Genomic DNA, 57,671 nt, shown 5'->3' on the forward strand with positions numbered 1-57,671 from the left:
AACAACCTATGAAGAAATGCTGAAACGATTGCAAGAAGTTCAGGTGCTAGAAAATCAGAATGTGGGTAATGCCAGAATTGTTTCTGAAGCTTTACTCCCGAAAAAACCAGTTTCTCCTCGTATCCTCTTGAATTTGGCGTTAGGGGGATTTTTAGGATTTTTCTTAGCTATTGGCGTAGCTTTATTGCTAGAAGCTGGAGACAAGTCTGTGAAGACGGCAGAAGAAGCTCAACAATTGTTGGATTATCCTTTGTTGGGTACAATTCCGCTTTTTGATCAAAAAGCTAGGCTGGCTCGTGGTGAGAGTACAACTGAATTGCCCGTACTCGATAACCCTTATTCTTCAGTTAATGCAGCCTTTGAAATGCTCCAGATTAACCTGGGTTTTACCTTTTCTGATAAGGAATTGAAGGTAATTGTGGTGAGCAGTTGTGTGATGAATGAGGGCAAGTCTTTTGTGGCAGCTAATTTAGCAGTGGCTACTGCCCAAATGGGACGGCGAGTGCTATTGATTGATGCAGATATGCGCCGCCCGCATCAACACAAAATGTGGAAAGAACCTAATTTGATGGGGTTAAGTAATGTTTTAGTGGGACAGGCTACGCTAGCAGAAGTTGCTAAGGAAGTGGTGATAAATGTAGAATTGCTCACTGCTGGCACCATGCCGCCCAATTCTGCCGCACTACTGGATTCACAACGGATGAATGAGTTAGTGAAAAAAGCTGCTCAAGATTATGACTGCGTGATTATTGATACTCCACCTTTGAGCGTTTTGGCTGATGCCTCGATAGTAGGCAAAATGGCAGATGGAATGTTGCTAGTTGCACGTCCTGGTGTAGTTAATTCTGCCACAGCTAAGGCTACAAAGGCATCGTTAGAACATTTGCGTGTGCCGATGTTGGGAATGGTAGTGAATTGTGTGTCTATCGATCATAGTGAGTGTAGTTATTACTACACTTATACAAATACTGGAGAGAATAATTCTAGTAGGAGAAATAAGATTAAGTCTAACTTAAATAGAATTACTGGATTAAAATTACTCTAACTAGTAAATAATTTGGGTAAACCAGTATTTTTTCTGATGTGGTTAACGATTTAGGTTATGTAAAATTACGGGCGAAGATGAAGAGAATGTGGATAATTTAGGAGTTAAATTATACAATTATGATTCGTAAAATACTCATCATTGGTAATATTTCAGAAAATTATCAATTAGGTTCTATATTGGCCAGAGCATCTCAAGAGTTAGGCCTTTTATTTTATACCGATGATACAAATTGGAATTCCTATGCCCCATCTATGAAATATGTATGGGGTAAAGGATTTTTCAAAATATCAGGAAAACGCCCTTTGGAATGGTGGTCATTTAATAAAAAAGTATTTAATTTAATAAAGGAGCTACGTCCACAGGTTGTTTTAGTAACAGGAATTTTACCTTTGAGAAATGAAGTGTTCGATATATGTTCTCAAATAGGTGCAAAAATTGTTAATTATTTAACTGATTATCCGTGGAATCCCAACCATAAAAGTATAGTTTTTTTATCAAATCTTAAAAATTATCATTTAGTTATATCTACAAAAACAAAAATCTTGTCAGAGCTAATTAAACATGAAGTTAAAAAAGTTCATTTTTTGCCATTTGCCTATGATCCTTTCCTTTGTCATCAGCCGATAAACCTTTCTCAATTTGAGCGAGATTCATTTAGAGCAGATATTTCTTTTATAGGTGTAGGTGATAGTGAACGTATTCCTTTTTTGAATGCTATAGCTTCATTAAATGGATTTAATTTAAAAATTTATGGTCCAGCATGGGACAAGCTGAATCTAAAAACATGGCAAAAACTGCCAGCAGTTTTTGATCATGAATTCCGATTGGCTATTTATTGTTCTAATTTGTCACTTGGTATTGTTAGAAAACGTAATAAAGATGAGTCAACTATGAGGACGTTTGAAATAGCAGCCTGTGGTGGATGTGGAATTTATGAAGATACTCAAGAACACAGAGAAATCTTAGCAGGATATCCTGATTATGGTTTCTTTAGCTCACCAGAAGATTTAGCTAATAAGTGCAAATGGTTATTGCAAAATCCTATTGAAAGAGAACAAATGCGAAAGTTTGGTATACAAGTTATTACCAAAGATACAAATACATATACAAGCCGATTAAAAACTATATTAGATTTGTGCTGTGAGTAGACATTATGGAAAATTACTATAATATCTCTTGGTTAGAGCAAGATAAATTACATAAGACAAGCATATTTAAGCGTTTATTTTACTTTTTTAGTCGTCCTTTACTTTCTATATATGCTAGCCAATTTTTATCTCCACAGGCTCTCAAAATTCTTCAACCATCTCTAGTCCTTCCCGGGCGTGGAATGCCTTTAGAAACTCGTCGTCTTTGGGGAGCAGCGTTGTGCAAAATTAAAGAAGCTACTATCCTTGTTCAAGGGACTGGAACTGGCTGGGATGTCATTTCTTGGGCAAGATTAAAGCCTAAAAAAATTATTGCAACTGATTTATTTGAATTCAAAGATTCTTGGAGTGAAATTACATATTATTGTAAAGAATCATTCAATGTTGAAGTTGAATTTTATCAATCTCCTTTGGAAAATCATTCATTTATCAAAGATGAATCAATCGATTTATGTGCGTCAGATGCAGTTTTTGAACACTGTCAAGATTTAAAATCAGTTGTAAAAGAATCATATCGCGTTTTAAAACCAGGAGGGGGTCTATATGCTAGCTATGGGCCTCTATGGTTTTGTGCTGGTGGCGATCATTTTTCAGGTCGTGGTGGGTTAAAAAATGTGTTTAACCATTTGTTGCTAGATTCTGAACAATATATGAAATATTTTCTATCATTTATGCAAAGTAATGAAGATTTTCAAAGTGGAAGACGTTATATTGAGCTTGATTTATTTTCACATTTAAGTACTCAAGAATACTGTGAAATTTTTCAAGAAGTAGGTTTCCAAATAAAAGATTTAATTCTTCAATTTGACCCTAAATCTTTAGCATTTAAGGCTAAATTCCCTGAATTATTTAAACAATTATCTAATAAGTATATTAATAAATATGAAGATGATTTTTTAATTGCTGCTAATCTTGTCCGCTTGGGCAAGCCATTTAATAATAAGTAACTATTAGAGTAATCGAGGTTTAGTTTAAAACTTTTTTAAATAAGTAAATCAATCACATAATATTATGTTTTAACACTATTCTTTTCATTTTATTTAACCTTGCTTTGCAAAGAATCTAGCTATGGCTCATTTTTTATATTCTTGCCATCCAAGCAAATGCAAATACATTAAAAGTGGTAGATAAATGAACTATCGACAACGCCTCTATGATAATTATGTTTCAGGAAACAAAAAATTTCAGCGCGATTTAAATGCTAATCCTTATAAGCAGGATAATCGAAACATAATAAACCTGCAATATGCTATGAGTAATTGGTTAAAAGGAATTGCTCAAAACGGTAAAGTTTTAGATATTGCTTGTGGATCTGGTAATATTCTGAGCTTACTTCAAGCTGAGGGGTTTACTGACTTACATGGGGTAGATATAAGTCAAGAACAAGTTAATATTGCTCGTCAGCAGTTCCCTCAAGTCATTTGTGCTGATGCGATTGAATATCTATTGCAAAACCCAAATAAATTTTCTCTAATTACAGGCTTTGATATATTGGAACACTTTAATAAAAACGAAGCAGTTAAATTTTTGGATGCTATATACTCTGCTCTAGTTCCTGGTGGTCATCTCATTTTACAACTGCCAAATGGTGATTCACCACTCTCCGGCGGTGTGGTATATGGTGATTTAACTCATGAAGTAACTTACACAACTATTAGTTTAAAACATATACTTTTAGCCTGTGGTTTTGGAGATGTCCAATTTCAAGAACATGGGCCACAACCAACCTCTTTAAAAGGCGTAGCCAGATTTGGAATCTGGAGCGTAATCAGGCAAATAATCAAGCTAATTCATTTTGTAGAAACTGGAGGCCCTTCAACGGGAATCTATACAAGAGTTATGCGTGCTTATGCTGTGAAGGCTAGTTGATATGCCTAAACATCTTTTTAAGATATTAGACAAAGTTACTCCTGGTGCATCGCGTAGTCTTGGCTGGGAAGTTTTGATGTCTGCTCTCTCTTTTCCTGCTTCTCTATTGCTCAATCGCACATTAGGTGCTGAAGATAGAGGTTTACTTGCATTAGTAATACTTGTCCCATCAAGTATTTTTGTTTTAGGTACTTGTCAGTGGGACAGGCTATTAAAAGGTTTGATTACCTCAAAACAAATATCAGTTAGAGAAGCATGGCGTAGAACTATATATTATGCTTTCTGCCTTTCTATCATATTTATTCCACTTGGAGTATTTGCAAGCCTAGTTTTTGATAAAATTCCACAAAACTTTCGTTGGCTCAGTATTGTATATAATGCAAATTTTCCTATATATTTTATCGGTGGCTGTCTATCTGCAATTTACGTTGCAGCTGGCAGTATTGATGGACAATATTTAATGCGAATAGGGCTACAAGGTAGTTATCTAGTTTTAATATATGCATTACTGTTAACAAACTTACTATCTGTTAAATCAGTAGTATTTATTTATATTGCCATCCATACTATTTCTTTAGGAATGGGATGGTTTAAAAAAGAACAGCTGATTACAGGAGAAATTAGTCAACAAAGGCCTCCCCTAGTCCCTCTTTTTCATGCTTTTTTTCCTTATTCACTAGAATCATTTTCGACAAGAATTGATATATGGGCTTTTTCTATCTTTGGTTCCTTGGTGAGTCTTGGTCATTACACTGGAATTACTGCACTCATGCTGCCAGTCGGCTTAATATCAAATGCTTTAACCAGTGCTAGTACAGCAAAATTAGATTGGACAAATCCTGATATAGTACGTCGTTATTTAATAAAAACAGTCAAGGTTTTATTATGCCTTATGTTAGTTCTGGTTATAGGAGGTATCTTATTAGGTTCTTCTATAATGAAGTTACTTTTGGGAAGAAGTTTCGAGGGTGGTGAGTGGATGATTCCTTGGATTGCTGTTATTGTTGTGGGGCAAGCTGCCGCTATACAGTTTCATTCGGCTTTGCAACTATCAGGTGCTTTAAATGCCTATTTGATAATTCAAACAATAGAACCATTTTTACGTTTGATAATTGTCTTATTTTTAGGAATGTGGTTGTCAGAGTTGGGGATTTTGATAGGTATAACAGTCTCATTTTCCTTAAAAGTAGCAGTATGTATTTACTTTCATAAAAGAATAGAAATAAAATTTATATAGTTGAGGAGTCAATGATGAATACAAATTATGATGCGAGTGAAGTTTGGAAACAAGAGTTAGAGCTTCAAGGATATGAACATCACTGCTACTCAGCAGAAAATTTAAAAAAGATTAAAAGGCTTGGGCGAGTTTGGCAAACAATACTGAGAATCACAAAAGTTACTCCATCTGAGCGGTTGTTTGAATTGGGGTGTGGAGGAGGAATACATTTAGCAAGTTTGGCTGTAAATGGGTTTGAAGTTCACGGTATAGATGTTTCTGCTACTGTAGCATCAAGAGCGAATAATTATTTAGAAGAGATTAGGAAGTTTCAGGATATTAAAGCAACTATCGAAGTTGCTAATATTTTTAATTATGAAAGTACTAATTCTTATAATATGTGCTTTCATTTCGGTGTAGTGGAGCATTTTCTGGAATTATCACAACGTCAGCAAATTTGGAATAAACTTTATTCTTTAACTAAACCAGGCGGCTGGATTGTTTCTGTAGTTCCGTGTGGTCAGCATATTATGAGGAAATTAGTTAGAGAACGAGGTTTAGGTGGTTATAATGTGCCTGAAATAGACTATAGCTGTAGTTTACACAAGAAAGAATTTGAAAATTTATCGCTACAGTGTATTCAATCAGTGCCTCACAATTACTTTGGATTCCTTGCAGCACACCCTTCGTCAGTAATTTCTAAAATTATTTATCCTGTGTGCTTCATTCTTAGCAATATTACTATTCCTTATATTCCTCTGTCTGAGGATATTAAGGAACACTGGGCGCAAACACTTATAGTAGTTGGCAGAAAGCTACCTCTTTAAATATGAAAATATCTATTGTTGTTGGCGGAAGATGGCACGCTTTTGACTTAGCAAGAGAATTGCATTCCGCAGGTGTTTTACATCGTTTAATCACCAACTATCCTAAATACAAAACCCGCAAATGGGGAATCCCTGATGATAAAGTAGTAAGTTTGCCTTTAACTCTTCTATTAGGAAAAGCTATGTACCACATAGGCAAAGAAAACTTGGTGATGAAATCCCAAGCTTTATTGCACAATCTATTTTCTAAAGCAGCAAGTAGATACCTAGAAGGCAGTACTGTAGTACATGGCTGGTCAAGTTTTTCTGAACCTGCTTTGCACTGGACAAAACGGAATAACATACCCTTTTTGTTAGAACGTAGTTCTTCTCACATGAAGGTGCAATGTCAACTATTGAGGGAAGAATATAAGCAATTAGGTTTGCATTGGACAGAAACACACCCAGAGATTGTAGCCCAGGAATTACGAGAGTATGAAATGGCAGATAAAGTTGCAGTACCAAGCTTGTTTGTAAAACGTAGTTTCATAGCTCAGGGTTTTCCTGAAAAACGCTTAGTACTTAACCATTTTGGCACAAATATCAAAAGCTTTTCATCGGGATTAAAACAGGATAATCTATTTCGCATTATTTATGCTGGTTCTTTAAGTGTACGTAAGGGAATTTATTATTTAGTTAAAGCTTTTAGGGAGGCAGATATATCAAATAGTGAATTATGTTTGGTTGGTGGAGCTACGACAGAAACTCCTCATTTAATAACAGAAGCAGATAAACGAATTAAATTGATTGGTCATGTACCGCAGTTGCAATTAGTAGACTACTACCGTAATAGTAGTGTTTTTGTTATGGCAAGTATTGAAGAAGGGCTGGCTTATGTACAAGCACAGGCTCTTGCGTGTGGGTTGCCGTTAATTTGCACAACTAATACTGGTGGCGAAGATTTATTAAGGATGTCTGGTGTGGAATCAGTTAAATTAGACATGGGTATAGAAGAGTATCCTGCCGGATATTTAGTACCTGTAAGGAATAGTGAGGCGATCGCTATCTGTTTAAAAAACCTAGCTAATAATTCTCAACTTCTCCAAGCTAAACGAGAGGCAGCCCTAGCTATTCGCAATGTTAGTACGGGACTGGATTGGAGCAGTTACACTCAACGAGCGATCGCTACCTATGAAAATTTACACAATCCGCAAGTGTAGACTTTAGGGTATTTCTATATCAATAAGATTGATAGTTACTTCGTTATCTAAATGATCAATGTTTATAAAGTCATCTATTTTCCTTATTATAAATTTAATCGTTGTGATAGTTTGCGCTTTGCTAGGATTGCTTGAACTATCTCTAGGTTTACTAGCATTTATTCCTTTATTTTTAATAATATACATATCATTTTTAGAGAAAAGTGTTGAATTACGATTCCTGTCTATTGCTCATATGATAGGTCAGTTTTCTTGCTGGGTAATTGGCTTTTTAGGATGTTTTTACATACTGCCATCAACAAGATATCAAATTGGTAAACATACAATCACTACCATGATTTTGATTAACTTAGTAATGTGGGCGAGTTTGATAGGAAGTTTGATGGCTCTAAAGGTTAGACTTTTGCCAAAGATGCAAGTTAGATTTTCACCATTATCAACTCAGTTAACTAGTAATGGAGTTGTTATTACAGGTATTGTTTTTGTATTAAGTTCACTTTCTAATTTCATATTTGGTTATTATGATGCTAGGTATGCAGGAAATATTTCATCTGATTCACCACTTTACTTCCTTGGAGCTATCAGCAGTTTGCAGTATCTCTTTTTCTTTCTTCTAGGAACTCGTCTACAAGTACCGCTTATTTCACCTAAAAATTTTTTCCCACTATTTTTTATATCTTTTACGGTGATATTGTCTAGTATGGCTGGAGGAAGAGAGCCAGTTATTCGTTCAATTCTTTTCTTTTTTATAGGCAGTATTTATGGAGGAAAAATAAAATTTTTCATTCTCAGAAACATTTTCTTGTTTTTGGTTCCATTTCTTTTAACCTTTATTATTGTCTTGGGATATGCTCGTGCAGAGCAAAGATTTTATAACGGGGATTTTAGTGATCGCCTGGCAACTATTTCGCAAGTAATGCTAGGTAAGATAGAATTTCAGAGTAATGAATATGATGATCCTGTATTTGGACTTTTAACTAGAATTACAGAACCAACAGGACAATTAGTGATTGACGCTGTTGTTGATAGACAAAAATATATTGGCTTGCAGAACTTTGAACGAATTGCTAGCATTTTCATCCCAAAATTTATTACAGGAGAAAAATTACCACTAGATGATGGTTCAGAAAGGTTACGAGATAACTATGGTGTGAATATTACTGAATTCACATCTGCACCGATAACATTTATGGCTGACTCCTTTGAACGAGGTGGCTATTTGATGGTTTTCTTTGCCTCGTTAATCCTATCTATTTGGTTAACTTGTGTGGGAAGTTTTCTTAGTTTGGTCAAACAACCGCTACTTAAACCAGCTTTGCTATGTTCTTTTTCTTTTGTATGTTTGCGTCTTTATACTCCATCAATTCTTGGTGTAATAAGTACAGTTACTTATTCATTCTTGCGAGATTTTATCTTGATAAGTTTGTTGATATCTCTTATAGATTTTAGCGTCAAACTATCTTTTAAAGGTCAAACTAAGTAAGTAGTCAGTTATGAACTATTTATATCATAAAAAAAGATTTTATAGATTAAATATGAAAGTTATTTAATCAATACTTATTAAGCTTTTATAGTATAAATAATTATATTACTTAATTACTATTAAAGCTTATTAAAAGGCGCAATAATTAATATTTAAGGTAATTTATTTGTTATTACATAGCTAGGTTATTCCCATTAATTTACTCAGAAAATATTATGAAAATCCTTTACTTTGTAACAGATGCCTTTGGAGGAAGAGGAGGTATCTCACAATACAACCGAGACTTCATTAATTCTCTCTGTAGTCTTGAAAACTGTGATGAAGTGGTCGCAATTCCCAGAAAAAAACTTGTTGATCGCATTGAGGCTTTGCCCCAGAAGCTCACATATATTACTTTAGGACTAAAAGGGAAATTCGCTTATATTCATACCGTTTTTCGTACCATTAGAGTTAACTCCAAATTCGATTTAATTGTCTGTGGTCATCTTTATATGCTGCCGCTTGCCTGGCTGGTTAAACTGTGGACAAAAGCGCCTATTCTTCTAGAAATCTATGGGGTCGAAGCCTGGAAGCCTCATAACAGACTAGTTAACTATTGTCTTCCAGCAGTAGATTGTGTTGTCTCTATCAGCCAAATTACGTTGGATCGCTTTCAATTCTGGGCGAATATACCCAAAGTGCAACAATTTTTGCTGCCAAATGCGATCGCTCTCGAACAGTATGGGTATGATGAGAAAAATGCTCAACTTATTTCCCAATATGGACTGAAGGACAAGATAGTTCTGATGACATTGGGACGCTTGGACTCTTATGAACGATGTAAAGGGTTTGATGAAGTAATCGAGTTGCTGCCTAAATTGAGCGAAATAATTCCTAATTTAGTCTATTTAATAGTGGGAGAAGGATCGGATAGAGAGAGATTAAAACAGAAAGTGCGATCGCTTAATCTTCAGGCAAAAGTGATTTTCACAGGATTTATTTCTGAAGCTGAAAAAGCCGACTACTATCGCCTAGCAGATGTTTATGTCATGCCGAGTAAGGGAGAAGGATTTGGCTTTGTTTTTTTAGAAGCAATGGCTTGCGGTATTCCCGTAGTTGCGAGTAAGGTTGATGGCAGTCGTGAGGCAGTACGAAATGGTTTATTAGGCATTCTTGTTAATCCTGATGATCCAGAAGAAGTAAAGGCGGGAATTATAGAAGCTTTAAAGCGCCCCAAAGGAGTAATACCACAAGGATTAGAGTATTTTTCCTATGAAAATTTTGAGCGGAGGTGTCACAAGATTTGCGACCAAATATTGCAAGTATGTAGCAGATGAAAAATTTTATCGATTGGAATTCAAAAATCACTCAACAACTTTGCTCGAAATCACAGTTATGCTGCTCAATCTACCAATCAAATTCTTAAACACATGTGTGGTATATACGGTTACATAGGTAGAGAAGACTTTAATACATCAAATGTCTTAGCTGCTCTGCATCATCGAGGTCCTGATTCCCAAGGTACGTGGCAAAGAACTGTAGGAGCAAACCACATTCATCTACTGCATACTCGTCTGGCAATTGTTGACCTTAGTCCTGCTGGGCATCAGCCTATGGTAGATGCAAAAACAGGTAATGTAATTATTTTTAACGGGGAGATTTATAATTTCTTGGAACTACGCCAAGAATTGAAAGCACAGGGTGTAGAGTTTACGTCTCATAGTGATACAGAAGTTTTGTTATTAGGTTATCGTGTCTGGGGTGAGCAAATAGTGAAACGCCTAGACGGTATGTTTGCTTTTTTATTGTTTGACTTTATTCAACAACGCCTATTACTAGCACGAGATCACATTGGAATTAAACCACTATACTATGCTCAAACTCGCGGCGGAGGCATTGCTTTAGCATCGGAAGTACGAGCATTAATTAGCTCTGGATTAGTAGCAACAGACTGGGACGAACAGAGTATTTCTGAGTATTTAATATATGGCAGCGTCCAAGAACCACGTACTATCCGGCAAGCAATTAAAGCTTTTCCCCCTGCTCATTATGCTTATATTGATTTGCAGACAGACTTAGCCCCTATATTTATTCCTATTTGTTATTGGAATTTAGCCCAATACGCAAGCAATCAGATACGGGAACCGACATTTCAAACAAGTCATACCAAAGTTTTGCTACATACTCTTAAAGAGCAGCTCATTGCTGATGTTCCTGTGGGTTTATTTTTGTCAGCCGGAATAGACAGTACAGTGCTTGCTAGTATGCTAGCTCCAGTTATGCAAGGTCATCTCTCTACTTTTACCTTGGATTTACAAGACTCTACTAGAGATGAGAGTAATTTGGCAGCTATGACTGCACAAAAACTCCAGCTTAAACATCATGTAGCTTATTTGTCTCATAAAACACTAAATACTTGGTTGTTTGATAGCTTTAGTGCAATGGATCAACCATCATCAGACGGTACAAATATTTATCTTATTTCTAGAGCTTCATTAGAACAAGGTATAACCGTTGTTCTTAGTGGTTGTGGTGCAGATGAGTTACATGGTGGCTATCCTCATTTTGTTTCCATCGCAAAGTTATATCAACTTGGAAAGTGTTTGGGTGATTTGAAGTCTATACTTGTGCCTTGGATAGAAAATATCAAGGGCTGGCGTAAGCATACTATTTATCAAGAAAGATTAAATCTTTTATTCCAACAAATAGATTCGCCTTCCAGAATGTTAAAAGAAATGCGGCGTTTCTTTACCCCTAAGCAAATATCTGCGTTTTTGACTATAACAGCAGATTATGACAATACAGTGGCAAATTGCGATGATGAAACAGACAGCAAACTCAATCTTGATGTGGAAACTCTAATTTCTCTTGGTGAAATTCAAGGCTACCTCAGAAATACCTTACTAAGAGATAGTGACTGGGCTACAATGGCGAATCAGCAAGAACTACGGGTACCCTATTTAGGTAAGCGCTATATCGAAAAAGTAATGCAAATTCCTTGGAGTGATAAACGAACAACTAAAAAACAGAAAAAGCCCCTTTTATCTAGTCAAATTCCGCCAACCTTACAGCACCCTCTGAACCGTCAGAAAACAGGTTTTGATTTAGATTATGCAATGTATTTAAGCGGCCCTTTGCGAGACTGTTTACATGCAGCCTTTACTCACCTTAATCAAGGTTACGGCTTTGAGCTAAATGCTGACCGAGTAGAACATGATTTAAAAATTGGCGATCCGGCAAAACAAGTTCGTCGTTACTGGGCGCTGACGAGCCTTGGGTTTTATCTGCAAAAGCATAGCTAGGTAATAATGCAAAACCAACTTAAGATTCTGCACTACATCCCCGTTTACGCGCCTGCTTGGCAGTTCGGTGGGCCTGTACTTAGTGTTAGCCAACTTTGTGAAGGATTAGCTGCCCTTGGCCATGAAGTAGAGGTACTTACTTCTAATGCTGGGTTAAATAATCAGCCAGAATTGCCTATCAACCAGCCAACCATCCGTAATGGAGTCAAAGTCACATATTTTCAGCAAGAACCAGGGATGGGTATTCATTGCCCAGATATGGAAGAAGCAGTAACAGCAAGAGCTAAGGAATTTGACATTATCCATATTACAGGTGTTTGGCAGCGTACCAGTGGAGCGGCTTGCAAAGCAGCCAAACATCAGGGTATTCCCTATATAGTATCGCCTAGAGGCGCACTAGGTCCTTACTCTTGGCAACAGAAAACAGCTAAAAAAATACTGTATTATTTATGGCAAGAACGCTTCAATGTGACAAATGCAGATGGTATCCACTACACTAGCAAGCAAGAATTACAGGAATGTCGTTGGCTCAAACTACCAGGACAATCTTTTATCATTCCCAACGGTTTAAACACTAAATTTTGGCAGCCTGCCAAAGAAGAAGCAAAAGGATGGCGTAAATTTCAAAACTTTAGTGAAGATGACTTCATAATTTTGAATGTAGGTCGTCTCCACCACAAAAAAGGGTTAGATTTATTACCTCAGGCTTTAGCATCCTTACAACATCTCAAGTGGCGGATGGTTTTTGTGGGTAGCGATGATGATGGTACTAAAGGAAAATTACAGCAGCAGTTTCAAGTAGCAAACCTATCAGACAGAGTTATCTTTTTAGACAGATGTGAACCTAAGGAACTACCAGCCATATACTCTGCTGCTAATTTATTTGTCCTGCCCAGCCTTCATGAAAATTTTGGAAATGTTGTTGTCGAATCTTTAGCCTGTGGATGTCCTGTTTTAATTTCAGAGAAAGTAGGTCTACATAATGAGGTAGCTGAAGGTTGCCTGGGATGGGTGCGTTCTAGAGTTCCATCAGAGTGGACTAAGGCTATTGGAGAACTAATCCAATTTCCTAAAAAAATGCAAGAAGTAATATCGGCATCTAAAAAATATGTAGACTCTACTTATTCTATCAAAAAAACTGCTTTACAAATGGCTAGTAATTATTTTGAGATCATTAATCAATAGTAAATCAAACAATAAAAAACTATGAAAAGCCATCAAAAATGTATTCTTTGTAGTTCTAATAATATTGTTCCTCACTGGAACAATGCTAGAGGATACAACGTTAGTAAATGTTTAGATTGTAGCTTTTTATTCTTAAATCAAATAATCAATAAGCATGAATTAGAAGATTATTATTCTCAAAATTATTTTATGGCATCATATGCTAAAGATGAAAAAAAATTAATTGATGTAGCAAGGAATCCCAAAATTATTTCCGAAGCTAAGGAATATGCGAGTTTGATTAAGTTTTATCAGCCAAACGCTCACAACGTGGGTGAAATAGGATGTTCCTGGGGATATTTATTATATAATTTACAAAGTTTTGGTTATTCTGCTAAAGGGTTTGAGTTAAGTAAAACAACAGCAGAAGTAGGTAGTAAACAGTTAGGCATCAAAATAATTCCAGGTTTTTTTGAAGCGCAAGATAAACAATTTGATGTTTTAATTCTTAGACATGTACTAGAACATGTACCTAATCCTCAAGATTTACTAGAAAAAATTTATGCTTCTATTAAGAAGGATGGATTATTCATTTTAGAAGGACCAAACCTAGACTCTATAAGTTCACGATTATTTGGCAAAAATGTTTCTTGGGTATCTCCACCTGATCATATAAGTTTTCCTAATTTTCGATCTTTGATAATGGCGTGTGAGAAATTAGGTTTGACTTGTATTTATCAAAATAGTCGTCGTGGCAGAGGAATATCAGTTTTCCATCAAGCACTTTTAAATACTGTAAGTTTAATTTTTGGAGGCAAAGAAAGAGCAAAAGTAAACTTAGGTGGAATTAACGAAAAAGCTCCTAGCCAAGGTTTAAGTAGTCTAAAAAATGCTGCATTGAAAACTGTTAATTTTTTAGATTTACTTTCTTCACCAATTCACCCATTCTTAAAACAAGCATTGCTAGAAGAAGAAATGTTAATAATTTTTAAAAAACCATGACAAAATTACTTACTATTTCAGTAATTATTCTAACAAAAAATGAAGTTTGTAACCTTAAACAATGTATAGATTCTTTACAGTGGTGTCAAGAAATTATTGTTGTAGACTCAGGCAGTACTGATGGAACAATACAGTTAGCAGAATCACTAGGAGCCAAAGTTTTTACCCATATTCCACCTCCACCGTTCAAAATTTCTGAGCAACGTAACTGGGCTTTACAAAATTGTAATTTAAAAAGTGAATGGGTATTATTTTTAGATGCTGATGAAGTTATTCCACCCAATTTAGCAACAGAAATTCAGCGTGTATGTTCTGCCAATAATCAACAATATAATGCTTATGAACTGCCTGCGCGTTACCTGTTTTGGGGTAAATGGCTTAAGCTTACACAAGGATATCCTAATTGGCATTCTCGTTTACTCAAACTAGAAGAAGTCACTTTTACAGGTGGTGTTTGGGAACACTTTGCTTCAGGTACGCAAGTTGGCAGAATTAATATTCCTTACGATCATTATGCTAATTCTAAAGGGTTTGGAGATTGGTTAGAACGGCATGATCGCTATTCTTCTTGGGATGCCCAAAATGTTGTTAATTTTCTAGAAACAGGTAAAGCATCTGCTTTAGGAACTGAACGCAAACTAAAACTTAGATTATTGGCGGCTAAACTTTGGTTTCTGCGCCCCATTGTCAGATTTATCCAAATGTATTTTCTAAGATTAGGTTTTTTAGAAGGAATTACGGCTCTTATTTTCTGTCTACTCTATGCCATATATGAATTTATGATAGTAGTCAAAATTATAGAACTGAGACGTAAAAAATCTGGATTAGCCCTTTGATGATTCCACAATAAATGCATGGAAAAAATCACGATTATAACTCAATATTTCTACCCTAGCCATGCTGCTACCGCGCAACTAATGACCGATTTAGCCAAAGGACTTTCTCGAAAAGGCTATCAGGTAAATATATTTACAGGTACTCAGGCAAAAGACACTACTCCTGAATTCTCAAATCAAGTCGCAATCAACCGTGCCTTCTCTCCTATTGCAGCCAACACTAGTATTTTAAGTAAAATTATTAGTTCAATATTTTTTCTTTTAGGCGCTTTGAAATATGTGATATTTTTAGTACCTCGTACTACGCCAGTTTTAATCGCTTCTAATCCACCATATGCTGGAATTTTAGGTATTATTTTTAAAGTTATTCGTGGAGGAAAATATCATTTTTTACTCCAAGATATTTTTCCAGAATCTGCTGTAATGTCTGGTATTTTTAAGCAAAATAGCTTTCTATTTATTTATTTTAGTAAATTAATTTATCTAACTTACAAATATGCTGAGAATATTATTGTACTTAGCACTTCCATGCAATATTTTTTGGAGAATAAATATCCTGAGTTAAAACTAAAAATCAAAGTAATTGAGAATTGGGCAGTAGAAGATATTATTATTTGTGATAAACAAGCAAATGATTTTGCTCAACAGTATAATATTGACAAAGTTTTCACAGTTTTATACTCCGGCAATTTAGGTAGGCTCCATGATATTGAAACTATTATTGAAGCAGCTAAAATTCTGAAAGACACCCTTATTCAATTTGTCTTTATTGGTGCTGGAGCGAAAACTAAATTAGTTGAACAAGCAATCAACACTCATAAACTAACAAATATACTTTTATTACCTTACCAACCTAGAGAACTACTGCCCTTATCTCTTACCGCTTGCGATCTTTCACTAGTTAGCCTTATACCAGGGGCAGAATCAATAGTTACTCCTTCTAAACTCTACGGAATGCTAGCCGCAGGTAGAGGAATCATTGCTATCTCTGCACCAAACTCATACATTGACGAACTTTTAACAACTTCTGGTTGCGGTACTAACATTCCTCCTAATAATCCACAACATCTTGCCAATTTAATCCGCGAATTAGCCAATGACAACCAAAGAGTTAAGATAATGGGTGAAAAGGCGCGTCAACTTTATAAAAGCAGATATACATTTCAGCGTGCTTTAGAAGAATATCAACAAATCTTATTTGAGGATGATATTTGCCAAGAAGTAATTATTTCAAACGTGGGTTCAAACTAGATCCGGTTCTGCTAACAAAAATCCACAAAAATGATCGCCCACAATCTCGTAACACTCGCACCAATGATTCTGATGGTTGATTTTCAGAAGCTACAGCCACAGGTGTAACCACAATCCCCTGGCTACCTAAAACAATAGTTGCGATCGCTCTTGCCCGCCTCATGTGATAATCCGACGTAATCAAATAAACATGCTGCAACTTTTGGTGAGCAAAATCTTCTGCCAAAGTCGTGAAATTTGTCACAGTATCGGTTGCTCTACCATCTAAATGCAACTTTGCATCAGGAACACCATACTTTAAAAATATTCGACGGTCAACATCTAAATTCCAATGGAAATCAGAAACCCAAATATCTAAATTCTGGCGAGACTGCCAAAACTGCGCCGCAAACCTCATCCGCTCAGAAGCACTCCCCAACACAAAAATAGCCTGTGGCACTGGGGTTTGATGGAAAGCGATCGCAATCCTAGCAGGTATAATGCTAGTTAATAAAAGTGCGATCGCTAAAACTAACCACATCAATCTCAGCTTGCATTTCATCCCCCATCCTCTTGTTTAAGCAAATTCACCACAGAATCAGCTAGCCATAAATCTGCATCAAAAGTATAACTAAAAATGCGGCGATCGCTAATTTTAGCCGTCACCGCATCAAAGTTGTAAGCATACATTTTCTGCATTGGGGAATCAGTGAAGTAGAATGTCTTGTGATCAGGACTCCAGCCTAATCCATGAGAAATCATCAATCTCGTTTCCATCAGATGCAAAGAACCGTCAGGATCATAGCGGTCAGTAAAGGCTACCCTGCGTTTTACCCGGAGACATTGAACCAAACCAAAAATGCCCTAAGCGATCGCACTTACCATTTTAAAACGATTATCTAGCTTATCTGCCTCCACCTGGATAATCGGTATCACTTCACCTGTGTCGAGATTAAGAAACACACCATTATCAAGCGATTTGATCCAGCAGTGCGATCGCAAAGAGACATCAATAGACTTTCACATCTATCCCCTATCCTTTACTATTCAAAGCAGCTCTTAATTGCTTAAGCAGATTACCAATTTCCCGAAAACCCGCATCTTTTGATAATTGCCGGAGAACTTTCGGATTGCTTTCCATAACAATCTTGTTATAAGCACTAATAGCAGCATTCAACTGATTAATATTTACAGTTGGGGAAGCTTCTTTTTGAGCTATTGAATTCGCTACTAAACCTTTGGTACCCACAGTAAAACCTGACACAGATGCAGATTTATTCCCAGCTAGACCTAATAAAGCACTTACCAAAGACTGTGCTGATGATGTTGGAACTCCTAAATTCGCTAGAGAAGCCTGTAGTTGATTAGCTGCTTGTGCTGCATTTGCTCCTCCCTGCAAGATAGCTAGAATGGCAGCAGCTGGACTATTGGCTGCTGGAGTTTGGCTTAATACATTGGAGAGGGCTGTATTTAAACTATTTTGAATTTCTGCTGATGTGTTAAGACTACCGCCATCATTACCAATTTCCACATTCACTCCAGGTGCAAGTTCAGGAGATGATTGATTATTTACTGGATTAAAATTATCACCAGATGAGGAGGAAGAATCATCACTACTACCTGTGATACCAACACTACCAGCATTTACTCTCATGGGCACACTCACTAGATAAGTGAAAATAGTGAATGTTATGGCAACGAGAAAGAATGATTGTTTCTTCATTGTTTTTATTTTTGACGAAATTCCAATATAACTCAGCATTTAAAATCGAAAACTGTACCCTGCACTCAACGCAAAACCTAAGCCAGAATCAAAATTACTAGTAACATCCGTGAAAATAGTATTGATCACTATAGGGATGTTTTTTAAGGGAGCAAAAGATGCACCCATATTGACACGATTTCCAGTCCAGCTACTTACTAAGGATACTTGAGGTATTACCCTCAAACCTAAACTAGCAAAAAGATTAGCAGAATTTTCACCTGCTTCTATTGCACCCTTAGAACGAAAAGCACCACTACCAAGACCAACAGAAATAGTCAAAGGTAATTTGTTATTAGCATTATCTGGTTGTAGTGAAAATGATTTAGTAACTACCCCATAAATAGTATCTTTAGCCCTGGTAACATCTCCCCATTTGATAGGATTTGACCAACCCACAGCTACAGATGTACCATTGCCTAAATATCTGTGTAGTTTAAAACCTACACCACCGCTATCACCAAAATCAAAATTGTCGCCACCGCCTACACTAGTAATATTGGCATTAACTTCCAATCCTATAGATTTAACTGCATTTCCTAAACCAAAACCAACAGACAAAGAACCATCTACCCTATCTTTATCTTCATCGAAAGGAAAAAATAGACCACCACCAATATAGGCTTGACCAAAACTTGCACCATAGGCAGAAGGAGTACCCGCAGTTGAACCAGGGGAAGCTTTTGGCGGTTCACCTAACCTTACGATAGGATCAATTAAAAGTTCTTGGCGTAATTTATTAGTCTCGCCAAAAGTATCACCCAAAATTTCTGAAGAGTCTGTTTGTACAAAAATTTGAGGTTGTTTTTGTTTCAATATATTAGAGGATGTGTCGGGATCAAAAGTTCTAGACTTAACGTTAGCAGTAAAACCATCACGAATCCTTGCAGTCTCTAATTCAGCAACAATATTACTTTTTTTAGATGCCGCAAACCTTTGCTGCAAGCTGATATTCGGCTGGGAATTAAGCTCAGATATAATAAAAGATGCTTTCAGACTTTGAGACGTACTTAACTGAACTTCTTGGTTTTCAGAAACAATATTATCCGCAGCAACTGCCGATTTGCTAAAAATACCTGTCAATAGTAGAAGAAAAGCTATTAAGATTGTCCCTAAATTCCACGAAGCATAGTTAACAGTAATAGCTTTGTAAGTATTACTACCTTTGTCCATTTTTCGTATTTTATCCATCAAAATATTCCTTTTGTAAAATTGTTTACGGAAATACACCAGTAATTTATACGCAAAATCTACTAATCTAAAATAGTAATATTACGTAAATATAGGCAATTAGACCAGTAGAGCAGCAAAAGGTAGGATATCAAATTAGGACTTATATCATATTCGCTTAATTACTTACTAAATCCGGATGACTCTACCCCGTAAAAGCTACGCTTTGTCTCCCTGTTTACGGAGCTACGGTGTATAAACAAGTTTTTGGTTTACTGATTTAAGATTTATTATGCAGATACCTTACTTTGGTTTTGCTATACAAAACCTGTTGCTCTTCACAAAGACTGGCGATGCTGAGATCAACAATATCTGCGGTATCGATCATCATCACCAGATCATCTGGAAGGGATTTTATGCTTCGGTGGCTTCGATTTCAAACTACACTTATTGGAACAAATCAGTATCTTCAATAATTATGCTACATAGTAGTATACAGGAACTTCAGTGAAGTGATCCGGCTGTTGCCCACTGAGGATAATTTGCTGTAACTGCTCTACAGTTGATGGAGAAAAAAATTGTTCTCCTGTCTCCTCATTCACGCGAGCAGGTACGTTCTCAATCATGAATATCTGTCCATTTAGCTCTAAGGTGTAAGTTACCTTTTTTCAACTAGCGTTTCTTGCTCATCAATCATTGCCACGGTTTCTCCTTTGTGTAAAGTCTTCATTCGATTTTTGTGGGTCAGGTTAATACAGAGTAATAATTTTGATTAATGGACGAGAGGGATAGCTACATTGAATGTGAATGGGTCTTCGAGCTTGGGTCAAGCCACTCATGAGACAGCTTGGGCCGTACTTATCATTTGGATAGTCTTTAAATAATCTTTGTTCGACAACACCGTATTTATAAACGCATCAGACAAGTAAGTTTCAAGACACGCTATTACACCAACATAAATATGTTTTCTCAGAGTTCTCTTGGCTTTCTGGTCTGGCACAGTGAGTTTATTCAATACTCGCAAACTTGCAATCTCATCCAAGAAAGTACAATAAAAAGCAGTATTAGAGAGAATTGCTTCTAATTGATCTTTATCTGGATAGTCCTCTTCTGTCTCATCTATCTGCCAAGATTTTTGCCAGGTTCCTGTTCGCCTTCCACCAAAAATATTTAGTCTCTCTGTATAGAGATGCGGAACAATCTCATCTATTAAAAACTGCTCCCAATATTTCAGACGCTCGTGATTTGATAAATCTAAATCTAGTTCATAAAAATTTTCAGACTTTCCTGACCATTCTTGGAATCTCTCATAAACTGGTTTCACTGGATAAAACCAGGGCTGGATATCATTTTGGGTCAAGCATTTCATAAACTCTTCCCCATACCTAGCACCTGTGCCAGATATATTAATGTTCATTCCGTTTTCATGAATGAACCCTGTGACTTGCGCGATAGTTCCTGGCTCACGAAACAAAGCGATCGCAGCATTAATATGAACACGAGTGATGTTATCAGGTCTGGCTTCTTCACCTGAGTATTCAAATTATTCCATAGATACTTTCTGGCGATCGCTTCCTAGATTTTTCGCAACAATTCCCGAATAGCGATCGCACATTCAGGGAAGGCTAAAGGTGATATTGTCACATCTTCTGCAAGTATGCTCTCACTGTGATATCCGTCTAGACTGGGGAGACGATACATATACAACTTGCGTCCATTGACATCTAAAATCCAGTACTCAATAATACCTGACTTAGCATAAGTGATCGCTTTTACTTCTCGATCATATTTGAGACTGGAATCAGCTATTTCAATCAGTAAAAACACTTCGGAAGCATTGGGATGGTGATCCTCATAATCTAATGGATTCAGCTTCACCACTGAAATATCTGGTTCTGGTTCCGAATAATCATCAAGTTGCACTGGTGACTGGATTCTTAATAAAACTTTGTCATCCAAACGTTGACGTAATAACCTTTCTGTGCGGGTAATTGCTGATTCGTGAGCAGTTCCTTTTGCTGACATTTTGATGATTTGTCCCGCGATTAATTCTAAGCGTTCTTCAGGATGAAAAATTCCCGTTTCCGCCATTTTGTGATATTCTTGAACACTAATTAGGCGAATATTGGTGAGCATAAGATTCACATTAACGTCATAACATTTTATCTCGCAGATGTTTAATGCGATGTCTACAACGGGTTACGCTTACGCGCATGGAGAAGCTAACGGTTAGGCTACTGACGCTACAACCTTTGAAGCAACTCGTCATACTCTGTCTGTATGTGTGCCAATCCAGAACCAGTAAATGTGATCATCCTGCAACAAGCCAAGAACGCGGTAGTCTAAACTAACACGAGCCGAATAGATTGGTTGGCGCTGGCTAACTCGTTTGAACTGAAGACTATTGTGGTAAGGATCTAAACGCCAAAGAGCAACGGATCAGTTTTCAGAAGCTTGTAACACTGGTCTGCCGTATCCTGAACGGTTGCAGATAGAGTGTCATAACACTTCCAAAATCTTCGTGTCGTGTAATGCATTCTAGATTTCCCGGCAGTGACCCGCCTTGAATTCAACAATCGCTTCTTCTGCCAAAGCGTCTAATTTTCCGTCTGCGATGTCTTGCTCTAGCTGCTCATCCCAACGCTGGTAATCAACATCAAAGAACCACTGCTTGAGTCGCTGAAAGTCATCTGCTGGAAGCGTAAGAATCGCTGCTTCAATTTGTTCAAGGGTTGACATATTAGTTTCCAACTCTTCGATCTCGATCAAATTATAGCTTTGATGTAAAGAGCGATTCTCTCTATCTCAAATAGGCTAGTATTGCCAATCGTAATTACGGGTAACGATGCTCAGGTATTTTCTTCACGTATGATTTGTTCGAGCGAATCTTTCCCTTTCATGCTGCGATTAGCTGTAAGCAAAATCATCTGATTTTCGTGAGCTAATCGCCAAACAACGCTGTCATCACTGTTGATCGATAAATCCATTTCTGCAATTGTGATAAGCTGACTTTACCCTGAACATCAATTAGGAAAGTTAGGAAAAAACAAAAATGGCAACTATCTACGGTACCACAGGTTCTGAAACAATAAATGGAACTTCGGGAAATGACATATTATATGGATGGGCTAGGGGTGGCAATGCTAATAGCCCGTCTGGTAATGACACCCTGAATGGCAGCTTTGGTGACGATATCTTAAATGGTGGTACTGGTGATGACAGCCTTTTAGGTGGTGCTGGCAATGATAGACTGATTGGCAATAATGGCAACGATGTGCTGACTGGCGGCACCCGTAATGACACCTTAGAAGGTGGGGCGGGTGCTGACAGCCTTTTCGGTGGCGCTGGCAATGATAGCCTGATTGGCAATGATGGCAATGACGTGTTAGAAGGTAATGCCAGTAATGACGCCCTAGTTGGAGGCTTGGGCAGGGACATACTTACAGGCGGAGACGGTAATGACGACCTAGTTGGAGGCTTGGGCAGGGATATACTTACAGGCGGAGACGGTAACGATAGATTTTACTTTAATTCCCCAGATGAAGGAATTGATACCATCACTGACTTCACATACACAATTGATGAGATTTGGATTTCCGCCGAAGGTTTTGGAATAGATATAGACGCTCTCGATGCGATTACGACCGACGTAATTTCAGGCGCACTGTTCGTTGAAGACACTCAGATTGCGACAGTTTCCCCTAGTTTCAGCTCATTCGCGGTTTTCAATGGTGCCATCATCATTTTCTAGAAACCGTGTGTGCGGTTATGGTCTGTCACGAATCAGGCGATTGCTAATCAGTCATTTGATTCCTTAGATGAGCTAGAATCCGTTTTATTTCAACGTTGCAAGCTACTATCTAACGAGCGTGATTTAATTCGTGGTCTAATTTATTACCACTGGTGGCCAGAAACAAACAACAATTTAACTGTGTGCATTTAACCGGATTTGATATTGGCGATCGCACCAAAGAAAATTAGGACATGATCTTTGAGATTGTGATCAATCAAAAAAATCATGTCTTACATTCGCGCTTTGCCTTCGCTAGCTGCCCGAAGTTTTTCCCACGCGGCTGGCTCCCAAATTTTGACCTAATAACCTTTCTATGCGAATAATTGCTGATTCGTGAGCGTAAGATTCACTTAACGTCCTAGCATTTTATCCCGCAGATGTTTAATGCGATCGCGCAATTTTGCAGCCTCTTCAAATTCTAGTTTCTTCGCCGCTTCTTTCATCTGCGCTTCTAACAGAGTAATCAATCCTGGAATCTGTTCTAATGGCAGTTCATCTATATGTTCATCTACAACTTTTAAGTCAGTTGCATTTAACCGCCGAGATACATCTAAAAAAGCCAAAATCGCATTACTTGATTTTTTGACAATTGGTTGTGGTGTAATTCCATGCAATCGATTATGTGCTGTCTGAATACCACGCCGTCTATCTGTTTCATCAATAGCTTTAATCATGCTACCTGTCAGATTATCGGCATATAAAATTGCTTGTCCTTGGACGTGACGCGCGGCTCTACCAATAGTTTGAATTAAGGAGCGCTCGGTTCGCAAAAAACCTTCTTTATCTGCATCCATAATTGCTACTAAAGAAACTTCAGGTAAATCTAACCCTTCCCGCAGCAAATTCACACCAACTAATACATCAAAATTTCCCTCGCGCAAGTTCTGCAAAATTTCAATGCGCTCAATAGAAGTAATCTCGGAATGTAAATACCTTACCCTTATACCGTGGTCTTGCAAATATTCTGTTAAATCCTCCGCCATTCGCTTAGTTAATGTAGTAATTAACACTCGTTCATGGCGATCGGCTCTATCTTTAATTTCTCCCAACAAATCATCAATTTGTCCTTCTGTGGGACGCACAGAAATTTCTGGATCAACCACTCCAGTTGGTCGAATCACTTGCTCAACTACATGATCTTCAGAAACTTCTAATTCCCAATTTCCGGGAGTTGCTGAAACAAAAACACACTGATTTACCTTTTCCCAGAATTCCTCGGCTTTCAAAGGACGATTATCAGCAGCACTAGGAAGCCGAAATCCATGTTCAATTAAAACTTTTTTTCTAGCTTGATCACCGTTATACATGCCTCGAATTTGTGGCACTGTAACGTGAGATTCATCTATAACTAGTAGCCAATCCTTGGGAAAATAATCAATTAAACATTCTGGTGCTTCTCCAGCTTGTCTTCCTGCTAAGTGACGGGAATAGTTCTCAACGCCGTTGCAGTAACCCACTTCGCGCAGCATTTCTAGATCATAGCGTGTACGTTGATCTATGCGTTGCGCTTCTAATAGTTTCCCAGCTTGTTCTAAGTCTAGTTTTTGCTGTTTTAATTCGGCTGCAATGTCATTACAAGCTACTTCTAACCGTTCTTCTGGGGTGACAAAGTGGCGTGCTGGGTAGATATTTACCGCTTCCAAACTCTTGAGAATTTCACCTGTCACCGGGTCAATATAGCGAATCGCGTCAATTTCATCACCAAAAAATTCGACACGAATAATTCGGTCTTCATAAGCTGGGCCAATTTCTAAGACATCACCACGGACGCGAAATTTTCCCCGACCCATTTCTATGTCGTTGCGGCTATATTGAACGTTTGCCAAATCCCGTAAAATTTGGCGTTGATTTACTTCCATACCTATCTGAAGGGGGATGGCAGCTTTCAGATATTCTGCTGGCATTCCTAAACCGTAGATGCAACTGATGGAAGCAACGACAATGACATCACGGCGTTCAAAAAGCGATCGCGTCGCTGAATGCCGCAACATATCTATTTCATCATTAATCGCTGCCGTTTTTTCAATATAAGTATCGGTAACGGGAATATACGCTTCTGGCTGATAATAATCGTAGTAGCTGACAAAATACTCAACTGCGTTGTTGGGAAAAAAATCTCGCAACTCATTACAAAGCTGGGCAGCAAGGGTTTTGTTATGCGCCAGAACTAAAGTAGGCTTGCCAATTTTCTCAATAACTGCTGCTACCGAAAATGTCTTACCAGTTCCAGTGGCTCCTAGTAAAGTTTGGTAACGATTACCCGCTTGGATACTAGCAGTAAGCTGTGCGATCGCTTGTGGTTGATCGCCTGTGGGACTAAAGGGAGCTTGAAGACAAAATTCTGTCATACAATTTTGCTGAAAATACCCTATCTCATGGTGACGATTCCGCCCTGTATCCATTGTAGCTGGGTTATTAGACCAAATAAATAGTAATAAATTTTTACAAAACTTATTTATTAAAATTTGCTTATGTATCAGTTTTAAAGATTCTTATATCTATATGAGGTTTTTTAAGGTTAAACTCTAAAAGTATATGGGAAAAAATTTCATCTTTCCTTAATTATTGTAAAATTCAATTAACAAACCAGAGGTTTTCGTTTATGACTATTAGCAACGCTGGCAAAGCAAGCAGTTCTCGGCAAAAGCATGCCAAGTCTACAGAGGAAGTTGAAAATCAACAAGACCAGAGCTTGAATGCTGATAAAGTCGATGAAGTTAATGAACTGCCAGTGGGAGCTTCTGGAACACTTGCCATTTCTGGAATTCGTCCCATAGGCGCTAGCGACCTAGAAGTTGCTGAACACCTTTCAATTTCTGGGGTGCGTCCTGTTAGCACTAGTAATTTGGAAGTAGTTGAAACCTATAATGCAATGGGTATTCGCCCAATTGGTGCTAATAAATTCCAAATTGTTGAAAGTATGAATCTCTCTGGGATTCGTCCAATTGCCTCAAGTTCATTGGTAATTGATGAAAGCTATTCGACCTTCGGTAATCGTCCGATAGCATCAAATGAGATTGACAATCCTGAAAACTTGATGGGTTTTCTAGATTAGACAAATAAAATATACTCATAAATTTATTAACCCAGTTTCTACACGAAGCTGGGTTTTTTTATTTAAACAGTCAAAAATGGAGATTACCATATTTGCACTTGTTCTATGTCTTTTAGCATAGATAGTTCAGCCATTATTGCCTTATTTGAGATTCCAACAATAGCCAAAATGCTTACTCTAACTACTTTTATTAATTTTTCATTCTTAATTTTTAATTTTTAATTGTTTAATATGCCTTGTGGTGGAAGGCTTTAGCAAAAAGTTTAAGTTAGTGTGTAAAGGTAATAACAAAATATTTCAAAGCTGTAAACAAACTTTGAAATAAATTTTTGATTAAATTAGGAGTACAAAATGAGCATAGAAGATCGCGCAAAAGCAGCTGCTAAAAATGTTGAAGGTAAAGCCCAAGAAGCTTTAGGAAATATCACTGGAGATCCAGAAGATAAAGCTAAAGGTAAAGCAAAGCAAGCTGAGAGTGAAGTACGTCACGGTATTGAAGACGTGAAAGATAATGTCAAGAAAAACATTGACTAATAAATAATCCAAATTTTTTGCAGAAATAGGAATATAAATGGGGTGGATTCCATTTTTGCAAAAAAGTATGAAGGATTGAAAATTCAAGTCTATACTTCTTTATTTTCCTTTTAGCAAGCTTGGAAAGTTAAAGAAATAGCTTGTGCAGACTTTTTTGTAGAGACGTAATAAATTACGTCTCTGCATTGAAAAATAAATGTATTACAAATAAGAGGAATAACCTTTATATATTCCAACTTTATAAATGCAAGCAATTAGTTTGAATATAAAACCTATTCTATCTGTTGTTTAAAGTGTTTTTTAGGAGGTAAAAAATGATACTGCTTCAGCAAAGTCGCAAAATATTGGCGACTTTCCTTTTAATCGGAGTACTGCTGATAACTACCGCTTGTGGTGGTACAAGTACAATGTCACGAGTTGACAGCTCAACTAATCCCTCAGCAATTGGTCGAGATGTAACTTATGCAGAGTTAGAGCGAGGCAATACCCCAGGAGGACAAACCTTTGGTAACTGGGTTGTCCAAGCATCTCAAGGATTAGTTCAGGACGCTTTTGTTCGTGATAATAACAAACTGGGTGTTGTAATTTCCCCTAAAGTTCGTCCGAACGAAGTGCGACCATTAGCAAAATCTTTAGTTCAAGGTTTTCATAAAAACTTTCCAAAACAAGATTTAAAGGTTTTAATTTACGCACCTGATAAGCAATTGATTTTGACTACTGAATATGACACTCAAACTAATCAAGTCAAGTATACCTAATTGCTGTATTTGCAATTAAAAGTTGAAGATAGTTTGATGAATTTGGAATTAAGGCTTGGAAATATTAGCCATCCAAAGAGTTTGATAAAAAAGGAGATTATTAAAGTGGCAACCAGCGAAGATTACAAACGTCAAATAATGAAAGATTTGGCTAAAGGTGATGTTGAATCTCTGGATGATACTACAGCCGAATCAACGGCGGAATATCAAAATTTTGATGATTTTGCTCAACGGACAACACCAGACCAACGTCGGCATTTATTTGGGAAATCTTTACATCCCGATCGCATTCCAACTAGCCAAATGGAGCCAGAATTACAACAGGCGATCGCACAAATTAAACCCAATGAACGGGATGATGTAGCAAGAGCCTTTTTCAAACATTTGAAAGAAAGAAAACTAGACGAGAAGCATCTAGAGCAACAGTTGGGACTTTCTACACACCACGCCAGCCGTATGAGTGCTGATGATGTTAGCAAACTAGCGTCCTTTGTGTATCATAACCACCCCGACATTTTCCGCGAAGTGCTAGCGGAGCAACCAGGGATTATCAAGTTCCTCAGTAATCCTGTAGTTGCAGGTATTCTCGGAATTGCGGCGGCTAAATGGTTGGGTGGTCGCAAGTAACTTCTGAATTTTAAGTTTGGAGGATGAGTAAGAGATTAGGTGGGTAATAACCCACCTTTATTTTTTGCTTATTAAAATGAGCCAGATAAGCGATCGCTCAATAGCGATAATATCTACGACAGAGCTAATACAGTACAGCAGGCGCAAAAATAAACATACTATTTGAAATGGTGCAAGACGCTCGGAATAAAATTATTTTGACTTTTGACTTTTGACTTTTGATTTCCGCCTTGCGGTAACTTTGCTCTGAAAATTATTCTAAATATCAAAAAACTGTAGTAATATACCACAGGCATTAACTATCTTTAGCTACATCTGATTGTTAACGCTGTTAAATTTACTGAGAATATACCGTGAGCCTAACTCTTTATTTTCTCCGGCACGGACAGACAGAATGCAGCCGCAATAATTCCTTTTGCGGTTCCATAAACTCAGAACTTACCCCAGAAGGGTTGGAGATGGCAAAGGCTTTTGCTGACGCATATAGTTCTATGGATTGGACAGCAATATTTTGTAGTCCAATGCAGCGAACTGTTTTGACAGCAAAACCTTTATGTGAAGCAATAAAGATAGAACCACAACTCAGAGATGGTTTAAAGGAAATTAACTATGGTGAGTGGGAAGGAAGAACGCCAGAAGTAATTAGTCGTGAATATCACGATGATTATATTCGTTGGTCAGCAGATCCGGCTTGGAATGCTCCAACTGGCGGAGAAATGGCTGTGACAATTGCTTCTCGTGCGTTGCAGGTAATTGAAGAAATTAAACAAAATTATAGTAGTGGGAATGTTTTAGTTGTTTCACACAAGGCAACCATCAGAATTATTCTGTGTAGTGTACTGGGGATTGATGTGGGACGCTTCCGTTTTCGTTTGGGATGCCCTGTTGCTTCAGTGAGTATTGTAGAATTTAGCTCACATGGGCCACTATTAAAGGTTTTGGCAGACCATAGTCATTTGGATAGCCGTTTGCGAAATTTACCGGGGACATGAGGGATTTAGGAGAGACGCGATTAATCGCGTCTTTACAATATTATTTTTACCCTTACTCTGGCTGGCTATCTGGCTCAGTGTATTTGCAGAGAACGTTTATTCCAATTTTGATAATATATAACACGACAATTGTGGCGATGTCTGCGACGGGCTACGCCTACGCCCCATCAATCGGGATGCCATGTACTGCTGCAACGGCAACCAGTGAGCCAATGATACTGTTGAGCAGAGAAGAACTACCAGGGTTATTAGTCAATACAGTTCAGTTAAGCTTTTATTCTCTCCCCCTGCGTCCCCTGCTTCCCCTGCCTGCCTTAACAGATAAATTTCCTTAACTGAACCGTATTGGGTTATTAGTGTATTCTTTGATTTTGCCCCGTAAACCATCATCACCACATATTTCCGCGCGGATTTCGTCAAGGGTAAGTTGTAAGAGAGATTTTTTGCCACGACTATAATCTGTTTTGCCGACTTTCTCTTGCCAGAGTTCATCAAAACTGGTTTCTAGATTGCCGTTGTGTTGTTGTAGGGTAGTAAGTGCATGTTGTGCTGGGGTATCGTTTGGCAGAAGTTGCTGAAATTATTGGATTTCGACAGGGGTTAATTGGGCATTCATAATATATTTGACTTAATTATTTATGGAGTATTTGTTACTTCCTGAATCAACTCTTCAGGTGTGATAATTCTGGGAGTAGCAACTGGAAAATCTCTAGGGTTGCGAGTAATAATAGCATCTAAATGATTGAGTACCGCAGCGCTGTATTGAATAGCGTCTTCAAAATCTCTAAAGTTAAGGTTTAGTGCCATGTTGATTGCGGTACTGTCTACAGTAGCGACACGGCAGAAGTTGACCAACTGCCTTAAATAAGTAAGTGTCCACTCTCGATCCCTTGCCCTACGGATGATGTAATACAAATCACTAAAAGTTGAGGCGGAAATATAACCTTCTACCTGTCCTTGCTCAACTAGTACCAACACTTGTTCGCTCGCCTCTAGAAAAGGTTCACGCTCAAGGGCATCATCTACAATGATGTTGGTGTCTAACAAGATTTTCACAGATTATGTTTCTCTTTTAAAGCTTCCCATCGGGCTTGGTCTGGGTCAAAGTCTGGTGGTGTGGGTGGGGCATTTTCAAATAAACCTTCAAATGCTTTGACTTTAGACTTCCTTTTCGGCTTTTCTGGCTGTGGCTCAGTATAAGTTTTCAAGGATGGAACTGGCTGCAAAATAATCACTTCCACTTTTCCAGGAGCAATATTTAGAGGTTCGTCAATAATTAAATTACCTGATTCATCAATTGTGGCGTTCAGCTTGTAGGCTTGCATACTTTTGCTCCTTTTTGTTTCTAGGATAGAACAGTGAAGTGGCGTTTGAACGGAGTGAAACCCAGCAATTACAAAACTTTGAGGTGTTGAGTTTCGTTCCTCAACCCAACCTACATTCTATTTACCAGAATCGGTGTTCTAGAAAATTACCTAGAGAGAATTTATTAGTTCTTAAATCAACGATCGCAGTTATAAATGAATGTCTTGTCGTCACCAACATTACAACATTAAGGCTTAACGCTATAACATTAAGGCTTAACGCTATAACATTAAGGCTTAATGCTACAACCTTAAGGCTTAACCTTATAACATTGAGGCTTAACGCTATAACCTTAAGGCTTAACGTTACAACATTAAGGCTTAAGGTTACGGCATTAAGGCTTAAGGTTACAACTTTTTGACAAAAGCTTATGCGATCGCTCTTTAGGGTAGTGCGATCTATGCGATCGCTACCAATGCTTAAACAAAACTTATTTGAAGGGCTGCCAGATCCTCAACTTCTTGAAGAAGTGGGGGATCTGAATTAACCTAGCCCATCCTGCACCCAAGGTAGCGCAGTCGAAGTATATCGGGCGTTGCATAAATGCAAGATGAATCGGCGCTTGAAACCATTGATAATTCGTTCCAAATTGGGCGAAATCATCCGATGATTCAGCAACGCCGTATGTCGTTCGCGCAGCGTCTCGTAGAGAAGTGCGGGCTAGACCTACGCATCTATTGTTGGGTGGGTTTAATGCCCTGAAATTCTAACTATTTTGTTGGAACTAGGACTTACGTACTGTACAAAAAAACTGGATTATGTATATTGTGCGCGATCGCGTGGAAACAGCTTTTGCGATCGTACTAACCTAATTAAGAGGATTTTGCTCATGTCTAGACTAAACGTTCCACCCAATTTCATCGGCACTGGGGGTGCAGATACTTTAATCGGAGAACAGTTAAATGCATCACCCGCAATTGGTATTGATATTTTAACTGGAGGTTCCATTCGTACACTTTCAGGAATAGACACGATCACTGGCATCGCTACTGGCGATAACGGCCCTGAACAGAGCAGCGACGGTGCTTCTGGGACAGGCATCGCTAACAGTGGCAGTATTGATGCAGGAGATGGAAACGACGCGATCGCTGGCACAGGCAACGGCGGCAGTGGCAGTGGCGGTCTCAATAACAGTGGCAATGGTGCTTTTGGAACAGGCATTGCTAACAGTGGCGGTATTAATGCAGGAAATGGAAACGACACGATCACCGGCACCGCTACTGGCGGCACAGGTGGTTCGGGTTACTTCGGCGGCAATGGCGGTAATGCAATCGGCATCACTAACAGTGGCAGTATTAATGCAGGAGATGGAAACGATGCGATCGCCGGCACCGCTACTGGCGGCGAGAGTGGTGGGGGTTTCGTGGGCGGCAGTGGCGGTAATGCAATCGGCATCACTAACAGTAGCAGTATTAATACAGGCTCAGGAAAAGACACGATCACTGGCATAGGGAGGGGCAACGACGGCGGCAGAGACGGCGGCGGTGGCGGTACTGGAACTGGTATCACTAACAGTAAGGAACTGGATACCGGAGACGGAGATGACACGATCACTGGCACAGGTAGTGGCGGCAGCGGCGTTGTCGGCGACAGCGGCGGCAGCGGCGCTACTGGAATCGGCATCGCTAACAGTGGCAGTATTAATACAGGCTCAGGAAAAGACACGATCACTGGCACAGGTACTGGCGGCAACGGTGCCGATGGGTTTTACAGCGACGGCGGTGGCGGTACTGGAACTGGTATCACTAACAGTAAGGAACTGGATACCGGAGACGGAGAAGACACGATCACTGGCACAGGTACTGGCGGCATCGGCTATCGCGGTACTACTGCTGGAATCGGCATCCAAAACACTAAAGACGCCACCATTACTACAGGGTCGGGCAACGACACGATTATCGGTTATGGAAAAAGTTCTGAAAAAAACGCCACTAGCTATGGCATCTTCAACGATGGAGTCATTGAAACGGGCAAGAATTCTGACAAACTTACCGGACAGGCATCTTCAACAATTAGTGGTACTGCATACGGCATTTATGGACAAGGAATCATTAAGACTGGTGATGGGAATGACTCTCTGATCGCCGCCAGTATCCTAGATGGAGTTCAACAAAAAGTCTCTATCGGTGGCGGGATCAAGATTGATCTCGGCACTGGGAATGACTACTTGAAAGGATTTGGCGTTGCAAGTGTTGATGGTGGTAAAGGTTTTGACACCCTGGATTTAGGCGCTTTCAATCGCTCCCAACTGATTGTATCTGGTGTTACTTCTGGCAATACCCTTGAAAGTGCCAATATCAGTTTCAACAACAATGGAAACACGATTACTTTGTCTACGACTGGCTTTGAGAAATTTATCTTTGCAGATAGCTCTTTTGAGTACAGCACTTTGGCAAACGGGGCATGAGGAGTGTTAATTCCTCTATTTCGTGTTTTAACCCCTGAGTGTTTAATTGAGTTTACGTCGCCTTCCAGTTAAGTTGATCCGAACTTTTTGAGGTTCTGCCTTAGCTTGTTGCTCTTTATGTCTCAATTTCTTTTGTTTGACTAATAAGAGAAATTGAGCATAGCTAATTTTCAATATTTGTTTAGTACGGTGGAGATATTTGTAAATACAGGGTGGGTTACACCGGGAGCAACGCGAAAATGTGAGATCATCGCTTTTTGAAGCAGGGGGAGCAGGGAGAGTAAAGAGAGAATTTAGTAACATGCGCTACTATAAATACTTCAAAATACACTTAATTTATTTTTCCTCCCCTGCCTCCCCTGCTTGCCCACCTCACAAAATCGCATTGCTCCCGTTACACCTTCGTCGTAACCCACCATTGCTATCAAAGACTCTCGGCATAGATAATTTGGTGCATTAGCCTACCCTTCTCCTATCGGAGATGCTACGCGTAGCTTACTTAAGAGCAGGGGTACGGGAACGCTAAAAGCAAACAGCATAACACACCCGACAAAGATGCTTGGTATGATTTGGGTTTACGTGGCTTTTAATTCGGTACAGATACGGCCATAATTTACTCAAATTATCACTAAATTCTCTTATGCTGCCAGTTATTGAAAGCATTGTATTACGTCAAATGGCTTCGGGCGATCGCCTATCCTTACAACTTTACAAGTTCATTGGCGCTCAACCTGGTAAAAAGGTTTACATTCAATCGAATCTGCACGGTGCAGAAATCGCTGGTAATGCCGTTATTCACCAGCTAATTGAGTTTTTATTAACAATAAATGATACAGACTTAAGTGGAGAGATTTGGTTAGTTCCCGTTTGTAATCCAATGGGGACGAATGAACGCGCTCATCATTTTTCCCCTGGACGATATTGCGTTTATGAAGCCAAAGACTGGAATCGCATATTTTGGGACTACGAGAAAGAAGCTGATGATTTAGTAGCTTTTGCTAAATCTCAATTTGATATTTATCCAAAGGTCATTCGACAAAATTATCTAACTATAATTAAGCAACAATTTGCGAAAGTTCTAGAGAAAATTAATTCTCCTGCTGGTGTTCCTTACACTGAAGTTTTTGCCTACAAGCTACAAAATCTCAGTTTAGATGCAGATTACTTAATTGATTTACATAGTTCTACAAATCAAGCTTTAGACTACGTTTATTACTTCCAAAATCGAGAAGATAGTGCAAAATACTTCCTACTTGATTTCGGAATATTGCTTGATAAATATGATGGTGATGCTTTTGATGAAGCTTTTATCAAACCTTGGTTAGCACTAGAAGCTTGTTTTAAAGGGTTGGGTAGAGAAATAAAGTTTGATGTGGAAGCTTGGACATTGGAATTAGGCTCAGGAATGCAAATGAACCCTGATTCAGTCGCTAAAGGTGTACGGGGTGTAAAGAACTATTTAGTGCAAAAAGGTGTATTGCAAATTTTTAATTTATTGGATGATACAAAAACCAATGAAATGGCTTTTGCATCTAGCAGCAACCGGAAAAAATATTATGCGATCGCAGGTGGTATGATTCAATCCAGAATAGAATTAGGTACTAAAGTCAAAGCTGGAGAAAAGCTGTATCAAATTCTCAGTTTTAAGAAAGAAGGTCAACTACCTATTGTAATTGATGTCTGCGCTCAACATGATGGATTAGTTTATGATGTCGCAACTAATCAAGCTGTAAATGAAGGCGAGTTTGTACTGGGAATTGTTAGCTAGGGGATAGCAAATATATCAAGTGATTTTAACAATTCGCAATGGACTACGCCTTGCTACACTAACACAATTACGTTTTGTGATAGCGTTCGCCAAGCAGGTTTACCGGAGTAGATGTGGATATGGGCAATTGATCGCGTTTTGGGTTTTGTGGAGGTGCGATCGCTTTGTAGAAAATCAATTTAACTTCAACTACTTTGTTGCTGTTCCAACCAAGTTACTAAATCATCCATCTCAGACATTCTTAAGAGCGATCGACATAAAGCCTCTAATTGTTCAATTTTAAAACCTTGAACTTTTTGATAAATTGATTCATCAATCTTACCAAAACGTTCTTCTAGCAGAGACAGACATAAAGAAAAAGCTTCTTGTTGTTTCCCCTGTTCTTGTCCCTTCTGCAAAATATCTTGATAAATTACTGATTCTTGCATAGTATCCTCACTTAACAATTGACGAATCAAAGTTTTGTCAAATCGCAAACCAGCTAAAATTTCTGTATACCCGGCAATATTTTGTTTTGTCTCCCTATCTGAAATTGTAGCCACTTTTTCAGCAACCTGGGACAATAAACCTTGTGGGGAATCAGTACGACTCAGAGTAGCCAGAGGTAATAAATTTGCATTATTTAAGAATACACTCGAATCTTGCTCCCACATCCGTATGACTTGATAGCGGTGTACTGTCGTATCATCCACATATTCTTGGGTAAAAGCAATTTCATCGCTTGTTTCTTGCAAAAAGATGACTACCTGCATAACTGGACATTTATACTGACGCTTTAATCTCACGGAGTAATCTAGCATTCGGAAGGTAATTGCAGGGCTAGACTGTGTTAAAGTTTGAAACTCAATATGCAGAATCATGTTTTTAGTTTGAATAAAAGTCACAGAATCTGCACGAATTGGTTCCAAGCTTAATTCAGTTTTTAGCACCTTTATATTTGTCGATTCTTCAGCAATTAACCACCGAACAAAATCTGCTGGATATTTTTCTGCCAGCAGCTTACAAACATTATCAAAACTCACAATATTAATAGACCTAATATTATGATTACATTACAGCTATTTTCAGGTAAATAAACCGCACGTTAGTGGCGCAAGGCTTTGCGCCACTACAATAAGGGTGGTTCAAATACATGAAATAGCATTTTTAATTTCCAACACCTGTACAATATCAAACTCTACTAAACTTTGTACTTTGATAGGCACAGCATAGCTGTGCCTGTACCATTTATGTTTAGTCTCCCAAATAAATACCCATACCACGAGCAGTTTTAACTAAAGTACCATTGGGATCGACGGCGCTATATTGAGCGATCGCTTCGGTAATTGGTACACTTAATACTTGGCGATTTTGCCAAGTCACCATGCGATCGTATTTATCCTCTGCAATTAGATTAACTGCCGCAACACCAAAAGCAGTTGCAACTAATCTATCTAGTGGTGAAGCAGTTCCACCCCGTTGAATATGTCCTAAAACAGTGACTCGCGTTTCTACGCCAATGTGTTCAATAATTTTATCTGCTAAATACTCGCCAATTCCACCGTATCGAGATTGACCTAAGCGATTTGTAATTGTTACATTTTCCCCATCGTGGGTACGAACCGCTTCAGAAACAATTATTAAACAATAGTTCTTGCCTTTCTCTTGGCGTTCTTTAATTTTGTGGCAAATATGCTCAACTGTGTAAGGAATTTCGGGAATTAAAATTACATTTGCTCCCCCCGCAATTCCCGCAGCTATTGCTATGTGTCCAGCATCACGCCCCATTACTTCTAAAATCATGACTCGGCTATGACTTGCAGCAGTAAAATGCAACCTATCTAGTGCTTCTGTGGCAATATTGACTGCTGTATCAAAACCAATAGCGTGTTCAGTAACGCCAATATCGTTATCAATTGTTTTGGGAATACCTACTAGATTAATGCCTCCTTGTTGGGCGAGGCGGCGGAGAATTGCCAAGCTACCATCACCGCCAATACCAATTAAAGCGTCTAAACCTAGCTCATGATAACCTGCAATAATTTCTTCAGAGCGATCGCATAAACTTCCATCCGCCATTGGAAAAGCAAAAGGATCACCTTTATTAGTTGTCCCCAACATTGTGCCACCCGCAGTTAACAGCGAGTCAACTTGATCAACTTCCAATTTTGTAAATTGTGGAGGACGCGCCATTAATCCTAAAGTAGCTTGACGAATTCCCAAAACCTCCCAGCCGTAAGTATCCACAGCACAATTTACTACAGCCCTAATCACAGCATTTAAGCCAGAACAATCACCTCCACTAGTAAGAATTCCAATGCGTTTGGGTTCTCCCATATTTTTTATTGACATTTTGATCCAAATATATTGAGTAGTCAATGAAACTTAAGACATTAGCAGCAGATTAAACCTAAGCAAATACGCTTCTTTTAAATGCCAAAGTAATTTTATGTTTGTTTTGTATCTAAAAACAAAACAAAGTTATCTTAGCTGTAAAATATAGGTGTAGAGCCAGTAGTAGATTAAACCTCGGCAAAAGCAATCCCTAAAAATACCAGGGGAATTTTATGCTTGTTTTGTGTTTAAGAAAAAACCAAGTTATCCCAACTGTAAAATACGAGGGTGGAGCCAAAGGTGACTAGTATTGATAATTACAACTTCTCATTCCCAGGAGAAGTAACAATTCCACAGGCTCCTCCTGAATTCAAATCAGGTTTTATCGGCATTGTTGGTCGTCCTAATGTCGGTAAATCTACTTTAATGAATCAATTAGTAGGACAAAAAATTGCCATTACATCACCAGTAGCACAAACAACACGTAACCGTTTGCGCGGCATTTTAACTACATCAGAGGCGCAATTAATTTTTGTAGATACACCAGGAATTCATAAACCCCATCATCAATTGGGGGAAGTATTGGTGCAAAATGCCAAAATTGCTATTGAATCGGTAGATGTAATACTGTTTGTGGTAGATGGAGGAGTAGCTTGTGGATCAGGCGATCGCTATATTGCCGAATTGCTCAGTCGCAGCAAAACACCAGTCATTTTGGGCGTTAATAAAATCGACCAACAACCGTCCGATTCTCAGTTTCTAGATGATAGTTACGTTCAGATGGCCCAGTCCCATGAATGGGAAATCGTGAAATTTTCTGCTAAGACGAGTGCAGGATTACCGCAACTTCAAGAATTATTAATTGAACATTTAGAAATCGGCCCATTATATTATCCTCCAGACCTGGTAACTGACCAGCCCGAACGCTTTATCATGGGTGAATTAATCCGAGAACAAATTTTATTGTTGACTCGTGAAGAAGTACCCCATTCAGTAGCGATCGCTATTGACCTAGTAGAAGAAACTCCCAGCATTACCCGGATACTTGCTACCATTAACGTCGAGCGCGATTCTCAAAAAGGCATACTCATTGGCAAAAGTGGAGCAATGCTCAAAGCAATTGGTAGCGAAGCCCGCGAACAAATCCAAAAGTTAATTTCTGGTAAAGTTTACCTAGAATTATTTGTTAAAGTTCAGCCAAAATGGCGACAGTCGCGGATCAGTTTAGCAGAGTTAGGCTATCGCGTGGAAGAATAAATTAGTCATTGGTCATTGGTCAAAAAGGCAAAGGACAAAGGACAAAGGACAAATGACAAATGACAAATAACAAATGACTCTTAATAAATAAAAATGTCTTTAGATACTCGTTATCCCTTAAATTTACCCGCAAATGCTCCGCCGTTGCGCGTGTTAATTGTCGAAGATGATCCAATGATGCAACTGGGATTAGAGCAATCGTTAATGGCTCATCCTCAGTTAGAGATTGTTGGACAAGCAGAAGATGGTTATTTGGGAGTTCAAGCAGCACTGCAACTGAAACCTGATTTGGTGGTTATGGATATTGGGTTGCCGCGATTGGATGGCATTGCAGCAACACAGCAAATTAAGGCGGCGCTGCCAGCAACTCATGTGGTGATGCTGACATCTCATCAAACGGAGACAGAAATTATTGCAGCCCTCTCTAGCGGTGCAGATGCATATTGCATCAAAGGTGCAAGTGTGGAACGATTGTTAAGTGCGATCGCAGCCGCAGTTGATGGTGCAGCCTATCTTGATCCCCAAATTGCGCGGCGAGTAATTGATAATCTCAAACCACCCTCACCTACCACCAATACAGCCAATTTATCTGGACGCGAGTTAGAAGTGTTGAAACTGATGGTAGACGGCTTAAGTAACCCAGAGATTGCCGAAAAACTCTATCTCAGTCCTAACACCATTAAAACTCACGTCCGAGGCATTATGAATAAATTAGCAGTGGATGATCGCGTGCAAGCAGCAGTTGTAGCACTACGTTCTGGTTTGGTTTAGAAAACAAATGCAGCAAAATATAGAATATACAAATATTTACACTTTGAAAACCGAAAGGCGTGTACTTCAAATAAAATAAACAATATATTCTATAAGACTAATATTGGATTTCTGAAAAAACTCAGTACAGATCGAAAAGCTTAATTCCTTATTCCCTACTCCCCACTCCCCGCCCATGTAGATAATTTCAAAAATCAAATACGATTCCTATATATTGAAAAACTTATAGAACGAGGTTTGATGACTAAAGTTGGTCTAGAAAAAATTGAAGCTGCAAGACAAGATAACTCATGGAAGACGTTAGATGCGATCAAAAAATAGTGCCAAAGAAGCTTAACTCCTTTAGCACACTTTCTTTATAACCAAGGTTTTATCGTCTTATGGGCGGTTTTTAATTAAGATTACTTGGATAATTTGTATTGCTATCTCGCTAGAAACACCTAAAGCTTGATATAAATCATTTAAAAAGTTTTTTTCTTCTTCAGCTACAATACCTTCAGCTAGAACTAGATCGGTAGCTACTGCAAAGGCTGCTTCCCGCAAGTCTTGAGATAGAGAATCTTTGGCTGCATTAAATAAACTATTAAAATCATCCCCTTTGAGAATGCCCAAGATTTTCTCAAACAGCTTGTTCATCATCTCATAGGGATAACTTTTAAAAAGTTTCATCCGAGATAGCACAAAACTGATAGAATTTGCTTGCTCAAAAGAAAGATAACCGTCTGACGCTGTTGCTACCAAAACAATGACAGCAAAAGCCTCCTCTGGATTGAGTGCTGTTTGAGTTTGGCTTTCTGTGCCCAACACAGCGTCAAATAAACCCATTGTAGTAACTCCTTGGTTAGAGCCTCAAGAGCGTTACAATTACCTGTCTATTTGGTAGATTTACAGGCAAGAGTGCAACGCTATGAGACTTTCATGCTTTAGTATTCCCAGTATTTGTTTCTGGCGAACACTTGCACCCAATGGTTTTTGGCAATAACTACACTGCCATTTGTAAACTACTTAGCGTTCTTCTGCCTTTTCTATTGTTTCAATTACCGCCAAACCTATACCAGAAGCTGCTAATAACAGTACTACTGATATTAAATAGGCGTTGGTCAACATCCGTAGGGCTTCATCGAAAAAAATGTAGGTGGTCATTGCTTCACCTTTTAAAATTTGTGCTGCTAGTACTTTTTATTTCTCCACACACCGATAGGTGAATTTCGCCGAGAAACTGCTAGCAATTGCATCTTAACAAAACTTTAGCTGTTTCAGAACAACATTCAAACTTTTTATTTCTGAAGATTTGATGAACTTTAGAAAGCCTTGGTAAAAGAAATTACTGAGGTTGAGTTTAGAGCAAAAGTTGTGTCACCCTAATTTTACGTAAAGATAGCTGTTAAATTAGTCAACTAACTCACAAATAATCATGACAAGAAGTATCCACAAATTGCCTATTTTTGCAGACTATGTTGTGTAATCCAAAGGAAACACACAAAAAGATTCCCGATTTATTAGAGAAACCGAGAATCTGAGCCACAAATTAATAGGATTATTATGATCTCAGTGCATGTACGAAAGTCACTTAATTACAAATTCCGAGCTTTTACCTAAAAAAAGAAAATATCTAAAGTAAACAATGTTCAATTGTCGCTACAACTGATTCAGAAAGAGAGTCAAAGTCGTAACCACCTTCTAAGCCAAACAGAATTTTACGAGTTATCCCTAGACAATAATCAGTAAATAAAGCGTAGTCTTCTGGCTGCAAATTGATACTTGCCAAAGGATCTGCGGCATTGCCATCATAACCAGCACTCACAATCAGCAAATCCGCCTGAAAGTTAGCTAAAAAGGGTACTACCTGTCTTTCAAATAGTGGCTGATATACTGCAATATCACTACCAGGGGGTACAGGTAAATTTAATACATTATTATGAAAGCCGCGTTCTGTCGATCTTCCAGTACCGGGATAGCAGGGATACTGATGTAAGGAACAATAGGCGATGCTTGCTTGGGTTTCAACGATCGCCTGAGTACCATTACCGTGATGTACATCCCAATCGAGAATGGCGACGCGGTTAATTCCGGGTTGTTCGAGGGCAAATAATGCTGTGATCGCAGCATTAGAAAATAGGCAAAACCCCATCCCCGCATCACTTTCTGCATGATGTCCTGGGGGGCGTGCTAGTACAAAAGCTGGATTCGCCGACTTTAACACAGCCTCAACACCATCCAACCATGCACTGACTGCCAACAATGCTACATCATAACTACGCGGGGAAACTGGTGTATCTCCATCCAAAGGCCCGCCGCCACTAGAAGCGATTTGCCAAAGTTTTTTGATGTAGGCTGGGCTATGGGCCTTAACTAACATAGACATCAGTGATGGCTGTTCTGATGGTGGTGTAGGCGATCGCCAGTCAATTTGATCTGCGAATATAGCTGCTTTTAAGGCAGTAGCGATCGCAATTAAACGTTCTGGTCTTTCAGGATGGTATTTTCCAGTCTTGTGATCTAAAAATTCGTCAGAATAGATGACTGGCAGCATAGGACGAAAAAGGTTAACTGCAAGACAATGAATGCTATTGTATCGTTACTCATACAAACAGTTTTTCCTTGGTACTAGTTACTGTGTCAACCTAAGTTTGCTGAATTATATAACGTAGACGTAAACGCGAGAGCGTCTCTAAGAGTTGCGGCTTGTCGCAGGATACCGCAGAGGTACAATGTTGCGAAGCTTCCCAAAATATAGGTTCGTATCAAAAGTAAATATATCTTAAGAAGCATTTAAAGAAATAAATCCAGCAAATATACTGTTATGAGACATAAGATAATTTTAACTTTGATAAATTTTTTTTAATAAAATAAAAATCTCGGCAGGTTGGGCTTGCTCCAACCTTGTACTTTCGTCAGTAATGGAAAAATTTGATTGCTCTCTCATGATTGATAGATAAATTAGTAAATCAAGAAAACAAGTTTTGCAATACTTATTTACAAAGTGTCTACTTTTGCAATTAACCCGGTGCTTCCCTGCTCAATAGGGATTAAAGACTTGAGGAAGGCATGGGATGATTTGCTTCCCCTAGTTTTTTCCTTCACAGCTACGCTTCATAGTTATGTGAGTTGAGCAACATGAACGTAGATGGATTTAGCCAGCAGATAGAGAAATTGTACTCAGAGATACAGAGGCTATTGCAATACCATGCAACCCAGCCAAACTCACAAGAAAAGATAATAACAGAGGCTTTTGAGAAACTTTATACCGCAATGGAAGAACTATTGACAGCTTCCGAGGAGTTAAAGATAACACGAGCGGCATTAGAGAAAGAGCGCCAGCGTTACCAAGATTTATTTGAGTTCGCTCCAGATGGTTATTTGGTAACTAATGCTATAGGGACAATCCAAGAGGCTAACCATGCAGCAGCAACCTTGCTCGGTGTCCACCAACAGTATTTAGTAGGTAAACCATTAATTATCTTTATTGCTCAACAAGACCGCCAGTCCTTTAGGCTTCAGATGAAGAATTTCCAGCAGCTACTGAACTGGGAAATTAACTTACAACCACGGGGAGGAGAGCCTTTCCCAGCTATGATTAAGGCGTCTGGGGTGTACGACTTACAGAAGAAGCAGGTTGGCTGGCGTTGGCTGCTGTGCAACATCAGTGAGCGCAAACAAGCTGAAAAAATGTTGCATCAAGCTTACGAGGAGTTAGAAATACGAGTAGCAGAACGGACAGCAGAACTAGTAAAAACAAATCAGAAATTGCTAACTGAAATTACAGAGCGTAAACGAGTCGAATCACAACTGCTATACCTTGCGTTTCACGATGCACTGACGGGTTTGCCGAACCGCGTTGCATTTATAAACCGCCTAAGACGTGCAATCGATTATGCAAAACGGCATTCAGATTATCTATTTGCTGTACTATTTATCGACCTAGATCGCTTTAAGCTAATCAATGACAGTCTAGGACACATAAAAGGAGACCAATTTCTGCTTGCTATTGCAAATAAGCTAGAAATATGCATACGCTCCATAGATACAGTTGCACGCCTTGGGGGAGACGAATTTACCATCCTGCTTGAGGGAATCCAAGATGTGTCAGACGCCATCAAAGCGGTTGAGCGGATTCAACAGGAACTAGCGTTACCCTTTGAGCTTGACGGACAAGAAATGTTTGCAACGGCAAGTATTGGTATTGCGTTGAGTTCTACAGTAAAGTATGAACAGCCAGAAGAAGTTTTGAGGGATGCTGATACGGCAATGTACCGAGCTAAGGTACTGGGCAGAGCGCGTTATGAGCTATTCAACTCAGATATGTATGCTAATGTTCTGGCGAAATTGCAGTTAGAGTCCGAATTACGCCGAGCAATTGAACACCTTGAATTTCAAGTTTATTACCAACCGATCATTTCGCTCACAAAAGGTTCTATTTTAGGTTTTGAAGCTCTGTTGCGCTGGCAGCATCCAGAGCGTGGTTTGCTTAATCCAGCAGATTTTATTCCCCTTGCAGAAGAAAGTGGACTAATTTTCTCTATTGGCAGCTGGGTGTTGAATGAAGCCTGTCGCCAAATGCAAGCTTGGCAGATGTGTCATCATTCCAACTTGCTAGAGAAAATCAGTGTCAATCTCTCCCTCAAGCAATTTTCCCAGCCAAATTTGATTGAGCAGATTAGGCAAGTTTTGCGCTCAACTGGTCTTGATGCTGCTAATCTAATGCTAGAGATTACTGAAGGCGTAATTGTGGAAAATAACAATAAGACAACTGCCGCACTTTTACAACTTCGAGAGATGGGTATTGAGCTATCAATTGATGACTTTGGTACGGGCTATTCCTCATTAGGTCGTCTTTATAACTTTCCGATTAATGTGTTGAAGATTGACCGTTCTTTCATCAGCTTGATGAGCGTCAATAGTCAAAATTTAGAAATTATTGAAATAATTATCACATTGGCACACAAGCTAGGTGTGGATGTTCTAGCCGAAGGAGTAGAGACAAAAGAGCAATTAGCACTTTTAAGAAAGTTGAACTGTGAATATGCTCAGGGAAATTTTTTCTCTGTTCCATTAAATAGTTCAGCAGCAGAAGCATTAATTATGACAAATCCTCGTTGGTAAGGGTTATTTAAAAATAATTTTTATTCGTGTTTCAAACGGGTATATAGCGCAAAATCAAAGTGGGGGTTTGTTGCAATCTAGTTGTGTGAATGAGATTTTGACTCAAACAAAGCCACTTCATAGACGAATGCGAGTGCGTCTTTGCAGCAGAAGGAGAAGTGAACTACCCTGTAAAATTAGTCATAGCCTTCGTTACCGTAGTTACCAGCGATCGCCTAACATTAACAAGCTCTCTCGTTTTTCCTTTATCCCTTTCGTTCAATGACTCTCAACTTTCGCTAAATTGGAAAAAGGTAAACTTAAGGGAATTTTAAATGTCAGCACAATTGTTACTGGTGGATGATGAACCAGGGATACGGGAAGCCGTCAAAGACTATTTGCAAGAGAGCGGTTTCAGCGTTCAAGTCGCCAGTAACGCCCTTGAAGGTTGGGAATGGATGCAGATGAATACACCTGACTTAGTGATTTCTGATGTCATGATGCCTCAGGTGGATGGCTATCAGTTCCTAAAGCAATTGCGAGAAGACCCCCGCTTCCAAGCGCTACCAGTAGTATTTTTAACTGCTAAAGGTATGACAGGCGATCGCATCCAAGGGTATCATGCTGGTGTCGATGCCTATCTACCCAAACCCTTCGATCCAGATGAGTTAGTGGCTATAGTCGAAAATTTGCTAGCCCGCCGTGCCGCTAAGGCTTCAACTACAGGAGATGACGTTGAAACCCCTGATATTGCTGAACTAGCCAATCAGATTGCCCAAATTAAGGCATTGTTAACTCAAAGAAATGCTATTTCCCAATCACCAGCCCCTTTCAAAATTGATTTGACTCCTAGAGAACAAAGTGTTTTGAACTTGGTGGCTGAAGGGTTGATGAACAAAGAAATCGCCCGTCGCTTAGAAACTAGCGTCCGCAATGTAGAAAAATACGTCAGCCGTTTGTTCAGTAAAACTGGCACCAATAGCCGTACAGAGTTAGTTCGTTTCGCCCTAGAACACGGTCTTGCTAAATAGACAGTTTTTGAATTGGACATCAGGCGTTGGGCATGGGAAAGAGGACTTGGGGACAAGGGGAAACACTTGTTGCAAGTTCTGATTTAAGTCGCCTTGTTCCCTTGTCTCCCCTGCCCCCTGCCTCTTGTGGGTGATTGGCAATAGGTAACTGGCTGTGAAACCATAACCTATTACCAGTAATAGATAAAACATAAGTATTTCAGCAAATCAGGCACTTAGCTAAAGTAAAAAACTAAAAGTAAGGTTATTTATTTTCACTTTGGCCTTTTAGATTTTCATTGAATTCGCGCCTTTTGTCCAATTCCCCATCTGTAAAGACACAGAATTTTATTGTTCCTGCAATGTTTTTATAAAAACTCGGTAAAATGCACCCGACTGAATTTTCTCTTAGATTCTATCAGTATCCTTTGCTACAAATTTTTTAATAAAGAAACTGTTCCTGGGACTCTGTGCTGCTAAATAAGACTTTCACAAAGGAGAAATCACAATATTTTATGAATTCTACTTACTGCTTAGTTTTTATTGCAACGGGGCTATACGATCAACATTTGATTTGATGCCCAACTCATGTTTTTTCGCTACTTAAATTACACCTTTAAGGCTGGGGATTTTCAGCAGCATTACGCAAGCGCATTAACTGGCGTCGCATTTGAGGTGAGGCTTTAAACTCGGACACTTCCTGCGCTTTAACAGACGCTTGTAGTGTCTCTAGAAAGTCGTCAGAACCCTCGGTCAAGGCATCAAGTAATACCTGTAACAGTTGTTCGCGATCGCCCAATAGACTCTTTTCCTCAATCAACCGGAATTTGAGATGGATTTCGCACTCATAAACACCTACTTCGAGATTATTTATCTGGCGTGGTAATGCTTTGGAGTTCATAGCTATTGAGATTCCTTTACTTGGTGGTCATGAGGGTAAGGAGGTAGATGCCCAGCAAAATTCTTTATATCTTCTTTGAATCCAAAGTGCTTGAATTAAGAATTTTTCTTCATCAATTACCTTTGTATTCCATTTCAGTCTCCTGTGTTTTATTTTCAAGCTAGATTTTGATGTGACTGTGCCAGATATAGCTTATGGTAAACCATAACTATTATTCAGTTTTTAAGATTCTACACAATAAAGTTTCTGTAAGAAGTTGTCCGGTCTTTTTAAAGCTTTTTACATCAACTTTATATGAACGTCAAGAACAGTTTGACTTGTTACTTGAATTTTGGTGTTTATACGTAAGTAAAATCGCTTAATTTTTTTGAACTTATTAAAGCCAGAGGTCGATGTAGCACTATTCAGTAAAATTACTTGATGTACGTTTTTTGCAATAGAAAAATTTGCATAAATTGATGAGCAGAATAATTAAGGTAAAAACTTTTGTTCTCCATAAAAAAATTTACACAGATCAAATTATTCCTGGTGAGTGCTTGACTCTACTGGCTTTTAGGCTTCATGAGTACGAAAATCTTGGCAGTAGGTAAGATTAGCACACCACTTTGACTTGTTTGTATACGCCAAATAAAAATACTCTCACCAGTAATTTTTACAAAAAAATAATTGGACTACTGTCAGTACTCGCTACTAATTGTGTCTTCAACTCCTAACAGAAGTAGTAAGTTAATCAGTACAGGTGATATTTTTACTTATGCCCATTCAATATACCCTTTTGAAACTGAGTTCAAAGCTTGTAAATTGAGAGCATTCAAGCTTCAATATACCGTTTACAATAATTTCAGTGTAATCCACCCAAATCTTACACCCTTTTATGGATAACCCGATGCTGCTCAAGTCCACAACCCGGCATGTTCGCATTTTTGCAGGCGAAATTGACCGGGATGGCGAACTGATTCCCAGTGAACAGGTCTTAACCTTAGATATTGACCCAGATAACGAATTTAACTGGAACGAAGATGCGCTGCAAAAAGTTTATCGAAAATTTGATGAACTAGTAGAAGCATCTAGTGGCGCAGACCTTACAGACTATAACTTGCGCCGTGTTGGGTCAGACTTAGAACATTATCTGCGATCGCTCCTACAACTTGGCGAAATCAGCTACAATCTATCTGCCCGCGTTACCAACTACAGCATGGGAGTCCCCCAAGTCGCAATTGACGACAAACAATAAGCTAATGAGTTGGTAGCCATCTGGCTGAACCTTTCTGAACAATTCAGATCCATCTGAAATCTACGAAAAACCTAACATCCTAACCCTCTTCCCGCGTTGGGAAGGGGGAAAATTAATTTATGAAGCTTTGCGACCTTCCGAAAAAGAACCCAAAAACGAGATTACCAGATTTTTAAAGCCTCTTCATTAGTCAGCTAGTTTGAATAGTTCACTGATCTTAATTCTTAATTAAAGTTAATTCTTGCTATCCTACTTATAAACTAAATAAATACCAAGATTATCTGCCTCTTGATGATGGAGTACAGCAAAAGCTTGGGGCGCAGTTATGCTTGGGTTATGCTTTGGTAACAGGGTTGGAGTTAGTTGCTTTGGCGATGGAGAGTCACAGAGCAATAGAAGTTATGATGAGGCTGTATTGACTTAGGAGCGTATTCTTTGGATAAGTAAGTATTAGCACCTGCTGATATCCCCCAGCTAAAATCATCATCTAAAGTCTGGGTATGTCAAGTTTAAGAAAAATGAGCGGTCTAGATTGTCCCTAATAATGCTGTTAAAGAAATTGCCAATCGCTTCCCGGTGCGAAAACTATGGAAAATGACGCGGCAACGGTCTACTGTACAAATGAAAGTTGTCAGGCTGCCAACCCCCTGACTCACAAGTTTTGCCTGCGATGTTCCACGCCCCTAATCAAAAATTACCTTTGGGCTGTGGTAGATGGCCCGAGTGTAGGTAGCCCTGGAGAAATATTAGCCGATCGCTATTTAGTCCTTGATAAATTTCTTCTTTTAGATACGAAACCTGGTTTATTAGCTCTAACGTCTGAGTTAGATAATTTGCAGCCTCTAAAAGCTTACCTGAGACTGATTCCCTACCGTTTACACGTACCGCAGGTATATGGAGTGCTTTTTCTCGGTGACAGACCTTCCCATCAAGAAATATTACTTTTAGAAAAACCTCCATTATTAGTAGATGACAAAATCCAACAAGTGCAGTTGGCCAGTGAGTTAACCACCGCTTGGCGTGATGCAACATCGATGCGCCAACTCAATTGGTTATGGCAAATAGCTCATTTGTGGCAACCTCTTGCAAGTGAAGGTGTCGTCTCTAGCTTGCTTGACTCAAATGTATTACGGGTAGAAGGATCATTAGTCCGTTTGTTAGAATTGCGTTTCGACGGAGCAACATTCCCAGAATTGCCCCAATTAGGTCAATTTTGGCAGCAGTTGGTTAGTGGTGCAAAACCAGCCATAACTGAATTTGTGAATGAGGTTAGCCTTTCTTTAATTCAGGGAAAGATTAATTCAACCGATCAATTAATTGGAGTTTTAGATCGCGGACTGGCTGGGTTAGGGCGATCGCAAACACCTTCAATCAAAATTCTCACCAAAACCGATACCGGGCCAAGTCGCCAACGTAATGAAGATGCCTGTAGCCCACCCAGTGGAACTCTGGTCAGTAAACCACCCCAACCAACAGCCTTAGCAATTGTTTGTGATGGCATCGGTGGACACGAGGGGGGCAATGTTGCCTCAAATCTAGCCATCGAAACGATCCAGCAACAGGTACAGCAACTAACAAAAGTTCCCTACGACCACATAGACCCCTCACTGCTACTGAATGACCTAGAAAAGGCAGTGGCAATTGCTAATGATAAAATTAGTCAGCGCAATGACAGTGAAAATCGCCAAGGGCGTCAGAGGATGGGCACGACTTTAGTCATGGCATTGCCTGTTGCTCATGAAATGTACATTACCCACGTCGGTGATAGTCGTGCTTACTGGATTACCCGCCACGGTTGTTATCAAGTTACCCTGGACGATGATGTTGCCTCCCGCGAGGTGCGGCTAGGCTATGCCATTTACCGCGAGGCTATACAACAAAGTTCTGCTGGTTCTCTCGTTCAGGCTTTGGGCATGGGGTCTAGCACTTCGTTGCATCCCACATCGGCACGGTTTATGCTCGATGAAGATGCTGTTTTTCTGCTCACATCCGATGGTTTGAGTGATTTTGATCGGGTGGAGGAGTACTGGGAAACAGAAATCTTGCCGATTCTAGTTGGGGAAGCAAATATAGCAAATGTTGCGGATAGATTAGTTGAAATCGCTAACACTAAGAATGGACACGATAATGTCACCATCGCTTTAGTTCATTATCAAGTCCAATACTGGGAACCAGAAATTACGATTCAAGCCTTTATTCCAGAGAGTTCTTCTGCCAAAACTATCGATTTTTCATCCAGGGCGACAGACCCAACACTTTTAAGTAGCCCAAACCATAAAACTCAGGTGATTCCAGACACTGAGCCTGCTAAAAGGCGCAGTCTGCCGCTACAGTGGATTGTTCCATTAATATTTGTGGTAGCAGCAGGTACTTTAGGATTGTTCGTGAAGCAACTGCGATCGCCATTAGTTCCCTTAATTTCATCCACTCCCATACCAACTTTAAATCCTACCATCGAAGCAACACCCATACAGCGATCGCTAGCTAACCTTTCTCCTGGCTGGGTAATTAAAACTAACAATCAAATCACCTTGGGAAACAACCAATCACTTCCACCTGGAGCTTTTTTACAAGTTATCAACACAAAACCAAATCCTAAACCTGTTTCGGGAAATTTTTCAGTGTCTATGCGAGTCTGTGCTAATAAAAGCACACAAACTCCGGCTAACACTAATAATCCAGCAGTAACTTCTTCAGTGCCATCAAATTCAAAACCTTTGCCAGCAACAGTATTGCTAGACTTCTCCCAACTGAAACGCTTTGATGTCTCTGTTTTAGCAGAAGATGCACCAAGTCCATGTACATCTGTTACACAACCTCCAGTTACTCAACCACCTGACGACAGCAGTCCAACTTAGTCAAATAATCGATAAACTGGTAGAAACCTGGAATAATAACAGGTAATAATCAGTGTAAAAAATTTACAAGGTAAAAAGTAGAAAGTTTTCACCTTGGAGAATTCTTATTTGAAATTATTTATTTTAGTTTTTATTTTAATGAATCCATGCCATCCCTGAATTTGGCGATCGCCCGTCTCCGTAACACTGGCACTGACAACTTCGCTATTTGGGTGGTCAAAGCTCCCTATCCCAGTGGCTACGTTTTACGTGACTGTGTATGGCCTGATGAACTCAATCAAGTCTGGCAAGAATGGCAGCAACTGTTTGCTGGTCATAGTCACTTAGATATTTCCCCAAACTCAACATCTCAAAAGTCCAACCCATTCCCCCCAGATTGGATTTCACCTCCTTCAAGTCAACCCACAGGCCCCTACAGCAGTCGTTTGATGCAAAACTTGGGAATGAATTTATGGCGTTGGGTATTTGATGGGCAAATTCTTGGTAGTCTAGAACGCAGTCGTGGTATTGCTATGGGTGAGCATACACGTTTGCGTTTTCGCCTAGAAATCCGCGACCCGGATTTGATCGCTCTCCCTTGGGAAATTATGCAGCGTGAACCTGGTCAATCAGCTATGTCACTATCCCAAGATTTGCTATTTAGTCGCACCAGCAGCGAAGTTGACCCCTTACCGTATTTGCGAACTGATCAGGCTTTAAGTATTCTGCTGGTTTTAGGTCATGATGACAAGCTGCAACTAGAACAAGAAGCTGCTATCTTACAGCAAACTCTTGCAGATACATCTGTAGGTGGTAATTCCCAAAGATGTGCCCCTTGTATAGTGACTCAACTCCTACAACCAACTCCACAGGAGTTAATTCAAGAATTAGAAACCAGAGCATACAATGTTTTTTTCTACGCTGGACATGGTTTGCCAGGCCCAGACGGGGGCTTACTGTTTTTGCGACCAGATATGCCCCTAAATGGGATAGAATTGGCGCAAGTATTGACCCGTACAGGTGTGAAATTAGCAGTTTTTAACGCCTGTTGGGGCGCACAACCAGCTGCTATCAATCATCAAGCTATCCCTGCCAGCAGTTTAGCAGAAGTATTGATTCGTCATGGTGTGCCTGCGGTTTTGGCGATGCGCGATGAAATCGCAGATCATGAAAGCCACAGTTTTATTCAAGCCTTTACCGAAGCTTTGCGATCGCACAAACCAATTGATGAAGCCGTAGCCCAGGCTAGGCAAGAATTGTTAACACTGTATAAATTTAATCAACCCGCTTGGACTTTGCCTGTTCTCTACCTGCATCCAGATTTTAATGGCGAACTCATTAAGAATCTGGATGAAGGTATTACTGAATTACCAGATACAGCCATTCCTGATATCGGTTCCCCGCTTCCGGCTGCTTCGTTGCGATCGCTTGCGCCCAAAGGTAAAACCTGGTTCCTGCGTTATGGAGTCACCCGTATCGGTCGCACACAAGACAATGATATTGTTATCCCTGAACCATCAGTATCCAAACGCCATGCCGAAATTTTCTGCCGTAATACTCTTACTGATGCTACATTAGTGCGAAGTTATTACTTGCAAGATTTTTCCACCTACGGGACAACTTGGTTTTTAGGGCCTAATGGTTGGCAACAAATCCTCCGAGAGGAAGTCCCATTGAAATCGGGAATGCAGTTAAAGTTTGGAAGTGCTAGATCTGAAACCTGGGAGTTTATTATTGAAGACTCGTAGCATAGCTATTGCAGAAATAAATTTTAGTCTTTAGCATCAACCTTTAAAATCTATTTTTACTATAGAAAAATTCAACTGTTTTTGCGGAAATCTATTCTGAGGGATTGTAGCTGTAAATACCACCAAATAATAATTGTGAGGCAATGAAACATGGCTAATAAAATTAACGGCTCAGAGACTTTCTCTTCTTTGCCAGATCAAATAGATTTAGAATTATTAGAAGCGTTACTAGAACCAGATGATGCTACCTATCCCTGGAATCCAGGTGATGAAGAATCAGAAGCTTATTTTGACGAATTAGAACAACAGTTCGGAATGCAAGATTTGCTTGAGGAAGAACTAACAACGCGATCGCAGGATTTTTATAGCCATTTAGACACACTTTGGTCTGGTATCTCTCAAAAGTCAGACAATAATCACAATCACCAACAAGCACAAGTACTTAATCTTCAACAGACATTATCTAGTACTTTTGCCGCTTGTGTCCCCCAAGCATTGCTCAACACCATCGCTACCAAAGCTGCTGAAATTCTTGCTGCCCAGCAATCAATCGGTGAACAACTGGTTGAGTGTGTTCAGACAGTACTACCAAATTGGGGAACAGAGGATCTTTTAGTTTTGGCTCGTCCTTTTACTTACGCTATGCGAAGCAGCGAATCGCAAAACGCGGCATCTGCACTCAATAATCTTCAAAATAACGAGTGGACGGCTTTATCAGAAGTAGAGAAAGCAAAAGTTACTTTAGCGATCGCTTCTTATGCTTTTAATGAACTCAACAAGTCTGAGTATGAAGCATAACTTGAATGCACTCTCTCTTTTTTCTACATAAATTTCCAATGCAAGCAGATTTATCTGCTGATAACACTTGTGTAGCGATTTATTTTAAGCATTCACTAATTTCCACTATTTTTATATAGTGAGCCTAAAGTAACTTCACAATAAACTGATTATAACATTAGTCCATCTATCACAAGACATAAATATTCAAAAGTAATTGGCCAAACAGGGCATTGATTATTAATTCTTCTCCCCTTGCCTCCCCTGCCCCATCCCTTATTTTGGCCCAAGAAATCTGGTAGCAAAATTTTGCGATCGCGTCGGTGATAGCGCTCGTGCCTTGAGAATTGCTGCCATCAAAAAGGCGTAAGATAACACCCCAACAACTACTAACAGCAAGGCATTGATTGATCCCGTAGCATTCCACAAAGCATGAAGCGCAGCAGCACTAAGATAACCAATAGAGAGAATTTGCCAACTTCTACTGGGTTTTAGGACAGCCAACCCAATAAAATAACCCAGATAGCCACTATAAGCCATGTGTCCTGCTACAGACCCTAAAATTCGCGGAATTAGCAGTTGTAAACCCGCCAGTTGACCAGCAGCGCCTATACCAACCTGTTGCGTGACATTCTGAGTAATATCTGGCACATATTGTCCGAGAGTTTCCAAGAGAGTAAAGCCTACAGCAGAAGCTGTTCCCAGGAGAATACCATCTAGAGGTTCCCAGATGCCTACGCGTTCCCGCCAAGGTGAAGATAATATTCTGCCGATGGCAAACGCCCCTAGTACAGGCAATGCCTTGAGTAATTCTTCCATCAAGCCAGCGCCAAAAAACATCCGCACCAGCAACTCTGTAAAGGTTATAGATTCTTGGGATGAGGGCAAGTTTCCAGGCAGGACGGTGCGAAATACGAAGATAAATAAATCCAACAACGGACTAAGCAAAATCAGCATTGTACCCAGTGCCGCAGCCATTAGCACCCACCAAGGCTTCTGTTTACCGCAAAGTTGGTAAACAAAATAGTAGGCAGCAAAGGCGATGTAAGTAGCTACAATCACCTGATTTGCTTGGGGCTGACCAACTGTAGCAAACATTAACACTACAAAGATTACAGTCAGGATTCCCGGTACGAGGTAAGCTTTACGAGTTAAATCTTTACCAGTGGAAATAATCGGAAAAAGCTGGGTGAAGCTAACAGAATCTGGCTGCTTTAATTGCGTGTGGCCGTGGTGATTTGTCGCCGAAGGTAATGGTGTAACTTGGTTAACTGTTGTGGCCGGGGTGAGTAGGGTATACTCGTATTCAAAAACGTATTGCGGCCCATCAGCACCTAGAGAAATGCGATCGCCTGGGTGCAATTCCTGACATTCATACAAGCGTTGTCCATTCAAATAAGTACCATTTGCACTATTTAAATCACAAAGCACCCAGCTGAATTTGCTATCTGGTGATACAGAGAGGGGACGAACCACTGCATGACGACGAGATACCATTCGGTACATCATGGCATCCAAGACAACTTGGCAGCTAGGGTCGCGTCCAATTACCATCTCTTTACTGGGGGGCAGGGAATAGCGAGATTCTGATCCCAAAGCTGCCCCATTACCAGACACTAGCCGCAGAAATGCATTATGTCTTGCGTGTTTGCCTGTCATCGATAAGAAGTGCGTTTCTAAACTAATTCTTCACATAATTTGGCAGCAGGACTAACCTTAGCCACATTAACAGCAGCATTGCTAAATCCACTATAGCTTCACTTCCTGCTAAGAAATTTAAATTTTATAGATGCAAAATTTCAAATTGTTTTACCTAATGTAAATTAAGTATTCCATTTGCTCTTGAGTTTATCCTAAAACTGGTTTGTTAGGCGAATAAATCAGATTGTATGGGTGGTATACTCTTGACATCCTAACTGCAAATTAAACCCACGGCAATTTATTAAAAAACAGTATTTTTTACTGCATTTTGTTCTATTTCAAAAATATATAATTTTCAGTGGTATTTTGTGAGCCAGTATGGTTTTCTGACAAAGGGAGAGGCTAGCACCGCAAGGCGGAAGTCAAAAGTCAAAAGTTAAAAGTCAAAAACAATACAGCGTAAGCGTTTTGTTGATTTGGAATGGTTTTGGTATCTTGCCTCAAACAACTGTAGCCAATTCTGGGTGTTCAATCTTAGTTCCAAGTACTGTGAGGAATTCTGCCAACCAATGGGGGTGAGCAGGCCAAGCTGGTGCTGTCACCAAGTTACCATCAACTATTGCTTGATCAACAGGGATATCGACATAAATCCCTCCAGCACTCTTGACATCTGGGCTACAAGCAGGGTAGCCAGTACATCTTTTGCCTTGCAGTACATTAGCAGCCGCCAATAACTGCAAGCCGTGGCAGATGGCAGCAATCGGTTTATTGGCTTGGGCAAAGTGACGGGTGATTTCTAGTACCTGCTGATTCAGGCGGATATATTCTGGTGCGCGTCCTCCGGGAATCACTAAAGCATCGTAGGTTGCAGCTTCTACTTCTGCAAAGGTGGCATTTAAAGTGAAGTTATGACCGGGTTTTTCACTGTAAGTTTGATCTCCTTCAAAATCGTGAACTGCTGTCCGTACCTTGTCACCAGCTTTTTTGTCTGGGCAAACTGCATGGACAGTGTGTCCCACCATTTGCAACGCCTGGAAAGGAACCATTACTTCATAGTCTTCTACGTAGTCCCCAACCAGCATCAAAAGTTTCTTTGTAGCCATATTTTTTTACCCTCACCTACTAGTGAATAGTTAATAATGGTTTATTAAGTAAATATTAATTTAGAGTTAGCTATATTAAGCGTTAAGCTATGCGTAAATTTTTGATACATTAGAGCATTAATTGTACTGTAATGTATCATTTCAGAAAGTCAAGTTAACAAAGTTGTTCTGTTAATGATTATTGACTAATTAAAGTAGATGGAATTCTGCGATCGCTCTCTCAAAGTTTTTGTTTTCATGTCCTGGGCGGCTGAGTTTAATCAAGGCAAAACGCTGTAACGGCGTTAAACCTGTCCAATCTCGCTGTGTTAGGGTTACACCTAATTCTTGAGCTTTTTCTTGGATGCTGGCTGGTACAGTGGCAGAGTCTAGCCATGCGGGATGAGGCTCAATGGGCAATTTTGTAGCTGGTAAACCCGTGCGTTGTAAAATTAATTGCTGGATATGCTCGTGGTAAGACTGAATTTCTGTTTCTGTAGTGCAAGGTAATTCGACTAAAGCTTGACGCTCGGCTGTAGTCATTTGATTCCAATCAGACAATTTTAGTTTAATGCCACAAGTATCTAATTTGCAACGCACCTGCATGGGGATACAACGCAGCGAATCAACAAAATCTGCTTCAAATTCAAAGAAATCTGTCATAAGAAAGTATTCAAAATTTGAACGTTCAAAATTAAAGGTTTTTTACCATGAATGGAAGGTGCGTTACGCAACGTTGCACACCCTACATATACCTAGATTCTTTCATAACTTACTAATTGCTATATATCTAACTAAATTGTATGCCAGACATATTAAATTTTTAATTGGTATTTTTGGAATTACTTAGACGAATTATCAAATAACTAATTGACAAGGCGAGGATAGCAATTCCTAAGCCAATTATATCAATACCTCCAACTTTTTCTAAGTCAAGAATAATAATTTTTCTGGCAACAGCAATTAAAGATGTAACAATAACTAATTCAACTTGGAAAACGTGTCTTCGTAAATAAGCTGTGATATTTTCTAAAATTTCTAAAGCAATTAAAATATTCAAAAATAATCCGAAAATTTTATACACTGTTGTGTAAAATTTTGCATAAGGCGCTGTAAACAACTCTTTAACAATAAATACTCCTAAATCTGCGATCGCTACCAAAATAACGACCACCATAAAAATAGATAGAACTTTAGAAACTATCACTTCTATGTTTTCAATGAAATGCATGAAGTTCTCATCTTTAGTAGCTTCTAGAATTCGCCTCATTAACTTTTTCATCTGCTGCACCCGATTTTTCAATAAAATAAAATCCCATAGATAAATCTAGAGGATTAAAATAAAATCATTTGTTAGTACTATCTGATTTTTATTTTTCTATAGCTTAATTCGGCACTAGTCAAACCTCTGGTTATTATAAATTTAACCTCTTCAAATATGGTAATTGGTATGGGTCAATAGTAGAGAGCTATAAAAAATAATAATCACTATTGGCTATTGATTATTGACTAAATTACCTATTGGTGATTATTAATTATCTCTTAAGCGGTAGACTTAGGGGTTTACCATTGTGAGGATTGGAGTTGATAATCTTTGACTGTAACTTCTACAGAGATTGGTATCAGCTGCACAGCACAAGCTTTTAATTCTGGTTGGAGCGAATCGGGGCAAGATTCTGGATGGGTGAGGGCGTTGGCTTCGGCATTATCTGCCCACAGTGAACCCCAGTGCATGGGGACAAAGACTGTACCAGGCGCGATCGCTTTTGTCACTTTAGCAGGAAACTTCGCTTTACCCCGACGCGATCGCACTTCTACATACATAGTATCTACAATACCTAAGTTCGCAGCATCACGGGGATGAATTTCAATAAACGGTTCGGGATGCATTTTACAAATTTTTTCAATTCGCCCGGTACGTGTCTGGGTATGCCAGTGTCCGTAAAGTCGTCCATTAGTTAGCACAAAAGGATAATCTGGATCTGGTGGTTCTGCCAATCCCTTTGAGTAATATGCCCCAAATCGAGCGCGTCCATCAGGAGTGTGGAAACGGAGGTTAGTATATAACCGTTTCCCAGAGCGATTGGCAGATACTTCTCCCCCTGCTTCCCCTGCTCCTCTACTCCCCCTGCTCTCTTCAGGATGAGGCCATTGAGTCGGGCCTTCAACTTGTAATTGGGCGTGACTGATACCTGTCATATCGCAGGGGCGAGTTTTAGTTAGTTTGACAAACTCAGCATAAACTTCGGCGGAGTTAGCAAAGGCAAACTCTTTCTCAAAACCTAATCTACGTCCAACTTCGGCGAAAATTTCCCAATCTGCTTTAGCTTCTCTTGGCGGTTGGCGAAATGCTTGACATAAAGTTACCACCCGTTCAGAATTTGTCATTACACCAGTTTTTTCACCCCACTGGGCGGCTGGTAGCAGAACGTGAGCGTAAGCAGAGGTTTCTGTGGGATAATATGCATCTTGGTAAATAGTGAA

General features: G+C 39.2%; 54 protein-coding genes and 1 pseudogene (2 of these 55 cut by a window edge). 31 read left to right on the forward strand and 24 right to left on the reverse strand.

Going from position 1 to position 57,671, the window contains the following annotated elements:
• The 14 genes from RMY00_RS23025 to RMY00_RS23090 form a co-directional block, all read left to right on the forward strand.
• Positions 1-1,045: the 3' portion of a polysaccharide biosynthesis tyrosine autokinase gene (locus tag RMY00_RS23025; RefSeq protein ID WP_322649761.1), read on the forward strand. The gene continues 1,166 nt to the left of window position 1, outside the view; only the last 1,045 of its 2,211 coding nucleotides appear in the window; its start codon lies off the left edge, out of view; it ends in the stop codon at positions 1,043-1,045.
• Positions 1,046-1,164: 119 nt separating this feature from the next.
• Positions 1,165-2,196 (forward strand): CgeB family protein, encoded by a 1,032-nt coding sequence (locus tag RMY00_RS23030; protein ID WP_322649762.1) that lies wholly within the window; start codon positions 1,165-1,167, stop codon positions 2,194-2,196.
• Between the two features lie 5 nt (positions 2,197-2,201).
• Entirely contained in the window at positions 2,202-3,143 is a 942-nt protein-coding gene (locus RMY00_RS23035) for a class I SAM-dependent methyltransferase (protein WP_322649763.1), read from the forward strand.
• 184 nt (positions 3,144-3,327) lie between these two features.
• Positions 3,328-4,065 carry a class I SAM-dependent methyltransferase gene (locus RMY00_RS23040; protein WP_322649764.1) on the forward strand — a complete coding sequence of 246 codons (738 nt, stop codon included), beginning with the start codon at positions 3,328-3,330 and terminating at the stop codon, positions 4,063-4,065.
• A 1-nt stretch (position 4,066) separates the two neighbouring features.
• A complete protein-coding gene (locus RMY00_RS23045) occupies positions 4,067-5,302 on the forward strand; it encodes a hypothetical protein (RefSeq protein ID WP_322649765.1) in 1,236 nt (411 codons plus the stop codon).
• 11 nt (positions 5,303-5,313) lie between these two features.
• A complete protein-coding gene (locus tag RMY00_RS23050) occupies positions 5,314-6,108 on the forward strand; it encodes a class I SAM-dependent methyltransferase (protein WP_322649766.1) in 795 nt (264 codons plus the stop codon).
• Between the two features lie 2 nt (positions 6,109-6,110).
• Positions 6,111-7,307, forward strand: a complete 1,197-nt coding sequence (locus RMY00_RS23055; protein ID WP_322649767.1) for a glycosyltransferase family 4 protein — start codon at positions 6,111-6,113, stop codon at positions 7,305-7,307.
• A 58-nt stretch (positions 7,308-7,365) separates the two neighbouring features.
• Positions 7,366-8,790: a hypothetical protein gene (locus tag RMY00_RS23060; RefSeq protein WP_322649768.1), complete on the forward strand. Its 1,425-nt coding sequence runs from the start codon at positions 7,366-7,368 to the stop codon at positions 8,788-8,790.
• A gap of 215 nt (positions 8,791-9,005) precedes the next feature.
• Entirely contained in the window at positions 9,006-10,106 is a 1,101-nt protein-coding gene (locus RMY00_RS23065; protein WP_322649769.1) for a glycosyltransferase family 4 protein, read from the forward strand.
• Positions 10,107-10,199: 93 nt separating this feature from the next.
• Positions 10,200-12,071 carry an asparagine synthase (glutamine-hydrolyzing) gene (gene asnB, locus RMY00_RS23070; protein ID WP_322649770.1) on the forward strand — a complete coding sequence of 624 codons (1,872 nt, stop codon included), beginning with the start codon at positions 10,200-10,202 and terminating at the stop codon, positions 12,069-12,071.
• A gap of 6 nt (positions 12,072-12,077) precedes the next feature.
• Positions 12,078-13,256, forward strand: a complete 1,179-nt coding sequence (locus RMY00_RS23075; RefSeq protein ID WP_322649771.1) for a glycosyltransferase — start codon at positions 12,078-12,080, stop codon at positions 13,254-13,256.
• 21 nt (positions 13,257-13,277) lie between these two features.
• Positions 13,278-14,237, forward strand: a complete 960-nt coding sequence (locus tag RMY00_RS23080; protein WP_322649772.1) for a class I SAM-dependent methyltransferase — start codon at positions 13,278-13,280, stop codon at positions 14,235-14,237.
• A complete protein-coding gene (locus RMY00_RS23085) occupies positions 14,234-15,073 on the forward strand; it encodes a glycosyltransferase family 2 protein (RefSeq protein ID WP_322649773.1) in 840 nt (279 codons plus the stop codon). The genes RMY00_RS23080 and RMY00_RS23085 overlap by 4 nt, the downstream gene beginning before the upstream one ends.
• Positions 15,074-15,091: 18 nt before the next feature.
• Positions 15,092-16,324, forward strand: a complete 1,233-nt coding sequence (locus RMY00_RS23090) for a glycosyltransferase family 4 protein (protein WP_322649774.1) — start codon at positions 15,092-15,094, stop codon at positions 16,322-16,324.
• On the opposite strand, the gene RMY00_RS23095 is transcribed toward RMY00_RS23090, so the two are convergent.
• From RMY00_RS23095 to RMY00_RS23135, 10 genes and pseudogenes are all read right to left on the reverse strand, one after another.
• Positions 16,299-16,865: a YdcF family protein gene (locus RMY00_RS23095; protein ID WP_322649775.1), complete on the reverse strand. Its 567-nt coding sequence runs from the start codon at positions 16,863-16,865 to the stop codon at positions 16,299-16,301. The genes RMY00_RS23090 and RMY00_RS23095 overlap by 26 nt on opposite strands.
• Positions 16,862-17,155: an SMP-30/gluconolactonase/LRE family protein gene (locus RMY00_RS23100; RefSeq protein ID WP_322649776.1), complete on the reverse strand. Its 294-nt coding sequence runs from the start codon at positions 17,153-17,155 to the stop codon at positions 16,862-16,864. The genes RMY00_RS23095 and RMY00_RS23100 overlap by 4 nt, the downstream gene beginning before the upstream one ends.
• A 181-nt stretch (positions 17,156-17,336) precedes the next feature.
• Positions 17,337-18,026 carry a hypothetical protein gene (locus tag RMY00_RS23105; protein WP_322649777.1) on the reverse strand — a complete coding sequence of 230 codons (690 nt, stop codon included), beginning with the start codon at positions 18,024-18,026 and terminating at the stop codon, positions 17,337-17,339.
• Between the two features lie 39 nt (positions 18,027-18,065).
• Positions 18,066-19,256, reverse strand: coding sequence for a hypothetical protein (locus RMY00_RS23110; RefSeq protein ID WP_322649778.1), 1,191 nt, complete (start codon positions 19,254-19,256; stop codon positions 18,066-18,068).
• Positions 19,257-19,711: 455 nt separating this feature from the next.
• Complete coding sequence (locus RMY00_RS23115; RefSeq protein ID WP_322649779.1) at positions 19,712-19,861, reverse strand: hypothetical protein; 150 nt, start codon at positions 19,859-19,861, stop codon at positions 19,712-19,714.
• 123 nt (positions 19,862-19,984) lie between these two features.
• Entirely contained in the window at positions 19,985-20,074 is a 90-nt protein-coding gene (locus RMY00_RS36230; protein WP_416212093.1) for a hypothetical protein, read from the reverse strand.
• On the reverse strand, positions 20,071-20,709 hold the full coding sequence (locus tag RMY00_RS23120; RefSeq protein WP_322649780.1) for a hypothetical protein: 639 nt from the start codon (positions 20,707-20,709) through the stop codon (positions 20,071-20,073). Before RMY00_RS23120 ends, RMY00_RS36230 begins: the two co-directional genes overlap by 4 nt.
• Positions 20,710-20,810: 101 nt before the next feature.
• A complete protein-coding gene (locus RMY00_RS23125) occupies positions 20,811-21,371 on the reverse strand; it encodes a Uma2 family endonuclease (protein WP_322649781.1) in 561 nt (186 codons plus the stop codon).
• 402 nt (positions 21,372-21,773) lie between these two features.
• Positions 21,774-21,974, reverse strand: coding sequence for a hypothetical protein (locus RMY00_RS23130; protein ID WP_322649782.1), 201 nt, complete (start codon positions 21,972-21,974; stop codon positions 21,774-21,776).
• Positions 21,975-22,087: 113 nt separating this feature from the next.
• Positions 22,088-22,210, reverse strand: a pseudogene (locus RMY00_RS23135) (ACP S-malonyltransferase); the annotation flags it as partial.
• A 77-nt stretch (positions 22,211-22,287) separates the two neighbouring features.
• On the opposite strand from RMY00_RS23135, the gene RMY00_RS23140 reads away from it, so the two are divergent.
• Entirely contained in the window at positions 22,288-22,986 is a 699-nt protein-coding gene (locus RMY00_RS23140) for a calcium-binding protein (RefSeq protein WP_322649783.1), read from the forward strand.
• A 392-nt stretch (positions 22,987-23,378) separates the two neighbouring features.
• Here RMY00_RS23140 and uvrB read toward each other — a convergent pair whose 3' ends face one another.
• Entirely contained in the window at positions 23,379-25,376 is a 1,998-nt protein-coding gene (uvrB, locus tag RMY00_RS23145) for an excinuclease ABC subunit UvrB (RefSeq protein ID WP_322649784.1), read from the reverse strand.
• A gap of 254 nt (positions 25,377-25,630) precedes the next feature.
• On the opposite strand from uvrB, the gene RMY00_RS23150 reads away from it, so the two are divergent.
• The 6 genes from RMY00_RS23150 (at position 25,631) to RMY00_RS23175 (ending at position 29,329) form a co-directional block, all read left to right on the forward strand.
• On the forward strand, positions 25,631-26,083 hold the full coding sequence (locus RMY00_RS23150; RefSeq protein ID WP_322649785.1) for a hypothetical protein: 453 nt from the start codon (positions 25,631-25,633) through the stop codon (positions 26,081-26,083).
• 351 nt (positions 26,084-26,434) lie between these two features.
• Positions 26,435-26,617 (forward strand): CsbD family protein, encoded by a 183-nt coding sequence (locus tag RMY00_RS23155; protein WP_069070399.1) that lies wholly within the window; start codon positions 26,435-26,437, stop codon positions 26,615-26,617.
• A 314-nt stretch (positions 26,618-26,931) separates the two neighbouring features.
• A complete protein-coding gene (locus tag RMY00_RS23160; protein ID WP_322649786.1) occupies positions 26,932-27,375 on the forward strand; it encodes a hypothetical protein in 444 nt (147 codons plus the stop codon).
• 105 nt (positions 27,376-27,480) lie between these two features.
• Positions 27,481-28,002: a hypothetical protein gene (locus RMY00_RS23165; RefSeq protein WP_322649787.1), complete on the forward strand. Its 522-nt coding sequence runs from the start codon at positions 27,481-27,483 to the stop codon at positions 28,000-28,002.
• A 353-nt stretch (positions 28,003-28,355) separates the two neighbouring features.
• Complete coding sequence (locus RMY00_RS23170) at positions 28,356-28,994, forward strand: histidine phosphatase family protein (protein WP_322649788.1); 639 nt, start codon at positions 28,356-28,358, stop codon at positions 28,992-28,994.
• A gap of 131 nt (positions 28,995-29,125) precedes the next feature.
• Entirely contained in the window at positions 29,126-29,329 is a 204-nt protein-coding gene (locus RMY00_RS23175) for a hypothetical protein (RefSeq protein ID WP_322649789.1), read from the forward strand.
• Positions 29,330-29,630: 301 nt separating this feature from the next.
• Here the strand turns inward: RMY00_RS23175 and RMY00_RS23180 are convergent, their stop codons facing one another.
• Both RMY00_RS23180 and RMY00_RS23185 read right to left on the reverse strand, forming a co-directional pair.
• On the reverse strand, positions 29,631-30,050 hold the full coding sequence (locus RMY00_RS23180) for a PIN domain-containing protein (protein WP_322649790.1): 420 nt from the start codon (positions 30,048-30,050) through the stop codon (positions 29,631-29,633).
• Positions 30,047-30,319 (reverse strand): hypothetical protein, encoded by a 273-nt coding sequence (locus tag RMY00_RS23185; protein ID WP_322649791.1) that lies wholly within the window; start codon positions 30,317-30,319, stop codon positions 30,047-30,049. The genes RMY00_RS23180 and RMY00_RS23185 overlap by 4 nt, the downstream gene beginning before the upstream one ends.
• 869 nt (positions 30,320-31,188) lie before the next feature.
• Between RMY00_RS23185 and RMY00_RS23190 the strand changes: the two genes are divergently transcribed.
• Both RMY00_RS23190 and RMY00_RS23195 read left to right on the forward strand, forming a co-directional pair.
• Entirely contained in the window at positions 31,189-32,766 is a 1,578-nt protein-coding gene (locus RMY00_RS23190; protein WP_322649792.1) for a hypothetical protein, read from the forward strand.
• A 640-nt stretch (positions 32,767-33,406) separates the two neighbouring features.
• Complete coding sequence (locus tag RMY00_RS23195) at positions 33,407-34,534, forward strand: succinylglutamate desuccinylase/aspartoacylase family protein (RefSeq protein ID WP_322649793.1); 1,128 nt, start codon at positions 33,407-33,409, stop codon at positions 34,532-34,534.
• Between the two features lie 185 nt (positions 34,535-34,719).
• Here RMY00_RS23195 and RMY00_RS23200 read toward each other — a convergent pair whose 3' ends face one another.
• Together RMY00_RS23200 and RMY00_RS23205 are read right to left on the reverse strand one after the other, a co-directional pair.
• Positions 34,720-35,556, reverse strand: a complete 837-nt coding sequence (locus RMY00_RS23200) for a DUF4351 domain-containing protein (protein ID WP_322649794.1) — start codon at positions 35,554-35,556, stop codon at positions 34,720-34,722.
• 211 nt (positions 35,557-35,767) lie between these two features.
• Entirely contained in the window at positions 35,768-36,850 is a 1,083-nt protein-coding gene (locus RMY00_RS23205; RefSeq protein ID WP_100900632.1) for an ATP-dependent 6-phosphofructokinase, read from the reverse strand.
• A 297-nt stretch (positions 36,851-37,147) separates the two neighbouring features.
• Between RMY00_RS23205 and era the strand changes: the two genes are divergently transcribed.
• Both era and RMY00_RS23215 read left to right on the forward strand, forming a co-directional pair.
• Positions 37,148-38,104, forward strand: a complete 957-nt coding sequence (gene era / locus RMY00_RS23210; protein ID WP_322649795.1) for a GTPase Era — start codon at positions 37,148-37,150, stop codon at positions 38,102-38,104.
• Positions 38,105-38,197: 93 nt separating this feature from the next.
• Complete coding sequence (locus tag RMY00_RS23215) at positions 38,198-38,875, forward strand: response regulator (protein ID WP_109008954.1); 678 nt, start codon at positions 38,198-38,200, stop codon at positions 38,873-38,875.
• Between the two features lie 378 nt (positions 38,876-39,253).
• Here the strand turns inward: RMY00_RS23215 and RMY00_RS23220 are convergent, their stop codons facing one another.
• The 3 genes from RMY00_RS23220 to RMY00_RS23230 form a co-directional block, all read right to left on the reverse strand.
• On the reverse strand, positions 39,254-39,700 hold the full coding sequence (locus RMY00_RS23220) for a tellurite resistance TerB family protein (protein WP_322649796.1): 447 nt from the start codon (positions 39,698-39,700) through the stop codon (positions 39,254-39,256).
• A 180-nt stretch (positions 39,701-39,880) separates the two neighbouring features.
• Entirely contained in the window at positions 39,881-40,018 is a 138-nt protein-coding gene (locus tag RMY00_RS23225) for a hypothetical protein (RefSeq protein ID WP_322649797.1), read from the reverse strand.
• A gap of 469 nt (positions 40,019-40,487) precedes the next feature.
• Positions 40,488-41,408: a histone deacetylase gene (locus RMY00_RS23230; RefSeq protein WP_322649798.1), complete on the reverse strand. Its 921-nt coding sequence runs from the start codon at positions 41,406-41,408 to the stop codon at positions 40,488-40,490.
• 584 nt (positions 41,409-41,992) lie between these two features.
• Here RMY00_RS23230 and RMY00_RS23235 point away from each other — a divergent pair.
• Together RMY00_RS23235 and RMY00_RS23240 are read left to right on the forward strand one after the other, a co-directional pair.
• Positions 41,993-43,978 (forward strand): EAL and GGDEF domain-containing protein, encoded by a 1,986-nt coding sequence (locus tag RMY00_RS23235; RefSeq protein WP_322649799.1) that lies wholly within the window; start codon positions 41,993-41,995, stop codon positions 43,976-43,978.
• 314 nt (positions 43,979-44,292) lie between these two features.
• Entirely contained in the window at positions 44,293-44,988 is a 696-nt protein-coding gene (locus tag RMY00_RS23240; protein WP_100900763.1) for a response regulator transcription factor, read from the forward strand.
• 595 nt (positions 44,989-45,583) lie between these two features.
• On the opposite strand, the gene RMY00_RS23245 is transcribed toward RMY00_RS23240, so the two are convergent.
• Positions 45,584-45,868 (reverse strand): Npun_R1517 family heterocyst differentiation transcriptional regulator, encoded by a 285-nt coding sequence (locus RMY00_RS23245; protein ID WP_118166493.1) that lies wholly within the window; start codon positions 45,866-45,868, stop codon positions 45,584-45,586.
• An 874-nt stretch (positions 45,869-46,742) separates the two neighbouring features.
• Here RMY00_RS23245 and RMY00_RS23250 point away from each other — a divergent pair.
• From RMY00_RS23250 to RMY00_RS23265, 4 genes are all read left to right on the forward strand, one after another.
• Positions 46,743-47,102: an NAD(P)H-quinone oxidoreductase subunit M gene (locus RMY00_RS23250; protein WP_100900765.1), complete on the forward strand. Its 360-nt coding sequence runs from the start codon at positions 46,743-46,745 to the stop codon at positions 47,100-47,102.
• Positions 47,103-47,689: 587 nt separating this feature from the next.
• Positions 47,690-49,960, forward strand: coding sequence for a PP2C family protein-serine/threonine phosphatase (locus RMY00_RS23255; RefSeq protein WP_322649800.1), 2,271 nt, complete (start codon positions 47,690-47,692; stop codon positions 49,958-49,960).
• Between the two features lie 146 nt (positions 49,961-50,106).
• The gene (locus tag RMY00_RS23260; protein WP_322649801.1) at positions 50,107-51,687 is read left to right on the forward strand and encodes a CHAT domain-containing protein; all 1,581 of its coding nucleotides are present in this window, start codon (positions 50,107-50,109) and stop codon (positions 51,685-51,687) included.
• 150 nt (positions 51,688-51,837) lie between these two features.
• Positions 51,838-52,485, forward strand: coding sequence for a hypothetical protein (locus RMY00_RS23265; RefSeq protein ID WP_322649802.1), 648 nt, complete (start codon positions 51,838-51,840; stop codon positions 52,483-52,485).
• 255 nt (positions 52,486-52,740) lie between these two features.
• On the opposite strand, the gene RMY00_RS23270 is transcribed toward RMY00_RS23265, so the two are convergent.
• The 5 genes from RMY00_RS23270 to RMY00_RS23290 all read right to left on the reverse strand — a co-directional run.
• The gene (locus RMY00_RS23270; protein ID WP_322649803.1) at positions 52,741-54,123 is read right to left on the reverse strand and encodes a PrsW family glutamic-type intramembrane protease; all 1,383 of its coding nucleotides are present in this window, start codon (positions 54,121-54,123) and stop codon (positions 52,741-52,743) included.
• Between the two features lie 482 nt (positions 54,124-54,605).
• Positions 54,606-55,208 carry a DJ-1/PfpI family protein gene (locus RMY00_RS23275; RefSeq protein ID WP_322649804.1) on the reverse strand — a complete coding sequence of 201 codons (603 nt, stop codon included), beginning with the start codon at positions 55,206-55,208 and terminating at the stop codon, positions 54,606-54,608.
• A 189-nt stretch (positions 55,209-55,397) separates the two neighbouring features.
• Positions 55,398-55,850, reverse strand: a complete 453-nt coding sequence (locus tag RMY00_RS23280; RefSeq protein ID WP_322649805.1) for a nitrate reductase associated protein — start codon at positions 55,848-55,850, stop codon at positions 55,398-55,400.
• A 160-nt stretch (positions 55,851-56,010) separates the two neighbouring features.
• The gene (locus RMY00_RS23285; RefSeq protein WP_322649806.1) at positions 56,011-56,469 is read right to left on the reverse strand and encodes a phosphate-starvation-inducible PsiE family protein; all 459 of its coding nucleotides are present in this window, start codon (positions 56,467-56,469) and stop codon (positions 56,011-56,013) included.
• Between the two features lie 281 nt (positions 56,470-56,750).
• On the reverse strand, positions 56,751-57,671 hold the final stretch of the coding sequence (locus tag RMY00_RS23290; RefSeq protein ID WP_322649836.1) for a nitrate reductase. Its footprint extends 1,305 nt past the window's final position; 921 of the gene's 2,226 nt are visible here — the last part of the coding sequence; its start codon lies off the right edge, out of view; the stop codon is at positions 56,751-56,753.

Origin of the sequence: Nostoc sp. ChiVER01 (genome assembly GCF_034531155.1) — a bacterium.
Classification (GTDB): Bacteria; Cyanobacteriota; Cyanobacteriia; order Cyanobacteriales; family Nostocaceae; genus Nostoc.

Bases quoted from the DNA above. Each gene is read 5' to 3' on its own strand.
- RMY00_RS23260 (WP_322649801.1), top strand. From the start codon at position 50,107: ATGCCATCCCTGAATTTGGCGATCGCCCGTCTCCGTAACACTGGCACT.
- RMY00_RS23285 (WP_322649806.1), bottom strand. From the start codon at position 56,469: ATGAAAAAGTTAATGAGGCGAATTCTAGAAGCTACTAAAGATGAGAAC.
- RMY00_RS23245 (WP_118166493.1), bottom strand. From the start codon at position 45,868: ATGAACTCCAAAGCATTACCACGCCAGATAAATAATCTCGAAGTAGGT.
- RMY00_RS23280 (WP_322649805.1), bottom strand. From the start codon at position 55,850: ATGACAGATTTCTTTGAATTTGAAGCAGATTTTGTTGATTCGCTGCGT.
- RMY00_RS23115 (WP_322649779.1), bottom strand. From the start codon at position 19,861: ATGATTGAGAACGTACCTGCTCGCGTGAATGAGGAGACAGGAGAACAA.
- RMY00_RS23030 (WP_322649762.1), top strand. From the start codon at position 1,165: ATGATTCGTAAAATACTCATCATTGGTAATATTTCAGAAAATTATCAA.
- RMY00_RS23270 (WP_322649803.1), bottom strand. From the start codon at position 54,123: ATGACAGGCAAACACGCAAGACATAATGCATTTCTGCGGCTAGTGTCT.
- RMY00_RS23130 (WP_322649782.1), bottom strand. From the start codon at position 21,974: ATGTCAACCCTTGAACAAATTGAAGCAGCGATTCTTACGCTTCCAGCA.
- RMY00_RS23035 (WP_322649763.1), top strand. From the start codon at position 2,202: ATGGAAAATTACTATAATATCTCTTGGTTAGAGCAAGATAAATTACAT.
- RMY00_RS23265 (WP_322649802.1), top strand. From the start codon at position 51,838: ATGGCTAATAAAATTAACGGCTCAGAGACTTTCTCTTCTTTGCCAGAT.
- RMY00_RS23240 (WP_100900763.1), top strand. From the start codon at position 44,293: ATGTCAGCACAATTGTTACTGGTGGATGATGAACCAGGGATACGGGAA.
- RMY00_RS23060 (WP_322649768.1), top strand. From the start codon at position 7,366: ATGTTTATAAAGTCATCTATTTTCCTTATTATAAATTTAATCGTTGTG.
- RMY00_RS23190 (WP_322649792.1), top strand. From the start codon at position 31,189: ATGTCTAGACTAAACGTTCCACCCAATTTCATCGGCACTGGGGGTGCA.
- RMY00_RS23215 (WP_109008954.1), top strand. From the start codon at position 38,198: ATGTCTTTAGATACTCGTTATCCCTTAAATTTACCCGCAAATGCTCCG.
- RMY00_RS23150 (WP_322649785.1), top strand. From the start codon at position 25,631: ATGACTATTAGCAACGCTGGCAAAGCAAGCAGTTCTCGGCAAAAGCAT.
- RMY00_RS23050 (WP_322649766.1), top strand. From the start codon at position 5,314: ATGATGAATACAAATTATGATGCGAGTGAAGTTTGGAAACAAGAGTTA.
- RMY00_RS23250 (WP_100900765.1), top strand. From the start codon at position 46,743: ATGGATAACCCGATGCTGCTCAAGTCCACAACCCGGCATGTTCGCATT.
- RMY00_RS23275 (WP_322649804.1), bottom strand. From the start codon at position 55,208: ATGGCTACAAAGAAACTTTTGATGCTGGTTGGGGACTACGTAGAAGAC.
- RMY00_RS23255 (WP_322649800.1), top strand. From the start codon at position 47,690: ATGGAAAATGACGCGGCAACGGTCTACTGTACAAATGAAAGTTGTCAG.
- asnB (WP_322649770.1), top strand. From the start codon at position 10,200: ATGTGTGGTATATACGGTTACATAGGTAGAGAAGACTTTAATACATCA.
- RMY00_RS23110 (WP_322649778.1), bottom strand. From the start codon at position 19,256: ATGGATAAAATACGAAAAATGGACAAAGGTAGTAATACTTACAAAGCT.
- RMY00_RS23195 (WP_322649793.1), top strand. From the start codon at position 33,407: ATGCTGCCAGTTATTGAAAGCATTGTATTACGTCAAATGGCTTCGGGC.
- RMY00_RS23055 (WP_322649767.1), top strand. From the start codon at position 6,111: ATGAAAATATCTATTGTTGTTGGCGGAAGATGGCACGCTTTTGACTTA.
- RMY00_RS23075 (WP_322649771.1), top strand. From the start codon at position 12,078: ATGCAAAACCAACTTAAGATTCTGCACTACATCCCCGTTTACGCGCCT.
- RMY00_RS23205 (WP_100900632.1), bottom strand. From the start codon at position 36,850: ATGGGAGAACCCAAACGCATTGGAATTCTTACTAGTGGAGGTGATTGT.
- RMY00_RS23155 (WP_069070399.1), top strand. From the start codon at position 26,435: ATGAGCATAGAAGATCGCGCAAAAGCAGCTGCTAAAAATGTTGAAGGT.
- RMY00_RS23160 (WP_322649786.1), top strand. From the start codon at position 26,932: ATGATACTGCTTCAGCAAAGTCGCAAAATATTGGCGACTTTCCTTTTA.
- RMY00_RS23080 (WP_322649772.1), top strand. From the start codon at position 13,278: ATGAAAAGCCATCAAAAATGTATTCTTTGTAGTTCTAATAATATTGTT.
- RMY00_RS36230 (WP_416212093.1), bottom strand. From the start codon at position 20,074: ATGAGTGGCTTGACCCAAGCTCGAAGACCCATTCACATTCAATGTAGC.
- RMY00_RS23125 (WP_322649781.1), bottom strand. From the start codon at position 21,371: ATGCTCACCAATATTCGCCTAATTAGTGTTCAAGAATATCACAAAATG.
- RMY00_RS23220 (WP_322649796.1), bottom strand. From the start codon at position 39,700: ATGGGTTTATTTGACGCTGTGTTGGGCACAGAAAGCCAAACTCAAACA.
- RMY00_RS23040 (WP_322649764.1), top strand. From the start codon at position 3,328: ATGAACTATCGACAACGCCTCTATGATAATTATGTTTCAGGAAACAAA.
- RMY00_RS23230 (WP_322649798.1), bottom strand. From the start codon at position 41,408: ATGCTGCCAGTCATCTATTCTGACGAATTTTTAGATCACAAGACTGGA.
- RMY00_RS23185 (WP_322649791.1), bottom strand. From the start codon at position 30,319: ATGCAAGCCTACAAGCTGAACGCCACAATTGATGAATCAGGTAATTTA.
- RMY00_RS23085 (WP_322649773.1), top strand. From the start codon at position 14,234: ATGACAAAATTACTTACTATTTCAGTAATTATTCTAACAAAAAATGAA.
- uvrB (WP_322649784.1), bottom strand. From the start codon at position 25,376: ATGACAGAATTTTGTCTTCAAGCTCCCTTTAGTCCCACAGGCGATCAA.
- RMY00_RS23065 (WP_322649769.1), top strand. From the start codon at position 9,006: ATGAAAATCCTTTACTTTGTAACAGATGCCTTTGGAGGAAGAGGAGGT.
- RMY00_RS23090 (WP_322649774.1), top strand. From the start codon at position 15,092: ATGGAAAAAATCACGATTATAACTCAATATTTCTACCCTAGCCATGCT.
- RMY00_RS23095 (WP_322649775.1), bottom strand. From the start codon at position 16,865: ATGAAATGCAAGCTGAGATTGATGTGGTTAGTTTTAGCGATCGCACTT.
- RMY00_RS23045 (WP_322649765.1), top strand. From the start codon at position 4,067: ATGCCTAAACATCTTTTTAAGATATTAGACAAAGTTACTCCTGGTGCA.
- RMY00_RS23235 (WP_322649799.1), top strand. From the start codon at position 41,993: ATGAACGTAGATGGATTTAGCCAGCAGATAGAGAAATTGTACTCAGAG.
- RMY00_RS23140 (WP_322649783.1), top strand. From the start codon at position 22,288: ATGGCAACTATCTACGGTACCACAGGTTCTGAAACAATAAATGGAACT.
- RMY00_RS23105 (WP_322649777.1), bottom strand. From the start codon at position 18,026: ATGAAGAAACAATCATTCTTTCTCGTTGCCATAACATTCACTATTTTC.
- RMY00_RS23225 (WP_322649797.1), bottom strand. From the start codon at position 40,018: ATGACCACCTACATTTTTTTCGATGAAGCCCTACGGATGTTGACCAAC.